This window comes from Polyangiaceae bacterium (assembly GCA_015075635.1).
Classification (GTDB): Bacteria; Myxococcota_A; Polyangia; order Polyangiales; family Polyangiaceae; genus JADJKB01.
The window spans coordinates 2,629,930-2,687,600 of record JABTUA010000001.1 but is presented as its reverse complement, the minus strand read 5'-3'; the positions used below and the strand labels follow the sequence as shown (position 1 = coordinate 2,687,600).

The 57,671-nt window shown below is 70.3% G+C and carries 44 protein-coding genes (2 of these 44 only partly in view); 33 read left to right on the top strand and 11 right to left on the bottom strand.

Annotation, left to right across the window (positions count from 1 at the left end; genetic code table 11):
* Positions 1–689: the 3' portion of an SDR family oxidoreductase gene (locus HS104_12095; protein ID MBE7480710.1), read on the top strand. It extends 127 nt beyond the left edge of the window; 689 of the gene's 816 nt are visible here — the last part of the coding sequence; the start codon falls outside the window, past its left edge; its stop codon occupies positions 687–689.
* Between the two features lie 87 nt (positions 690–776).
* On the opposite strand, the gene HS104_12090 is transcribed toward HS104_12095, so the two are convergent.
* Positions 777–3,047, bottom strand: coding sequence for a PQQ-like beta-propeller repeat protein (locus HS104_12090; GenBank protein MBE7480709.1), 2,271 nt, complete (start codon positions 3,045–3,047; stop codon positions 777–779).
* A gap of 111 nt (positions 3,048–3,158) precedes the next feature.
* On the opposite strand from HS104_12090, the gene HS104_12085 reads away from it, so the two are divergent.
* Positions 3,159–4,541 (top strand): hypothetical protein, encoded by a 1,383-nt coding sequence (locus HS104_12085; protein ID MBE7480708.1) that lies wholly within the window; start codon positions 3,159–3,161, stop codon positions 4,539–4,541.
* On the opposite strand, the gene HS104_12080 is transcribed toward HS104_12085, so the two are convergent.
* Positions 4,508–6,169: a serine/threonine protein kinase gene (locus HS104_12080; GenBank protein ID MBE7480707.1), complete on the bottom strand. Its 1,662-nt coding sequence runs from the start codon at positions 6,167–6,169 to the stop codon at positions 4,508–4,510. The genes HS104_12085 and HS104_12080 overlap by 34 nt on opposite strands.
* A 32-nt stretch (positions 6,170–6,201) precedes the next feature.
* On the opposite strand from HS104_12080, the gene HS104_12075 reads away from it, so the two are divergent.
* From HS104_12075 to pnp, 17 genes are all read left to right on the top strand, one after another.
* Positions 6,202–8,748 (top strand): dynamin family protein, encoded by a 2,547-nt coding sequence (locus tag HS104_12075; GenBank protein ID MBE7480706.1) that lies wholly within the window; start codon positions 6,202–6,204, stop codon positions 8,746–8,748.
* 44 nt (positions 8,749–8,792) lie between these two features.
* Entirely contained in the window at positions 8,793–9,296 is a 504-nt protein-coding gene (locus HS104_12070) for a hypothetical protein (protein MBE7480705.1), read from the top strand.
* A gap of 13 nt (positions 9,297–9,309) precedes the next feature.
* Positions 9,310–10,020: an ATP-binding cassette domain-containing protein gene (locus HS104_12065; protein MBE7480704.1), complete on the top strand. Its 711-nt coding sequence runs from the start codon at positions 9,310–9,312 to the stop codon at positions 10,018–10,020.
* Between the two features lie 95 nt (positions 10,021–10,115).
* Positions 10,116–11,600, top strand: coding sequence for an RNA polymerase factor sigma-54 (gene rpoN, locus HS104_12060; protein ID MBE7480703.1), 1,485 nt, complete (start codon positions 10,116–10,118; stop codon positions 11,598–11,600).
* Positions 11,601–11,641: 41 nt separating this feature from the next.
* Positions 11,642–12,073: a ribosome-associated translation inhibitor RaiA gene (raiA, locus tag HS104_12055; protein ID MBE7480702.1), complete on the top strand. Its 432-nt coding sequence runs from the start codon at positions 11,642–11,644 to the stop codon at positions 12,071–12,073.
* Positions 12,074–12,120: 47 nt separating this feature from the next.
* On the top strand, positions 12,121–12,588 hold the full coding sequence (locus tag HS104_12050; protein MBE7480701.1) for a PTS sugar transporter subunit IIA: 468 nt from the start codon (positions 12,121–12,123) through the stop codon (positions 12,586–12,588).
* A gap of 2 nt (positions 12,589–12,590) precedes the next feature.
* The gene (hprK, locus tag HS104_12045; protein MBE7480700.1) at positions 12,591–13,652 is read left to right on the top strand and encodes an HPr(Ser) kinase/phosphatase; all 1,062 of its coding nucleotides are present in this window, start codon (positions 12,591–12,593) and stop codon (positions 13,650–13,652) included.
* Complete coding sequence (rapZ, locus tag HS104_12040; GenBank protein MBE7480699.1) at positions 13,649–14,587, top strand: RNase adapter RapZ; 939 nt, start codon at positions 13,649–13,651, stop codon at positions 14,585–14,587. Before hprK ends, rapZ begins: the two co-directional genes overlap by 4 nt.
* On the top strand, positions 14,584–14,859 hold the full coding sequence (locus HS104_12035; GenBank protein ID MBE7480698.1) for an HPr family phosphocarrier protein: 276 nt from the start codon (positions 14,584–14,586) through the stop codon (positions 14,857–14,859). The genes rapZ and HS104_12035 overlap by 4 nt, the downstream gene beginning before the upstream one ends.
* A gap of 2 nt (positions 14,860–14,861) precedes the next feature.
* Positions 14,862–16,640: a phosphoenolpyruvate--protein phosphotransferase gene (gene ptsP / locus HS104_12030; GenBank protein ID MBE7480697.1), complete on the top strand. Its 1,779-nt coding sequence runs from the start codon at positions 14,862–14,864 to the stop codon at positions 16,638–16,640.
* A gap of 209 nt (positions 16,641–16,849) precedes the next feature.
* Positions 16,850–19,087 carry a bifunctional metallophosphatase/5'-nucleotidase gene (locus HS104_12025; GenBank protein MBE7480696.1) on the top strand — a complete coding sequence of 746 codons (2,238 nt, stop codon included), beginning with the start codon at positions 16,850–16,852 and terminating at the stop codon, positions 19,085–19,087.
* The gene (locus HS104_12020) at positions 19,084–20,616 is read left to right on the top strand and encodes a hypothetical protein (protein MBE7480695.1); all 1,533 of its coding nucleotides are present in this window, start codon (positions 19,084–19,086) and stop codon (positions 20,614–20,616) included. Before HS104_12025 ends, HS104_12020 begins: the two co-directional genes overlap by 4 nt.
* The gene (locus HS104_12015; GenBank protein MBE7480694.1) at positions 20,600–22,402 is read left to right on the top strand and encodes a hypothetical protein; all 1,803 of its coding nucleotides are present in this window, start codon (positions 20,600–20,602) and stop codon (positions 22,400–22,402) included. The genes HS104_12020 and HS104_12015 overlap by 17 nt, the downstream gene beginning before the upstream one ends.
* Positions 22,403–23,723: 1,321 nt before the next feature.
* Positions 23,724–24,542: an SDR family NAD(P)-dependent oxidoreductase gene (locus tag HS104_12010; protein ID MBE7480693.1), complete on the top strand. Its 819-nt coding sequence runs from the start codon at positions 23,724–23,726 to the stop codon at positions 24,540–24,542.
* A 121-nt stretch (positions 24,543–24,663) separates the two neighbouring features.
* On the top strand, positions 24,664–25,233 hold the full coding sequence (locus HS104_12005) for a hypothetical protein (protein ID MBE7480692.1): 570 nt from the start codon (positions 24,664–24,666) through the stop codon (positions 25,231–25,233).
* 166 nt (positions 25,234–25,399) lie between these two features.
* Entirely contained in the window at positions 25,400–25,669 is a 270-nt protein-coding gene (gene rpsO / locus HS104_12000) for a 30S ribosomal protein S15 (protein ID MBE7480691.1), read from the top strand.
* A gap of 183 nt (positions 25,670–25,852) precedes the next feature.
* Entirely contained in the window at positions 25,853–28,102 is a 2,250-nt protein-coding gene (gene pnp / locus HS104_11995; protein ID MBE7480690.1) for a polyribonucleotide nucleotidyltransferase, read from the top strand.
* Between the two features lie 61 nt (positions 28,103–28,163).
* Here pnp and HS104_11990 read toward each other — a convergent pair whose 3' ends face one another.
* The 4 genes from HS104_11990 to HS104_11975 all read right to left on the bottom strand — a co-directional run bounded on the left by HS104_11990 (position 28,164) and on the right by HS104_11975 (position 31,725).
* Positions 28,164–29,162: a Hint domain-containing protein gene (locus HS104_11990; GenBank protein MBE7480689.1), complete on the bottom strand. Its 999-nt coding sequence runs from the start codon at positions 29,160–29,162 to the stop codon at positions 28,164–28,166.
* A 125-nt stretch (positions 29,163–29,287) separates the two neighbouring features.
* Complete coding sequence (locus HS104_11985) at positions 29,288–30,223, bottom strand: hypothetical protein (protein MBE7480688.1); 936 nt, start codon at positions 30,221–30,223, stop codon at positions 29,288–29,290.
* A 44-nt stretch (positions 30,224–30,267) separates the two neighbouring features.
* Positions 30,268–31,104 carry an ATP-dependent sacrificial sulfur transferase LarE gene (gene larE, locus HS104_11980; GenBank protein ID MBE7480687.1) on the bottom strand — a complete coding sequence of 279 codons (837 nt, stop codon included), beginning with the start codon at positions 31,102–31,104 and terminating at the stop codon, positions 30,268–30,270.
* A gap of 39 nt (positions 31,105–31,143) precedes the next feature.
* Positions 31,144–31,725, bottom strand: coding sequence for a hypothetical protein (locus HS104_11975; GenBank protein MBE7480686.1), 582 nt, complete (start codon positions 31,723–31,725; stop codon positions 31,144–31,146).
* Between the two features lie 105 nt (positions 31,726–31,830).
* Between HS104_11975 and HS104_11970 the strand changes: the two genes are divergently transcribed.
* Positions 31,831–32,529, top strand: coding sequence for a recombinase A (locus HS104_11970; protein ID MBE7480685.1), 699 nt, complete (start codon positions 31,831–31,833; stop codon positions 32,527–32,529).
* Entirely contained in the window at positions 32,526–34,196 is a 1,671-nt protein-coding gene (locus HS104_11965; GenBank protein MBE7480684.1) for a DNA polymerase Y family protein, read from the top strand. Before HS104_11970 ends, HS104_11965 begins: the two co-directional genes overlap by 4 nt.
* Here the strand turns inward: HS104_11965 and HS104_11960 are convergent.
* From HS104_11960 to HS104_11950, 3 genes are read right to left on the bottom strand one after another with little or no spacing between them, the layout of a single operon-like run.
* Positions 34,193–35,242 (bottom strand): hypothetical protein, encoded by a 1,050-nt coding sequence (locus HS104_11960; protein ID MBE7480683.1) that lies wholly within the window; start codon positions 35,240–35,242, stop codon positions 34,193–34,195. The genes HS104_11965 and HS104_11960 overlap by 4 nt on opposite strands.
* A 26-nt stretch (positions 35,243–35,268) precedes the next feature.
* Entirely contained in the window at positions 35,269–36,651 is a 1,383-nt protein-coding gene (locus HS104_11955; GenBank protein MBE7480682.1) for a sulfatase, read from the bottom strand.
* A gap of 51 nt (positions 36,652–36,702) precedes the next feature.
* Positions 36,703–37,806 carry a hypothetical protein gene (locus tag HS104_11950; GenBank protein ID MBE7480681.1) on the bottom strand — a complete coding sequence of 368 codons (1,104 nt, stop codon included), beginning with the start codon at positions 37,804–37,806 and terminating at the stop codon, positions 36,703–36,705.
* Between HS104_11950 and HS104_11945 the strand changes: the two genes are divergently transcribed.
* Together HS104_11945 and HS104_11940 are read left to right on the top strand one after the other, a co-directional pair.
* On the top strand, positions 37,805–38,455 hold the full coding sequence (locus HS104_11945; protein MBE7480680.1) for a hypothetical protein: 651 nt from the start codon (positions 37,805–37,807) through the stop codon (positions 38,453–38,455). The two genes, HS104_11950 and HS104_11945, sit on opposite strands and share 2 nt — an antisense overlap.
* A 68-nt stretch (positions 38,456–38,523) precedes the next feature.
* Positions 38,524–41,718 (top strand): error-prone DNA polymerase, encoded by a 3,195-nt coding sequence (locus HS104_11940; GenBank protein ID MBE7480679.1) that lies wholly within the window; start codon positions 38,524–38,526, stop codon positions 41,716–41,718.
* Here HS104_11940 and HS104_11935 read toward each other — a convergent pair.
* Together HS104_11935 and smc are read right to left on the bottom strand one after the other, a co-directional pair.
* On the bottom strand, positions 41,715–43,937 hold the full coding sequence (locus HS104_11935; protein MBE7480678.1) for a cobalamin B12-binding domain-containing protein: 2,223 nt from the start codon (positions 43,935–43,937) through the stop codon (positions 41,715–41,717). The two genes, HS104_11940 and HS104_11935, sit on opposite strands and share 4 nt — an antisense overlap.
* An 84-nt stretch (positions 43,938–44,021) precedes the next feature.
* Positions 44,022–47,663, bottom strand: a complete 3,642-nt coding sequence (smc, locus tag HS104_11930) for a chromosome segregation protein SMC (GenBank protein ID MBE7480677.1) — start codon at positions 47,661–47,663, stop codon at positions 44,022–44,024.
* Between the two features lie 287 nt (positions 47,664–47,950).
* Here smc and HS104_11925 point away from each other — a divergent pair, with 287 nt between their 5' ends.
* The 10 genes from HS104_11925 to HS104_11880 all read left to right on the top strand — a co-directional run.
* Entirely contained in the window at positions 47,951–48,250 is a 300-nt protein-coding gene (locus tag HS104_11925) for a zinc ribbon domain-containing protein (GenBank protein MBE7480676.1), read from the top strand.
* Positions 48,251–48,281: 31 nt separating this feature from the next.
* Positions 48,282–49,355: an ACT domain-containing protein gene (locus tag HS104_11920; protein MBE7480675.1), complete on the top strand. Its 1,074-nt coding sequence runs from the start codon at positions 48,282–48,284 to the stop codon at positions 49,353–49,355.
* Between the two features lie 51 nt (positions 49,356–49,406).
* Complete coding sequence (locus HS104_11915; protein ID MBE7480674.1) at positions 49,407–50,435, top strand: hypothetical protein; 1,029 nt, start codon at positions 49,407–49,409, stop codon at positions 50,433–50,435.
* 10 nt (positions 50,436–50,445) lie between these two features.
* The gene (gene aroA, locus HS104_11910) at positions 50,446–51,798 is read left to right on the top strand and encodes a 3-phosphoshikimate 1-carboxyvinyltransferase (GenBank protein ID MBE7480673.1); all 1,353 of its coding nucleotides are present in this window, start codon (positions 50,446–50,448) and stop codon (positions 51,796–51,798) included.
* Complete coding sequence (locus HS104_11905; protein MBE7480672.1) at positions 51,795–52,505, top strand: (d)CMP kinase; 711 nt, start codon at positions 51,795–51,797, stop codon at positions 52,503–52,505. The genes aroA and HS104_11905 overlap by 4 nt, the downstream gene beginning before the upstream one ends.
* The gene (locus HS104_11900) at positions 52,505–53,437 is read left to right on the top strand and encodes a hypothetical protein (protein MBE7480671.1); all 933 of its coding nucleotides are present in this window, start codon (positions 52,505–52,507) and stop codon (positions 53,435–53,437) included. Before HS104_11905 ends, HS104_11900 begins: the two co-directional genes overlap by 1 nt.
* 286 nt (positions 53,438–53,723) lie before the next feature.
* Positions 53,724–55,451, top strand: a complete 1,728-nt coding sequence (locus HS104_11895; GenBank protein ID MBE7480670.1) for a 30S ribosomal protein S1 — start codon at positions 53,724–53,726, stop codon at positions 55,449–55,451.
* 168 nt (positions 55,452–55,619) lie between these two features.
* Positions 55,620–56,120, top strand: coding sequence for an HIT domain-containing protein (locus tag HS104_11890; GenBank protein ID MBE7480669.1), 501 nt, complete (start codon positions 55,620–55,622; stop codon positions 56,118–56,120).
* Entirely contained in the window at positions 56,117–57,394 is a 1,278-nt protein-coding gene (locus tag HS104_11885) for an AI-2E family transporter (protein MBE7480668.1), read from the top strand. The genes HS104_11890 and HS104_11885 overlap by 4 nt, the downstream gene beginning before the upstream one ends.
* 44 nt (positions 57,395–57,438) lie before the next feature.
* Positions 57,439–57,671, top strand: the 5' portion of a protein-coding gene (locus HS104_11880; protein MBE7480667.1) for a hypothetical protein. Its footprint extends 727 nt past the window's final position; the window shows 233 of its 960 coding nt (coding positions 1–233); it begins with the start codon at positions 57,439–57,441; its stop codon lies beyond the right edge, outside the window.

Sequence of the window (57,671 nt, the reverse complement as noted above, 5' to 3'; positions counted from 1 at the left end):
TGCACCTCGACCGCCGTGGCACCATGCCGCACGTCGAGCAGCTGGTGCTGAAGCTCCGCGGCATGGGCCGTGAGGCGTGGTTCTACAACGTCAACGCCGCCGACGAGCAGAAGCGGGCCGAAGTGCTCGACGACGTCGCCAAGCGGTTCGCCGAACGCGGCCAGGGCGAGCAGGTGAGGGTGCTGCTGCACTCGCTGGCGTTCGGCACGCTCAAGCCCTTGGTCGGCGAGGAAGCCCTCAACCAGAAGCAGATGGACATGACGAGCGACGTCATGGCTCACAGCCTGGTCTATTGGGTGCAGGACCTCTTGGTGCGGAAGCTGCTCAGCAACCAGGGCCGCATCTTCGCCATGACCAGCACGGGCGCGGCGCAGGTGTGGCGCGGCTATGGCGCGGTCAGCGCTGCGAAGGCGGCGCTCGAGTCGCACATCCGCCAGCTGGCGTTGGAGCTGGGTCCTCGGGGCATCACCGCGAATGCCATCTGCGCGGGCGTGACCGATACCCCCGCGCTGAAGAAGATCCCCGACAGCGAGACCATGAAGCAGGTCGCGATCCGCAAGAACCCCTCGCACCGGCTGACGGCGCCGGACGACGTGGGCCGGGCGCTGGTCGCTCTCGCGCAGCCGTGCACCTATTGGCTCACCGGCAACGTGCTGTACGTCGACGGCGGCGAAGCGCATTCGGGGTGAGAGCTCCGCTCCGCGGACGACCCCAAGCGCCTCGCGACGCTTCCCACCGGTCCGAACGATCGGCGCCGGGTCCGGCCGGAGTCCGCTTCAGCGTACCAGCGTCAGCTTGGCGGCGACGCCGAAGCCGGCGATGTGCCCGCTCTCTTCGGCGACGTACACGTCGCAGCGCTCGTCGACCCGGAGCAGGTCCGGGATCAGATCCGTGGGGACCGTCCCCAGGATCTCGCCGTCCCGGGGCCGCACCACGTGGACCTGGTGCTGGGGGACGAAGAGCGCGCCGCTGCGCAGTACCGGCTCGAGGCGGCGGGGCTGGTCGGCGTCGACGTGGCGGGGAAACACGTGGCTGTAGCGCACGTCGCCGCCCTCGCCATCGAGGCAGAGCAGCGTGCCCGAGGCGCTATTGCCGACCAGATCCTGGTCCACCGACAGCCACGACGTGCTCGGCGCCGCGATCCCCGGTTCCCTCAGCCAGGCCGGCGCACCCGTCGCACGGTCGAAGGCCGCGAGCCCGCTGCCCCGGCGATCACGCACCGGGATCACCACTCGGTTCGGGGTGAGCAGCGGCGGCTGCCCTTGTGCTGGTCGCTCGTCGATTTCCGCCGTCCAGCACGACTCGCCGCTCCAGGGATCGAGCTTCAAGAGTCGTGCCCCGCTCTGCCCGCTCACCACCGCGAAGGCGGCGTCGTGGTCCACGGCCAGGTCGCCGGTGAAGGGCAGGCGCTCGCGTACGCGCCACACGACCTCGCCGCTGGCGACGTCGAGCGCCACGAGCACCGAGTCGCCGGCCACCAAGAGCAGCTTGCCCGCGCGGCGCACGCGGTAGGCGCCCGGGCGGCGCAGCGTGTGGCGCCAGCGCACCTCACCCGAGACCAGATCGATGGCGGTGACGGTGCGCTCCCCCTCTGCCACGGCCAGGAGCTTCGGCAGCCCGGGGGTGTGGACCACGGCGCCGGCGGCGCCCCCACCGGAGCGAGGCTCGAGCGTGAGGGAGAAGCGGACCTGCCCGTCGTCCAGATCGAGCAGCGCGATGCGGCCGTCGGGTGAGAGGCGAGCGATCCCGGCGGGCGTCACCACGCTCGCTGCACGCGTGACGGGCACGCGCCAGAGCAACGTGCCGTGGGAGCGGTGGATGCAGGCCATCTCGCGCTCGGAGCCCACGATCAGGCGGTCGCCGCACAGGAAGGTCCCGCGCAGGTCGATGTTCGGCACGGTTGCGACCCAGCGCGGGACGAAGCGCATCTTGCCGCCGTGCTCCCAGCGCCCGCGGGTCTCGCTGCGCCGGGGCGGAACCGAGAACGAGCGGTAGCTCTCCGGCTGGCTGTTGGTCAGCGAGTCGTCGGCCAGGGCGTCCTCGACGCGCTCGGACAGGGCCCGGCACTGCGTGTTCAAGGAGGTGATGCGCAGGTTCCGGGCCTGGCTCGGGTCGGCGCTCACGAGGCTGTCCGTCAGGGCGCGGGCGAAGCGCACGAAGGACTGCACCAGCGCCGCAGGGTCGAGCTCCGGGAAGGTGATGCGCTCCGGGCCCGAGGCGGGGCTGTGGACGCCGAGCGACAGCGGCTGGTCGCCGACGCCGCGCTGCACCGAGATGCGTGCGCTGCCGAGCTCCACCCGGCGGAACAGCGCGCGGCCGTGCTGCCAGGCGTCGAGGGCGTCGTCCGCGAGGGCCACCAGGCGCTCGGCCAAGAGGAACAGGTGCACGTTGCCGAGCGGTGCGCTCCGGCCTCGGATCGAGAAGCCGGCCTCGCCGGCAGCCAACAGCGAGTGCAGGTCGGCCCGCTCGAGCTTGCGCTCCGACAAGGCCTCGATCCCCGCGCTGCCCTTGCGGAGCTCGGCGCGGGCGAAGACTGCGATGCCGCGGGTCGCGCGGGGTGCCAGCTCGACCTGCTGGCGCTCGATCGGAGCGAGCTCGACCCGCTCGGCGTTCTCCAGCGCGTGCGCGGCGCCGCGGATGGCGCCCTCGATGGCCCGGCCCGCGCCGCTGAGGGGTGCCTCGGCGAGCGCGTTCTGCACTGCGAGGCGGAGCTCCACGAGCGGGACGCGCCGCTCGTAGACGGCGACCTCCGGCAGCGGCCCGCTGCGGAACACGCTCAGGAGCACGCTGTCGGCGTCTGCCTCGAGCCCGAGCTCCCAGACCTCTTGGTCCGAGTAGAGCTGGACCGTGGCGCGGCGGCGCCGGCCAGAGACCAGGTTCGCCACCGCGTGGGCCAGCTCCGCCAAGATGGGCAGGGCGTGGGACTCGCCCACTCGGGCGGTGACGTTGACGCCGTCGACGACGACGTCGAAGAGCCCCGACAACGGCTCGAGCGCCGAGGGCGGCGCTTCTCGTGGGGGGCGAACGACTACGTGGATCGCGCTCATCCGGTGTGCGAAATCGTAGAGGACTGTCCCCCCTCGACCCGAAGTTTTGCGTTTGCTTTGCTGAAGTTTGGACAGCCAGAGAGGACGGGGCTAGGGCGGCGCACGGGGCTCATGTCGAAGGGATCGGGCAGCGCGCGCGGCGCATGGCTGGGCGCCCTGTCCGCCAGCGTCTCCGTCATCGCGCTCTGGGGCTTCACCGTCGACGACGCGTGGATCACCGCGCGCGTGGCCCACCACCTGGCCACGGGAATCGGCAATCGCTTCAATCCGGGCGGCGCGGTCGTGGACGCGGTGACGCCCCTCGGTTTCGCGCACCTGCTGTCGCCGTTCGCGGTGCGCGGACCCCACGCCGCGCTCGACGCCGCCCGCCTGCTCGGCGGGCTCGGCTGGGTCGGGGCGGCGGCCTGGCTCGGGCGCGAGCTCGCTCTGCGTGGCACGCGATCGGTGCGCTTCGCGCCGCTCGTGCTCGTGGCCGCGTCGGTGCCCCTCGGCGCTTGGGCCACCGCGGGTTTGGAGACCGGGCTGGTGGTCACGCTCTGCACGCTGGCGCTCTCGCCGAAGCCCGTCGGCCCGCTCTTCGCCGGGCTCGCCGCGGCCTGGCGACCCGAGCTCTTGCCGTGGGCCATGGCGCTGGGCATCGGCACGGCGCTCGCCCGCGAGCGCCGACCCGGGCCGGCGCTCGTGGGGCTCGCCCTCGCGGCGGCGCCGGCCGTGCTGGTCGCGTCGATCCGGCTCTGGGCCTTCGGCTCCGCCATGCCGCTCGCTGCGCTGGCGAAACCGGCGGGGCTCGACGACGGGTTGCGCTACGCGCTCGGCGCCTTCTTGCTCACGGGCCTACCCGTGTTGCTGCTCGCGCCACGTGCGGCTCGGCTGCTCGGGCCGCACGAGCTCGCGCTCGGGTTGGCCGCGCTGCTGCACTTCCCAGCCGTGGCGCTGGCCGGCGGCGACTGGATGCCGTCGTTCCGCTTGGTCGTGCCCGTCTTACCGTCGTGTGTCTGGGTGGGAGCCGCCTTGGCGGAGCGCGCCGCGCTCTGGGCGACGGCGCTCCGCTTCGCGCTCGGCCTCGGGCTCTGCCTCCATCTGGGCTTTGGCCTCGCGCCCGCTTCGCGGCGGATCTACGCGCAGCGGCGCGCGCTGGAGGAGAGCGGCCGTCGCGCGCTCGCCGGGGCAGCGCGCATCGCGACGCTGGACGTGGGCTGGGTCGGGGTGGCCACGGGCGCCTTCGTGGTGGACGTGGCCGGTGTGACGGATCCCAGCGTGGCGGTGCTGCCCGGTGGTCACACCTCCAAGCGGCTGGATGAGAGCTTTCTCTCCGCACGCGACGTCGACGCGGTGCTCGCGCTGTGGGACGGAGAGCGCGGCGGTTGGTACCGTAGGAACGACGCCAGGCTCGCCGAGCTCGCCGAGCTCGCGGGCTTCGTGCGCGGCGCCGAGCTACCGCTCGCCGGCAGCAACTTCCGCTACGTCGTGTTCAGGCGGGCGCCCGGTCGCTGAGCCTCGGTCGCGACGCCAGCGAGCGCGGAGCGCATCTCCCGCGCGTCGGCGTAGCGGTCGCGGACCAGGGGCGCGGTGGCGCGCTGGATGATCGCGCCCAGATCTTCGGGCACGAGCCGGTGCACGCCCGAGTCGTCGCTCTCTGCGCGGAGCGCCTGCGCCAAGCGGTCCGTCGGTTCCTTGCCGCTGAGGCAGCGGTAGAGCAGCGCGCCCAGCGCGTAGAGATCGCTCCTGCCATCGATCTCGAGCCCGCTCTCCTGCTCCGGGGACATGTAGCCAGGCGTGCCGAGGGGCACGCCGCTCAAGGTCAGGCGAGGCTCCGCCCACTCCACTCGCGCGACGCCGAAGTCGAGCAGCTTCACCACCTGACCTTCGTCGACCAGGAAGACGTTGCTGGGCTTCAGGTCCCGATGCACCACGCCGGCGGCGTGCACCGCGCCGAGCGCGTCGCAGAGCTGCAGCGCGATGGGCAAGAGCTCCTGACGAGCGAGCGTTCCGGTGCGTGCGAGGCGGCTCTCGAGCGACTCTCCCGCGAGCCGCTCCATGACCAAGAAGCAGGTGCCGTCCGGGAGGTGGCCTTCGTCGAGGATCTCGACCACGTTCGGGTGCCAGGAGAGCCCCAACGCCGCGGCCTCGCGGCGCAGCCGATCGGACACCACGGAGTCGTGGGCGACCGCGGCCTTGAGCAGCTTGAGGGCCACGACTTCGCCGTCGGACGCCCGCGTGGCTTCCCAGATGGTTCCGATGCCGCCGGCCCCGAGGCGCTTCTGCAAGCGGTACTGACCCGCCACCATGGAGCCTTCGCGGAACACTTGGGCCTGCCGCTCCCGCGCGTCGCGGAGCGTGGACGCTCGCTCCAGGACCCCGATGCGGTGCAGCTGCTGGGCCCCCGCGGCGCGGCGCCGGCGCTCGCTCGCGATGGCGGCGCTGGCGAGCCCGCCGACCAGCGCGCCCGCGACGGTCGCGCCGAGACCGGCGGCCAGCGGCAGGCCGAGGCCCAGGCTGGCGAGCCCGGCCGGCGCGGCTCCGGCGCCGAGACCCAGCGCCCAACGCGGCGCCGGCTCGGGCTGCCAACTCGCATCGACGTCGATCACCAAGGCCTGCATGTCGCCGCGCACGTCGACCCGCGCCGGCGGGTGGCCAAACAAGAGCGGGATGGCCGCGAGCTCGGCGGCGCGGGCCAGGCACAAGAGCCCGTCCTTCTCCAGCTCGCTCTCCGGGTGGATCGGCACTACGCCCCGCCACGAGGTAGGGGTCGAGTCGACGCTGACCCAGCGCTCGGTCATCACCTCCTCGCCTCCCGCCTGGTCGAGCTGCAAGAAGGCGGCTCTGACGCTGCCTGCCCCGCGTAGTACCCGCGTCCAGACTCCCAGGTTCTCCGGGTGGACCACGCTGGGGGTGATGCGACGGATCTCGCCCCGGCCGTAGCGCGAGGCGAAGGCCTCGAGCGCCGCGTGCCAGACCTCGCGCGACAGAGCGCGGCTCTCGTCTTCCAGGTAGTCGCGGTCCAGACGGATCGCCCCGAGCAGGTGGTCGGCGGCGGCCCGCCCATGCCGCGTCTCGGCATGCAGGACCAGCGTCTTGACGCGCGACGCCGTGGTGTTGCCCCTGGCGCCAACCCTTCGCACGCCGAGCAGGGTACCAGATAGACTGCTCGGCCATGGCGCGCCTCTCCGACCAGCTGGCAGATTGGCTGTCGCGCGTGGAGCTCCTCGCTCGTGGGGCCGAGCGGCATCGCGTCGAGGCCGTGCGTGCGCTCGCCGCCGGTCGCGCCTGGGAAGCCCGCGAGCGGGCGTTCGCCATCCTGGACGAGATGCCGCGCTCGCGGATCGGCCTCTTGCTCTGGGCGGACGCCGCCGAGGCGACCTTGCTCGACCACGAGGTCGTCGAGGCGCTCGAGCGCCTGGGCCGGGAGCTGCCGTTCCGGGCCGACGTCTGGTACCGCCTCGCCGCGGCACGTCACCGGCTGGGCCAGGCACCCGAAGAGGATCTGTTCCGGGCCGCCGAGCTCTCGGAGCCGGCCAGCGCCGCTGACGCCGCGCGGCTCTGGCTCGCCGACCTCGACCGCGCGCGGGGCGACGCCGCCCGCGCCGAGCGCTGGCTCAGCCAGCTCAGCCTCGCCGGCCGTCGCTCTCAGGCGGCAGCTTGGCGGCGGCTCGAGCTGTGTCTCGACGCCAGCGACGGCCGCGGCGCGCGAGAGATTGGCGCCGCTCTCGACCCCCCGCCCACCCTGGACGCGCGCGGCTGGCTGACGCGCGCGCGTGCGCTGTCCCTCGACGGGAGCGCGGCGGCGCTCCACGCCTGGACGCGCGCGATCTTGCTCGACGCGCCGGGGCTCGTGCCGGCCCTCGCCGATTACGTGTCGCGCCGCGCGCCGGCGGACGTCCGCGCGCGCTTGCGGGGGCTGGCGGCAGAGAGGGGCCTCGCCGACGAGCCGCTCTTGCGCGCGGCGTTCGCCGTCGCCGAGGGCTCGCTCTCGGTCGCCCTCGGCGCCTTGGCCGAGGCCGCGGCCGCTGGCACGCCCGACCTCGCGGAACGCTACCTGGGGCTGGCCCTCGAGGTCCGGGACGCCGAGCGGGTGAAGCACGCCGCCGAGCTGATCCGGGCAGCCGGTGGCCGCGTCGCGCCGGAGGTCGAGGCGCTGCTCGCGGCGCTCGGGGCGGCGGACGACCTGGCGCGCTTGGACGCGCTCGACGGCGCGGGGAGCTCGGCCTACGCCGAGGCGCTCCGGCGCGAAGCGTTCGCGCGCTGGCTGCCCGAGGACGGCCCGGCGCGTTTCGCGGAGATCACCGCCGAGCTCGGCCGGCTGGCGCGCGGCGCCGGCGACTTCGAGATCTGGCCGGAGATCGCCGGCGTGGCGCGAGACGTCGAGCGGCCGCTCCGCGTGGCCATCGTGGGCGAGTTCAACGCCGGCAAGTCGTCGCTGATCAACGCGCTGCTCGGCGAGGACGTCGCACCCGTGGGGGTCTTGCCGACCACGGCGACGCTCAACTACCTGGTCTGGGCTCCAGATCGATTCGCGCGCATCGAGCGCAGCGACGGCGAGGCCGACCGCGTCGTGCCGCACGCGGAGCTCCGGCGCGCGCTCGGGGAGATCCCGCCCGAGAGCGTGCGCAGAGTCAGCATTTACGCGCCGCTCGAGCTGCTCAGGAAGATCGAGCTCACGGATACGCCGGGCTTCAACGCGCCGGACTCGGCGCACGCAGTCACGGCGCGGGCGGCGTTCCGTGACGCGCACGTCGCGCTCTGGCTCCTGGACGCGACGCAGCCCCTGAAAGACAGCGAGCGCGTCGTGCTGGAAGAAATCCGCGCGCAGGGCCTGCCGCTGGTCGTGCTCCTGAACAAGCTCGATCGTCTCGGCGACGACTCGGCCGAGCTCGAGCGCGCGCTCGGGCACGTCCGGGACGGGCTCGCCGCGCTCGGTGTGGAGCCGGAGGGCCCGGTCGTGGCGCTGTCCGCGCGCTTGGCGTTGGCAGGCAAGGCCGGGGACGGAGACGCGCTCCGGCGCTCGCGCTTCGGCGAGGTCGAGGAGCTGGTCGAGCGGGTGCTGGTCGGCAGGAGCGAGCGGCTCAAGCAGCGCGTGCTCACGCGCCGTTGCCTGGAGCTCGCGGAGCGGCTGTTGGCTCGGGTCGAACGGAGCGCGGCCGAGAGCGCCCGGGCCGAGAGCGAGAAGAGCGCGCTCTCGACCCGCGTCTCGCAGGTGCTCCTGGCGCTGGAGAGCGAGCGCGAGAAGCACCTGCGCGCCCTGTCGGCCGCGTGCGAGCGCGCGGCCCTCGAGTTCGTCGCGGACACGCGGCGCGTCGCCGCGATTCTGGAGGACCCGGGAGCGCGTCGCTTCGTCCGCGCTCGCGCGCGCGTCGTGTTGGCGGAAGCGCTGGTGGACGCGACCTCCTCGAGCTTCGGTTTCAGCGAAGCCGAGCTGCCCGTGCTGCGGCGCGCGCTGCGCCCGCGCGTCCAGGCGCTGTCGGCGATGTCGGCGGTGCCGCTCCTGTCTGCGGCCTTGGGGGAAGGCGGCCGTGAGCGCGACCAGAGGGAGCCCGAAATGACCGACGTCAGCCGCGACCTCGCCATTGCCCTCTTCGAGGAGGCCGTCGCTGCGTTTGGCGACCTCCGGACCGACCTCGAGCCCCGAGCCGTGCCGCCCGTGCTGGCCCGGTCCCGCAGTTTGTGCGCAGCGCTGCGGGCCCGCGGCGCGAGCTTTCTTTGAATGCCCACGAGCTTTTGCCGTCTCACGTGTTAGGTTTAGTCAAAGTGAATCCTCGTTTGCGCGTCCTCAGGCCGGTGCTCGGCGGCCTGCTCTGTGTCGCGGCGCTCGCGATGGGCATGGGGCTGGTCACGCCCGCAAGCGCCGGGCCGCTCGCGGTGGTCGAGGGCGAGAAGCTCGACATCAAAGCCGACAAGCTCGACATCGACATCGACAAAGGGACGGCGCTCCTCGACGGCAACGTCGAGGCCAAGCTCGGCGAGCTCAGCGTCACCTGTCCGAAGGTCGAGATCCGATACGATCAGGCGCCGCGCGTGCGCTGGGTCAAGGGCTCCGGCGGGGTTCGCGCTCGCGTGAAGGGCATCGACGCGGTCGCCAGCTCGGTGGTCGTGGACCTCGCCAAGCGCGAGGTCACCCTGACCGGCGGCGTGAGGCTCGCGCGGGGCAAGGGTTGGGTCGAGGCAGGCAAGGCCACCATCGACCTTTCCACGAAGAAGCTCACGCTCTCCGAGGTCAAGGGCTCGATCCCGGTCGAGCCGCCCGCGCGCTGATATCCTCGGGGGGATGACCGCGAACGACCCGCCCGCGCTCTCTGCCGATGAGCTATCGGTGGTGCTGGGCGGCGTCGAGATCCTCCGTGGGGTGTCGCTCGAGGTGGCCGCCGGCGAGATCGTCGGCGTGCTGGGGCCGAGCGGAGCAGGCAAGAGCACGCTATTTCGTGCCTTGGCCGGCGAAGTCCCGTTGCGCGCCGGGCGGGTGCAGCTGGGAGAGCACGACGTCAGCCGCGCGCCGCTGTGGAAGCGAGCTCGGCTCGGGCTCGGCTACGTCCCGCAGACGCCGAGCGTGCTCTTCGACCTGGACGTCGCGGGGAACTTCCGGACCTTCGCCCGCGCCGCCGGGGCGCCGGCCACGGCGCCGGAGCAGCGAGCCGCCGAGGTGGATCTGAGCGCCCGCCTCGGCGTCGCGGCTCGAGACCTGTCGGGGGGGGAGCGCAGGCGGCTGGAGATCGGGCGCGCGCTGACGGCGGAGCCGCGGGTGCTCCTGTGCGACGAGCCGCTCTCGGGGGTCGATCCCAGCGGCGCGCAGCGCATCGGCCGTATCCTCCGCGCACGCGCCCGAGACGGCATGGCGGTGCTGGTGGCAGACCACCGGGTCGGTGAGGCGCTCGAGTTCTGCGAGCGCGTGCTGCTGCTGCTCGACGGGCGCGTCGAGGTGGCGACCACGCCCGCCGAATTCCTGGAACACCCTGCGGTCCGGCGGCGCTATCTGGGCTGAGGTCGGCGTTTTTTTGGTAGGCCCGCTTTTTGCTGCGACCTGCTAGACTCGGCAGCACTGGGCTTCCCGTGCCGGGGCCCCCTTCTCGAAAAGCCATGGAAATCAAGCAGCAGCTCCGCTTGTCCCAGCAGCTCGTCATGACGCCGCAGCTGCAGCAGGCCATCAAGCTCCTGCAGCTCAGCCGGCTCGAGCTCATCGACGAGGTGCGCAAGGAGCTCGACAACAACCCGGTGCTCTCGGACGAGGAGGCCGACGGGCGCGGACCGAGCGAGGCTCGGGCCCGGACCGAGGCGAACGAAGCGCAGTTCGAGCGCGCGGTGAACGAGCGGCCTGACTCCCGCGAGAACGAGAAGGCCGCCCGGGAGGTGGACTGGGAGAAATTCCTGGAGAACCGCACGCTACAGCAGCCCGTACCGGGCAATCGCGGCGGCTTCGACGAGCTCCCTCCCATCGAGCAGAACCTGACCAAGCCCCGCAGCTTGCAGGATCACCTGCTCTGGCAGCTCACCACCAGCGACTTCACCGAAGGGGAGCGCCGCTTCGCCGAGCTCGTGATCGGCAATCTGGACGAGAAAGGCTACCTGGATCTGAAGGGAGTAGAGCGCCCGGACGGCACGCGCACCCCGGATCTGACCATCGAGGACCTGGCCGAAGAGGCCGGCCTCCACCCTGAGGACGCACCGGACGTGCTGGAGCTGATCCAGAACTTCGACCCGATCGGCGTCGCGTCACGCGACCTGCGCGAGTGCCTCCTGGTGCAGGCCAAGGCCATCGGCTTCGACGAGATCGAGACCGAGATCATCAACAGCCACCTGCACCATCTGGAGAAGCACAACTACCAGGCCATCGCCCGGGAGATGAAGATCCCCGTCGAGGAGGTCTACGAGGCGGCCAAGGAGATCCAGAAGCTCGAGAGCCGTCCTGCCCGCAACTTCACCGACACGGACGATCGCGCCATCGGCATCACGCCGGACGTCTACGTGGTAAAGGACGGTGACGAGCTCCGGGTGATGGACAACGACAAGGGCGTCCAGCGCCTGTTCATCAACGAGGCGCTGACCAAGAAGCTGATGCAGGACCCCACCGCCAAGGAGTTCATCGGCGAGAAGCTCCGCAACGCGCAGTGGCTGATCCGCGCCATCGAGCAGCGGCGCAAGACCATCATCAAGGTGGCCGAGTGCATCGTGGACAAGCAGCGGGACTTCTTCGAGCGCGGCGTGGCCCACCTGAAGCCGATGATCCTGCGGGATGTCGCCGAGGCCGTGGGCATGCACGAGTCGACCATCTCGCGGGTGACGACCAACAAGTACATGCACACGCCGCAGGGCTTGTTCGAGCTCAAGTATTTCTTCAATTCCAGCATCCGGCGCGTCGGTGAAGACGACATCGCGAGCGAGAGCGTGAAACAGGCCATCAAGAAGATCATCGACGATGAGGACAAGGAGAACCCGCTCTCCGACCAGGCCATCGTCGAGCTGCTCGAGAAGGCGGAGGGCATCAAGATCGCCCGCCGCACCGTGGCGAAGTACCGCGAGATGCTCGGGATCCTGTCGTCCAGCAAGCGCAAGCGCCTGTTCTGAAAAGCACCATCAGTCTAGATCAGCGATCCAGGAGGTTCCCTTTGAACATCAGCATCACCTTCCGGCACATGGCCACGAGTGAGGCGATCAAGACCTATGCGAACGACAAGGTCGCGAAGCTCCAGAAATTCCTGCGGCAGCCCATGACCGCGAAGGTGACTCTGTCGATCGACCGGCTCAAGCACATCGCGGAGACACGAATCTCGAGCGGCGGCGCGCACCTCGAGGCCAAGGAGGCGAGCGAGGACATGTACGGGTCCATCGACAAGGTCATCGACAAGCTCGAGCGCCAGATCCGCGGCCAGAAAGGCGCCGCCGAGGCCAAGAAGAAGCGCGGCCGGGAATCCATCAAGTCGAGCACCGTAGCCTCGGCCGCGCCGCTGGCGGAGCCCGTCGCCAAGCGCGTCGCCAAGAAGGTGACGCGCACGACCAAGAAGACCGGGGGAACGAAAGCCAAGAAGACTCGCTCGTAACCCACACCGGCGTTCCTTTCGGAAACGCTGGCAGAGCGCGGAGCCCCATGCGCCTAAGCGAAATGCTCGCCGCCCAACGCATCCATGTGGATGCCTCGGGTACGGTATCGGACAAGAAGGAAGCCTTGCGCCTCCTGGCGGAGTTCATCGCGCCAGTGGTGGGCTCGGACCAACAAGTGCTCGAGGAGGCGCTCGCCGAACGCGAGCGGCTGCAGAGCACCGGCATCGGTGACGGGGTGGCCATCCCCCACACAGCGGTCGACAGCGCGCCGGGTCAGGCAGCCGCCCTCATCCTGTGCCCCAAAGGAGTCGCTTTCGACTCCATCGACGGCGAAGACGTCAACATCATCTTCGGTGTGGTCGGGCCCAAGCGCGCCACCGGCGAGCACTTGCGGGCGCTGGCGCGGATCTCCCGGCTGCTCCGCGACTCCGACATGCGCCGCCGCCTGATCGAGTCCGGCGATTCGGCCGCAGCCTTCCAGCTCATCGCGGACCACGACACCGATCCCAGGTAGAGATGACCGTCTACGAGCCTCCGAACAACGCGGCCCGTTCCCTCACGGTGCGGGCGTTGGTCGGGGACGCGGACTTGAGTCTCGATCTGTCGGTGGTGGCCGGAGCGAACGGGCTGGATCGGCTGGTCGATCACCCGCGCATCCAGAAGTCCGGGCTCGCGCTGGTCGGCCACCCGCACGGCATCGTCCCGACCCGCATCCAGATCCTGGGCGAGACCGAGATCTCCTACATCGAGAGCCTGCCTGCCGAGCAGCAACGCGGCGCCGCGCGACACCTGTTCCAGCTCGAGCTGTCGTTGGTCATCGTGACCCGCGGCGTGGTCCCGCCCTTGGTCCTGGTGGAGGAGGCGCACCGCACCGGCACCCCGCTGTGCGTGGTCAAGGAGCGCTCGTCGCGCGCCATCACGGCCATCCACAGCCTCCTGGACGAGCGCCTGGCACCGCGCGCACGCATCCACGGCGTCCTGGTCGACGTCTTCGAGGTCGGCGTCTTGCTCTTGGGCAAGAGCGGCATCGGCAAGAGCGAGTGCGCGCTGGAGCTCGTGATGCACGGCCACCGCCTGGTCGCGGACGACGTCATCGAGTGCGACTACAAACCACCCGGGATGGTGTTTGGCCAGCCGGCGACGTTGCTGCGCCATCACATCGAGGTGCGCGGGCTCGGCATCCTGAACATCAAGGACCTTTACGGCGTGACCGCGGTCCGAGAGCGCAAGCGCATCGACCTGGTCGTGCACCTGGACTCTTCGCACGGTGAGCAGGGGGGCTACGACCGGCTCGGCATCGAAGATCACTTTCGCGAGATCCTGGGGGTGCCGGTCCGGGAGGTGTTGGTGCCCGTGCGCCCGGGCCGCAACATGAGCTCGATCATCGAGATCGCGGCGCGCGACGAGCTGCTCAGGCAGGCCGGACACAACCCGGCGCGCGAGTTCATCGAGCGCGTGGACGCCGAGACCTCGCGCGCCACCGAGAGCTCGCTGCCACCGCTGCCCGGCCGCGCGCCGCGAGCGACCGAGAGCTCCGCGCCGCCGCCGGTGGTGCCGCTGGGAGAGCGGAAGAAATGAGCGGCGCGACGCTGGTCGTCGTGCTGACTGGGCTGTCCGGGGCGGGCAAGTCGACGGCGCTGCGCGCGCTGGAGGATCTCGGCTTCTTCTGCGTGGACAACCTGCCGCCGCCGGTGCTGCCTTCCACCATCGAGGCGCTCGAAGAGGGCCGCCTCCGGCGGCTGGCCTTCGGCGTGGACGTGCGCGTGCGCAGCTTCCTCGACAACATCGGCAGCGTGATCGACGCCATCGTCGAGCCGGGGCGCGAGCTCTCCGTGCTGTTCCTGGACGCCTCCGACTCGGCGCTTTTCCGCCGCTTCTCCAGCACGCGCCGCCCGCACCCGCTGGCCACGCTGCTCGACGCCGACGGCGACAGCACCGCGACCGACGTGCTCGACGGCATCCGCATCGAGCGCGAGCGCCTGGCTCCGCTGCGCTCACGCGCCACGCGCATCCTGGACACGACGACGCTGAGCGTGCACGACCTCCGGCGCTCGGTGTTCGACCTGTTCGGGCCCGGGGCAGGGGGCGTGCCCAGCATGCACACGCGGTTCGTCTCCTTCGGCTTCAAGTACGGGGCACCCGTGGACGCCGATCTCGTGCTCGACGTGCGCTTCCTCGACAATCCCTTCTTCGTGCCCGAGCTCAAGCCGCTGCCGGGAACCGACCCGCGGATACGAGCCTTCGTGCTGGAAAACGCCGAGACCCAGCTGCTCTTGGACAAGGTGGGCGAGCTCTTGGCGTTCGCGATTCCGCGCTTCGAGCGCGAGGGCAAGAGCTACCTGACGGTGGCCTTCGGCTGTACCGGCGGCAGGCACCGCTCCGTAGTGATCGCGGAGCGCCTTGCGGCGACCCTCGCGGCGAGCCTCGGGCGCGAGATCGACGTCGTGCATCGAGACGTCGAAAAGGTTACGCTGGAAGAGCGTCCCGGGGGGGGCGAGGGGGGCTCGGCTTGAAGGAAGCGCGCGGCAGATTCGAGATCAGGAACCGACTGGGGCTGCACGCGCGTGCGGCGACGAAGCTCGTCCAGACTGCCTCGCGCTTCCCGTGCGACGTGAGCGTGTCGCGGGAGGGGCAGATGGCCAACGCCAAGAGCGTGATGGGCGTGCTGCTCCTGTGCGGTTCCCAAGGGTCGGCGCTCGACGTGGAGGCAAAGGGTGATCGCGCTCAGGAGGCGGTCGACGAGATCGGCCGTTTGATCGAGGGACTGTTCGGGGAGGGGGAGTGAACATGAGCGACTCGGGACCAGCTCCGCCAGCGGGCTCGTTGATACTCGAAGGCATCGCCGGCTCGCCCGGCCTGGCCGTGGGCCGCGCGGTCGTCGTGGACACCAAACGCCCCGGAGTGCAACGGGTTCACATCGAGCGCGGGCAGGTCGGCGAGGAGCTCCGGCGCTTCGACGCCGCGGTGGCCAGCGCGGCGCGCGCGCTGCGCGAGGTCGCAGAGCGGGTGCCGCGAGGCCGCGCAGAGTCGTCGATCCTCGAGGCCTACATCCTGATGGTCGAGGACGAGAGCGTGCGCGCCGAGGTGGAGGCGCAGGTGCGGGGGGAGCTCAAATGCTCCGAGTGGGCGCTCGACGGCGCCGTACGCCGCATGGCCGAGCAGCTCCGGCTCGCCGAGGACCCGTACCTCGCCGAGCGCAGCCACGACGTCGAGTTCGTGGGGGATCGCCTCTTGATGGCCCTCGGCGGCCAGCCGCGAACGCCGGCGTTGCCCGACCTGGGAGAGCCGGCGATCGTGATCGGGCGCGACCTGTCTCCGGCGGAGACCGCGAGCTTCTCCAGGGATCGGGTGCGCGCGCTGGTCACGGAGGCGGGAACACGCACGAACCACACCGCCATCCTGGCCCGCGCCCTGGAGATCCCGGCGGTGGTCGGCGTGCGGGGCCTGATGGACCAGGTCGGCACCGGGGATCGGCTGGTCGTGGACGGCAACAAGGGCCGGGTCATCGTCGAGCCGGACGAGGCCACCGTCGCCGAAGCGTTGGCTCGGGTCGAGCGCCAGCGCCTGGCCGCTCGGGCCATGCTGGTGGAGCGCGACCGGCCTGCGGCGACGCGCTGCGGGGTGACCATCGAGCTCCGAGCCAACATCGAGCTTCCAGCCGAGGCCGAGGTTGCGCTGCAGCACGGCGCACAAGGCATCGGCCTCTACCGCACCGAGTTCCTGTTCGTCGATCGCAGCGAGCCGCCGAGCGAGGAGGAGCAATACGCGGTGTACCGGCGCGTGGTCGAGGCCATGCGGTCCCAGCCGGTGACGCTGCGCACCTTCGACATCGGGGGCGACAAGTTCGTCTCGGCCTTCCAGGTTCCTTCCGACATGAACCCAGCGCTCGGGCTGCGTGCGGTCAGGCTCGGGCTGGCGCGCCCGGAGCTCTTCGGAGCGCAGCTGCGCTCCATGGTGCGCGCCTCGGTGCACGGTCCCATCGCCATCCTGGTCCCGATGGTGGCCAGCCTGTCGGAGCTCCGCGCCGTGCGCGCGTTGCTCGAGCGCGCCATCGCGGAAGTCGATCGGGCCGGCCACCCCAGGGCTGCCCGGATCCCGCTCGGCGTGATGGTCGAGGTGCCGAGCGCCGCCATCATGGCGAGCGAGATGGCGCGCGAGGCCGAGTTCCTCAGCATCGGCACCAACGACCTGGTGCAGTACGCGCTGGCGGTCGATCGCGGCAGCCCGGATCTGGCTTACCTGGCGACGCCGTTCGATCCGGCCATCCTGCGCTTGATCCGCGGCGTGGTCGCGGCAGGCGAGGGCGCGACCCGCGAGGTCAGCGTGTGCGGCGCCATGGCGAGCGATCCGATGGCCGCGGTGCTGCTGGTCGGCATGGGGATCCGGGTGCTCTCGCTGGAGGCAGCGGCCATCCCCACGGTGAAGGCCGCCCTCTGCCGCTTCAGTCTGGCCGAGGCCCGCGAGGTCGCCGAGCGCGTGCTCGCCCTCTCCACCGCCGGCGAGATCGACGCTCTGCTCAGGGAGACAGTGGCGAATCGGCTCGCGGATTTGATCGAGCGGGCATGACTCGTCGGCGGGGCGCTCCGGGAGCGTCCGGCGAAGCCTCCCATCTGACAGCGGGTGTGTGAGCCGGCCCCGCCGGTGTCGCGAAGCCGCCCACCGGTATTCTCGTGGGTCCTGGCTTCGAGGGCAGATCGTGATCTGCCCATGCCAAGAGGGCGGAAGTCGAGTCGGGCTTGGCACCACCGCGCCGCCTTGGTAATGGCCGTCGTTCGATGAGCTGGCGAGCGTTCCTGTCCCTCGTGCTCGCCCTCCTGTGCGCAGCCTCCCTCTCCGGCTGTCCGGAGAACCCGCCCACAGTGCGCCTGAACGGACAGGCCAAGCTCACGTTGCTGCACACCGCGGACATCCACTCGCGGCTCTTCCCCTACGCCCTGCAGATCACCCAGAGCGACGCCAGCCTGGGCCTGGGCGCCGCGGACTCCATCGCCACCGTGGGCGGAGTCGCGCGCATGGCATCGGTGGTGGCCCGGGAGCGCGCGAAGAGCGATCGCGTGCTGCACATCGACGGCGGCGACTGCTTCCAGGGCGCGCCGGTCTTCAACTTCTACGACGGCGAGGCGGAGATCCGCGCGCTCAGCACCATGGGCATCGATGCTCAGGTGATCGCCAACCACGAGTTCGACAAGGGCGCGCTCAATGCCCGCACGCAGCTCTACAAGTGGGCGAACTACCCGGTACTGGCGGCGAACTACCTGCTCGACGATCCGGACAACCCCGTGAGCCCCGGGCTCGAGAACGTGCTCCAGCCGTTCACGACCTTCAACGTGCGCGGGCTCAGGGTCGGGGTCATCGGCATGGGCAACCTGTCGAGCATGTCGTCGCTCTACGAGCGCCCCAGCCGCCTGGGCATCACCCCGCTCGAGACCATCGACGTCGCGCAGGCCTACATCGACCTGTTGCGGCCGCTGGTCGACGTGATCGTGTTCGTCACCCACCTGGGCCTGACCTCGGACCAAGAGATGATCCGCGGTACGACCGGCATCGACGTCGTGCTGGGCGGCCACAACCACATCGTGCTCCAGCCCCCGCAGACGGTGGAGGACTGTGGCCGAGCCGACGAGACCGGCCAGCATTTCATCTACCTGAAAGACGCGGACGGGCACCCGGTGCGGCGCTACTGCAACCCGCGGCGGGTGCTGCTCAACCACTCGGGCGCGTTCAGCAAGTATGTCGGGCGCCTGGACGTGATCTTCAGCAATCAGCCGGACGACCTCGAGTTCGCCTACGATCCCATCAACGGCTTCGAGGTGGCGAGCCACCAGTTCACCATCACCCCCATCACCAACGACCTGCCGATGGATCGGGCCGTGGCGGAGGTGCTCGAGCCGTACCGAGAGGGGCTGGACGCGCTGGTCGACCTGGACCTGCTGGTCGGCTACGCGCCGGACGGCGCGCGCCGTTTCGGTACCGGCGGCGGCGACTCGGCGCTGGGCAACCTGATCTCGAGCGCCATGTGGCGGCGCCTCGGCATCGAGACCGACTTCTCGCTGACCAACACCACCGGCATCCGCGCGGATCTGGTCCCGGGTCCCGTCACCGTCGAGCAGATGTTCAACATCTTCCCGTTCGACAACAGCATCACCAAGATGCAGCTCTCCGGCTCCGAGGTGCAGGAGCTCTTCGACTTCGTGGCGCGGCGCTCGGCTAGCCGTGGCTGCTCGACGCAGGTGCAGATCGCCGGCGCCCGGATCGTCATCAACTGCAAGGGCTGCACGACCCAGAAGCCGCAGCCTTGCCAGGCGAACGAGCAGTGCGCCTCGAACGAGTGTCTGGCCGGGGCGTGCGTGATCAAGGCCTGCGCGGACCGCATCTACATCGGTTCGACCGACACCCCGTGCGCCAGCGACGCGGACTGCGGAAACCAGCCCAACGCCTGCGATCTCGGGCGTCTGGACAAGAGCGGCAAGGGCCGCTGCCTCACGCCCATCGACTCCGCGGGCTCCTACGAGCTGGCGACGAGCACCTACCTGGCCCAGGGTGGCAGCGGCTTCGTGGTGCTCAAGCGCAACACCACCCAGCTCGACACCAAGATCCAGCAGCGCGACGCGCTCATCGATTGGGTACGCGGCGGCACGCCCTGCGGCTGGAAGCCCGAGCACTCCAGCGACGACGGCCTCAAGGCCTGCGACGTGGACTCGGACTGCAGCAGCGTGGGCGCGGGCTACGTGTGCGCGTGCGCCGCGAACGCGGGGCAGCTGCCGGACGGCACCTGCGTCTCGAACGGGGGCTGCGGCGGCCAGGGGCGCTGCGTGGTGGGCGGCTGCCGCCAGAGCGTGGCCGATTTCTACGCGGCCGCCTGCAAGAACCCGGAGAGCGCGGTGCAGGTCGCCACCTGCTCGGCCAAGCTCGACGCCTGCCAGGTCGGCGGCGAACAGTGCAAGTACCTCGGCTGCGTGGACCGCAACCTCGGCAATTTCGCGGACGGCCGCGTGCAGATGGTGGGCAAATGAAGGGGCTCGCCACGACGCTGCTCTTGGGCATCGCATGCGCCGGATGTACCGAAAAGCTCGACCAACCGGAGCGCACGCAGAGCCTGCACGTGGTGGTGACGGACGTGAACGGCGCGCCGATCGACCCGTCCGCGCCGCCGCTGCCGCTGCCTGCCGGTGAGGTCGATCTCGGCTTCATCGTCGAGGCGCTGCGCCCGGACGGCACCCGTGACACGGGCTTCAACGGCTTCGCGCGCGTCTCGGCGGTGCCGGGCACCGTGGTGCAGATCGCCGGTCCGTGTGCTTCGGGGCGCAACGTCTTGCTCCTGAACGGCGTTGCGGAGTGCCCGCCAGCGCCGCCCGATGCACACCGGGCAATCGTGAGGAACGCCCGCGGGGCCACGCGGATCTGGGCCGAGGACATCGGCTACGTCCCGGAGGATCCGGGCAAGCCTCCGGCCTGCGCCAACGGCAGCGACGACGACGGCGACGGCAACGTCGATTTCCCGGAGGACCCCGGCTGCGCCTTCGCCAACGACGACTCCGAGGGTCCCGGCACCTTCGCAGCGGGCGTCTCGCAGCCGGTGCGCTTCGAGCTGCCCCGGCTCGGGGACGTGCAGGGTCGCGGCGCGACCAGCCCGTACGAGCTCGAGTCGGTGGAGGTCAAGACCGACCTCCCCGCCGAGCTGATCGTGACGCGCATCGCCGCGGACGGTTTCTACGCGACGGATCTGAGCGACACGCTCGGCTACAACCACATCTTCGCCTTCACCTTCAACACGCCGCCCTTCCTACGGGTGTGCGATCGCATCACCAAGCTCACCGGCACCGCCGTCGAGTTCTTCGGCTTCACGGAGCTGTCGTTCCCCTCGTTCGAGCGCCACGCCTGGCGCTTCCCGACGCCGACCGACCCCGGCGACGGACCCTGTCGCGTGCCCGAGCCCACCGTGATCGCGCCGGACGCCACGGAAGACGCCGGGCTGATGGAGAAGATCGAGAGCGCGCTGGTGCGGGTCGAGAACGTGACCGTCGGCGCCTTCTTCGGGCCCAACCCTCCCGAGGTCGCCCTCGCTCCCGGGCAGAACGACTGCGCGACCCCGCCCCCCGTCATCTTCAGCGACGCGGCTTCGAGCTGCGATCTGGACGGCTCCGGCTTCATCGACTTCGACACCAAGGGCTCCTGCGAGGCTGCTTGCGCCAACGCGTGCGGTGCCGAGCCGAACTGCGTGGAGTGGACGGGCTTCGTCTCGCGCGGCAATTACCGCGTGGTGCTGCCGGGCCCGAAGAGCATCCAGATCAACACGCGCAGCATCCCGGGCTTCGACCCGGTGAGCATGCGCGGCAAGCCCATCACCTCGCTCAGCGGGACGCTCCGCAACTTCAGCGGTGGCGATCTCAACTGGACCATCGAAGCCCGCTGCGGCGACGACCTGGTGTGCAGCGAGATGTCGCAGAAGGCCTGCGCAGACGGCCCCAAGGCTCCCGTGAGCTCGCAGATCGCGTGTGTTTCCCCAAGGACGACGGATGACCCGAATGAAGCATCGAACTGAGCTCCGGACGACGCTCTGGCTCGCGGCAGCGCTTTCGCTGACCGGGACCCTGCGCGCCCAGCCGGCTCCCGAGCCCAAGCCCGAAGGCGATCCGCCGGTGAAGCCGGAGGACGTGAAACTCGAGGAAGCGCCGGAGGCGGAGAAGAAGCCGGAGCAACCGGCCCGGCAGGCGACGGCGCCGGCGGCGCCCGAGGTCAAGCCCGAGCCGGCGGCGGCCAAGGCGGAGCCGGACAAGCCCAAGCCCGGCGCTGGGCCGCGCGCGCAGGCCTACTCGCCCTTCGTGGACACGCGTCTGACCTGGACCTTCGGCGACGACGACTTCCTGCACAAGACCGGCGAGGCCTTCCCGCTCTCGCCCAACGCCAGCGTCGGCGATCGGCCGCAGTACCGCCTGTTCTTCGACAACTTGAACTCGCGCTTCTCCGGTCGCGAGAACGTCTCGCACCTGGTGCTCTACAGCCGACTGCCTGGCTTCGCCGAGAACGTGGACACCGAGGCCGCGCTGGTGATGCGTGTCAACATGACCGAGCTGGCATCGCAGTCGAACAACGTGAACCGCGTGCTCGAGGACGCCGGCACCTACCTGCGCGTCTTCTACGGCACCGGCGGAGACGCGAAGAACCCGCAGGGCCTCGGCCTCACGCTGTATCCCATCGACACGGATCGTTTCCGGCTCGGCTACCTGTACGACATCACCTGGGGCGGCACGAACGGCCGCCTCAACCAGTCGATCTTCCCGCGCCTGCAGGCCAGCGCGCCGGGCGCCAAGCTGCAGTACGACGGCAAGGGCTGGTACGCCTTCGGCGGCTTCAAGACCGCCAGCATCATCGAGGTGCAGCAGCGGATCGTGGAGGGCGGGTCCGGCGAAGGCTCGACCACGGACACGGTGCGCGTCGCCGAGACGAACTACGGCTTCCTGGGTGGCGCGGGCGCTGACGTGGCTGAGATGCTCCACGTGGACGTGGGCGCCGGCTACTTCCAGCAGGGGCGCTTCGAAGATCCGGACGTGCTCGGAAAGCGCGTCTTCACCTACGGCTTCTCCGGCCGCGCGGTGCTGCACCAGGACATGGCCGTGCCGCGTTCGGCGGACTTCCTGCTCTACCGCAACGATCCGAACGCGCCGCTCGAGCAGTTCAAGCAGGAGAAGTACGAGCCGGGCAAGCTCTCGTGGGCGCTCTCCGCGGAGGCCACGCAGCTGCACCAGAACCTGAAGGACTTCGACGTGCCCGGCGCGACCGACATCCAGCTGGCGCGGGCCGCGGCGGTGCAGGCCAACATCAAGTTCGGCTACCTGCGCACCAGCCTCTCGGCCATCTACCGCGATCTGCCCTTCGTGCTGCGCAACCAACCGAGCTTCATCCCGTTCCAGACCTTGCCGAACGCGGCCAAGACCGAGAACGAGACCTTCTTCGCCGCCTCGGTGGACTACTTCATCGAGAGCCTGCACCTGACCCCGGGCTTCGGCGCTGGGCTGCAGAATCCTGCCACCTTCCGCAGCGAGAGCGTGGACCTGTTCGGTCAGGACACCTCGCGCACCATCGTGGTCCGCGAGCAGGGCAACCTGGCCTTCCTGCCCGCGGGCGAGAAGCGCGTGCCCATCTTGCAGGCACGCGGCAGCCTCAAGTGGGACATCTCCCCGATGATGAGCGCCATCGGCTGGATGCAGTTCCGCCGCGACAACAACATGACCCGGCTCGAGCTCGATCCGAGCGGCACGGTGCTCCTGCGCAGCTTCATCAGCCCGAACTTCGTGGGCTACGGGCTGGCGATGCAGGCCAGGTTCTAGGCGGCAGGCGGGCAGGGCTCGGGCTTCAGAGCCAGGCGCGGAAGGGGGAAGGCCGTGAGGGGCTCAGGCGCGAAGCGCGAGGCTTCCGGGGGAAGACGCGACGCTTCCGGGGGAAGACGCGAGGCCTCCGGGGGAAGACGCCAGGCCTCCGGGGGAAGACGCCAGGCCTCCGGGGGAAGACGCCAGGCCTCCGGGGGAAGACGCGAGGCCTCCGGGGGAAGACGCGAGGCCTCCGGGGGAAGACGCGAGGCCTCCGGGGGAAGACGCGAGGCCTCCGGGGGAAGACGCGAGGCCCCCGGGGGAAGACGCGAGGCCTCCGGGGGAAGACGCGAGGCCTCCGGGGGAAGACGCGTGGCCTCCGGGGGAAGACGCGGGGAAGACGCGAGGCCTCCGGGGGAAGACGCGAGGCCTCCGGGGGAAGACGCGGGGAAGACGCGAGGCCTCCGGGGGAAGACGCGAGGCCAGAGGCCGAGCCCGCCACCACGTCCTGGGTCTTGGCAAGATCAGATCACGATCTGCCAAGGAGAGGAGAGTGAGAAAACCCGGCGAATCCGGGCGCCGGCTGTTTCGACCGTGCGGAAGTGACGCCAGACGTCGCGGGGGTGAGCGGACGCGAGAAGAGTCCCCGCGTGAGAAAACCCGGCGAATCCGGGCGCCGGCTGTTTCGACCGTGCGGAAGTGACGCCAGACGTCGCGGGGGTGAGCGGACGCGAGAAGAGTCCCCGCGTGAGAAACCCGGCGAATCCGGGCGCCGGCTATTCGTCCGGTGGGAAAAGTCGCGAGGCGGTTGGGGTACCCCGCGGAGCGAACGCGAGGCCAGAGGCCGAGCCCGCCACCACGTCCTGGGTCTTGGCAAGATCAGATCACGATCCGCCAGAGTGAGCGGAGGGAGAAAACCCGGCGAATCCGGGCGCCGGCTATTCGTCCGGTGGGAAGGGTCGCGAGGCGGTTGGGGTACCCCGCGGAGCGAACGGAGGCCAGAGGCCGAGCCCGCCACCACGTCCTGGGTCTTGGCAAGATCAGATCACGATCCGCCAGAGTGAGCGGAGGGAGAAAACCCGGCGAATCCGGGCGCCGGCTATTCGTCCGGTGGGAAAAGTCGCGAGGCGGTTGGGGTACCCCGCGGAGCGAACACGAGGCCAGAGGCCGAGCCCGCCACCACGTCCTGGGTCTTGGCAAGATCAGATCACGATCCGCCAGAGTGAGCGGAGGGAGAAAACCCGGCGAATCCGGGCGCCGGCTGTTCGTCCGGTGGGAAGGGTCGCGAGGCGCCCGGGTCTTCAGCGGAGCGCAAACAAAAGAAATGCTAAGTCCCGCCCCCATGAAGCCGATGGACTTTCGGGGTCGCTGGGTGCTGGTGACGGGCGCCTCTTCCGGGCTGGGGCAGGAGATGGCTCGGCAGCTCGCGCGGGACCACGGCGCGAACATCCTCGCCGTGGCGCGGCGCGGGGACCGCCTCCAGGCGCTCAAGCAGGAGCTCGAGCCCACCGGCGTGAAGGTGCTGACGTTGACGGCGGACCTGCAGAAGACCGACGACGTCGATCGCGTGTGCGAGGCTGCGACCCAGGGCGAGCCGCTCTACGGCGCCGTCTTGAACGCCGGCATCACCCACTTCGGGGACTGGCACGAGCTCGGCTGGGATGGCTTCTCGCGCATGCTCTCGACCAATGTGACTAGCGTGGTGCGCTTCACCACCCACCTCTTGCCCTATCTGGAGAAGCAGAACGAGGGCGGGGGGGTGATGCTGGTGTCGAGCATGGCCGGGCTCTCACCGGTGCCCTACCAGGCCGCGTATTCGGGCACGAAGGCGTTCCTGGTGCACTACGGCTGCAGCCTGTACCACGAGCTCCAGGGTAAGAACGTCTCCATCACCACCTTCGCGCCGGGCGGGATCGCCACGGAGATGACCGAAGGCGAGCGCTTCAACTCGCTCAGGAGCTGGCTCATGCCGGTGGACCGCTGTGCTCGCTCTGGGCTCGAGGGTTTCCGCCAGCGCAAGTACCTGCACGTGCCCGGCGTGGTCTGGAAGGTGCTCGCGGCGCTGTCCAACGTCGCACCCGAGCCCTTCGCGTCGTCGCGGGTGGCGGCGGAGTACCGCGCCTCGCTCGAGTCGCTGCGCCGCGACAACGGCGCGAGCTGAGCTCCGACGCGCCCGGCGTCCCGAGAGCCTGCTCGCGCGTCCTTGGGCCGGTCCGGACCGGCAGGTTTGTCTTGCCAACGTTGCGGGGCCTTGGGAAAAGCCCGCTCGGAGGTCAGAGAGCATGCGTTTCGTTCACGGAAGCTTCGTGGTGGCCGCGATGGCCGGAGCAGTGGGTTTGGCAGTGGCTTGTGGCGGAGCGACCCCGCCGCCCGAGGCCGGCGGCACGGAGCCCGCGCCGGCGGAGACGGCTGCGCCCGAGGAGCCCAAGCCGGAGGAGGCGAAGCCCGAGGAGGCAAAGCCCGAGGAGAAGAAGCCGGAAGAGCCCGCCAAGGCCGCCTGGAAGGACATGAACGACGAGCAGAAGAAGGAGCACATGAAGAGCGTCGTCGTGCCGAAGCTGGGCGCGCTGCTCAAGGAGTTCGACGGCAAGAAGTTCGCCGACGTGAACTGCGGAACCTGCCACGGGCCTGGCGCCAAGGAGGGCAAGTTCAAGATGCCGAACGCCAAGCTCCCGAAGCTCGACCGCACCAACGGCTTCGCCAAGCACCTGAAGAAGCACGAGAAGATCACCAAGTTCATGATGGAGAAGGTGACCGGCGAGATGGCCGCGGCGCTCGGAGTCCCCGCCTTCAACCCGGAGACCAAGGAAGGCTTCGGCTGCGGCGGCTGCCACGTGGTCGAAGGCAAGTGACGTCCCCGGGCCCGTTGGGCCCCCGCGGAGCCCGGGCGGCCTCGGCCGAGCCGGGCTCCGGCCATTTTGGCGTTTTTCCCGCGCTTTTGCCCTGGCCCGCGATCCCGTTGACCGGCCGATCTTCGCGCGTATACTCCGCGGACTTTAATCCAGAGGAAAGGTCGTCATGCCGCTAGAGCCCGGCGCGAAAACGCGCGTCATCACCAACTTCCGGCTCCACGATTCGGACACCGGCTCCCCCGAGGTGCAGATCGCCCTCTTGAGCCAGCGCATCGAGCAGCTCACGGAGCACTTCAAGACCCACAAGAAGGACCACCACAGCCGTCGTGGTCTGCTCATGCTCGTCGGCCAGCGTCGTCGCCTGCTCGACTACCTCAAGCAGTCGAACGTCGATCGCTATCGCAAGGTCGTGTCCTCGCTGAACCTGCGCAAGTGAGCGCGGGTCAGTCCAAGAGCCGCAAATTTTCTCCGGCTGCAGCGCCTGACTTCATCTTCGACTCGTGCGCGCGACCCAAGAGCGTGTCGCGATCAGGAACCGAGGCTGAAGGGGTAATGGCGCTCGCAATCGGCGTTGACCCGCACGCAGCGGGCGTTCGCCCAAGAAAGGGGCGCTTTGAAAATGTACGTACGTGAATCCGTCACCGTTGGTGGCCGTCAGCTCACACTCGAAACGGGCCGCTTGGCCAAGCTCGCCCACGGATCGATCCTCGTCACCTACGGCGAGAGCATGGTGCTGGTGACCGCCACCTCCACCGAGGAGCGCCCGGGCCTCGATTTCTTCCCGCTCACCTGCGAGTACGTCGAGAAGACCTACGCCGCAGGCAAGATCCCCGGAGGCTTCTTCAAGCGCGAGGCGCGCCAGCGTGACTACGAGATCCTGGCCTGCCGCCTGATGGACCGGCCCCTGCGGCCGCTCTTCCCCGAGGGCTACAAGAAGGACACGCAGGTCATCGCGACCGTGCTCTCCGCCGACAAGGCGAACCCCACCGACGTCCTGGCGCTGACCGGGGCCAGCGCGGCCCTGGCCATCTCGGACATCCCCTGGGACGGCCCGCTGTGCGGCATTCGCGTGGCCCGGGTCGAGGGAGAGCTCGTCACCTATCCGACCTTCGAGCAGAGCGCGAAGGCCGACATCGACGTGGTCGTCGCGGTCACCAAGGACGCCATCTGCATGGTCGAGGGTGGTGCGGACGAGTGCAGCGAGGCCGATCTGATCGACGCGCTGATGTTCGCGCACCGCGAGGGCCAGAAGGTGATCGAGCTGATCGAGAAGCTCCGGGCCGCGGTGGGCAAGCCGAAGCGCGAGTTCTCGGTCGTGAAGCTCGACGAGGCGATCAAGGCGCGCGTCGCGGTCTTGGTCGACGCCGACCTGGCCCAGGCCTGCGTGATCAAGGAGAAGAAGAAGCGCTACGACCGCTACGGCGAGCTCAAGAAGGCGCTGGCGGAGAAGCTCAAGGCGGAGCTCGGCGAGGAGAAGTGGCCGAGCGTCGAGAAGCTGGTCAAGGAGGAGTTCGAGGAGCGGAAGTACGTCGTCGTCCGCAAGATGGTGGTCGAGCAGCGCGTGCGCATCGACGGCCGCGACGAGCGGACCATCCGCCCCATCACCTGCGACGTGGCGCTCTTGCCGCGCGTGCACGGCTCGGCGCTGTTCCAGCGCGGGGAGACTCAGGCCATCGTCACCACGACGCTCGGCACCTCGACCGACGAGCAGAAGATCGACGCGCTCACCGGCGAGTCGTGGAAGCCGTTCATGCTCCACTACAACTTCCCGCCCTTCAGCACCGGCGAGACCAAGCCCATGCGCGGTCCCGGTCGCCGCGAGATCGGCCACGGCGCGCTGGCGGAGCGCGCGGTCGTCCGCATGATCCCCAGCCACGAGAAGTTCCCGTACACCATCCGCATCGTCAGCGAGACGCTGGAGTCGAACGGCTCGAGCTCGATGGCCGCGGTGTGCGGCGCGACGATGTCGATGATGGACTGCGGCGTGCCGATCCGAAAGCCCGTCGCCGGCATCGCCATGGGTCTGATCAAGGAGGGCGACAAGGTCGCCATCCTGAGCGACATCCTCGGCGACGAGGATCACCTCGGCGACATGGACTTCAAGGTCTGCGGCACCGATCGCGGCGTGACGGCCATCCAGATGGACATCAAGATCGCCGGGCTCGAGCGCTCGATCCTCGAGCGCGCCCTGGAGCAGGCCCGCGAAGGCCGCCTGCACATCCTGGGCAAGATGCTGGCGACCCTGGCCGAGCCCCGCCCCGAGATCAACAAGTGGGCGCCGCGCATCACGACCATCAAGGTCAAGCCGGACCAGATCCGCATCATCATCGGACCCGGCGGCAAGACCATCAAGGGCATCGTCGACCAGACCGGCGTGGCGATCGACGTGGAGGACGACGGCACGGTGAACGTGGCGAGCTCCGACTCCGAGGCGGTGCTGAAGGCCCTGGAGATCATCAAGGGGCTGACCGCGGAGGCCGAGGTCGGCCAGGTCTACAAGGGCACGGTCACCCGCATCGTGGACTTCGGCGCCTTCGTCGAGATCCTTCCGAACAAAGAGGCGCTGCTCCACGTCTCGGAGATCGCGCACGAGCGAGTCGAGTTCCCCGGCGACGTGCTCAAGGAAGGCGACACCGTCGAGGTCAAGGTCATCAGCATCGACCGCGAAGGCAAGACGCGCCTCACCCGTCGCGAGCTCTTGCCGTTCCCGGAGGGCGAGGAGGGCGAGGCCGCCCGCGAGCGCATCCAGCGCGCGCGCGAGGCGGGTCCGCCGTCCCGCGATCGTGGCGGCCGGCCGCCCCGCGGGGGCGATCGCGGTGACCGCGGGGGCGACCGCCGCCGCGGCGGCGACCGTCCGCGCCCGCGCTGAGCGGGATTCTCGTCTCGCTCAGCGGACGACTGAAGCGTCAAGCGTCAATCCGGCGCCCGCATCAGCGGCTCGCCGGTGCGCTCGTGAGGCTCTCGCGCGGCGCGCCGGCGACGGTGCTGGCGATCAGCACGCCTCCGGCCCAATAGGTGCCGGTGTCCGAGTCCGGCAGGATGTCGTAGGTGTGCGAGTGCGTGAACGGGACGAGCTCGGCGGCGACGACGAACACGCCGTCCAGGCGGTCCCCCCCGCGCAGATCCCCGAAGGAGCGCCCGTCCGCCGTGGGGTGCTTGGGGCTGACCTCGAGCACCGCCCCGCTCGCCAGGGTCACGCGCACGACAGCGTGGTTCGGCGCCTCGACGCGGTGGGTTTGCCTGACCTTCACCGCGCGCATCCTGCCGCCGTCCATGCTGTAGACCAGATCCCCGTCGCGGAGATCGGCGATGCGCCGCTCGCCGCTGGGCGTGGCGATGGGCGTGTCGGGGGAGTTGCAGACGCAGCTCGTGCAGCCCTTGGGGCAGGTTCCGTCCACAGGCGTGTGACAGGTGGGGTAGGGCGTGCCGAGGGGTCCGGGGACGTCGCAGCAGATCTCGCCGAGCGCGCAGCAGCTCTTGCCGCAGCAGGTGGTCGTGCCGATGCAGGCGGTGCCGGACTCGCAGGGCGCCTGGGTCTTGCACACGCCGTTGTCACAGTAGGGGTTCGTGCCCGGACAAACCGTGCCGCACTTGCCACAGTTCTTGATGTCGTTGCCGGTGTTGGTGCAGGCGCTGCCGCAGCACACGAAATCGCAGAAGCCGCAGCTGCCACCACCCGTTCCGCCGCCTCCGCTGGCGCCGCCGCTGCCGCCGGCCCCGCTCGCGCCGCCCGTCGCGCCGCTCCCCGCGGTGCCGCCGCTGCCCGCCGAACCGCCGCTCGCGCCGCCCGAGCCGGAGGAGCCCCCGGTGGCGCCCGTGCCGCCGCCGGACCCGCCGCTCTGCCCCCCGGAGCCTCCGCTCCCATCGCTGTCCGACTCGCCACCGCATCCCAGGGCCAAGAGCGTCATCAACAGGGCAGCCTTGCGCATCGCGTCCTCCAGGCTCCGATCTTCCCCGGTCGCAGCGGGCACGCAAGGAAGAAGGCAAGCCTAGTCGGCTGGACCGGCTCCTCGGGCAGCTGGTCAAGATCGCCAGGGCTGCCAAGAAATAGAGGTCAGAACGTGTAGGAGGCGCTCGCGCCGAGCGGGTGCAGGCGCAGCCGGAGCGCGCCAGCCGGCTCTGGCGAGGGCTTCTTCTTGGGTGCGATCATCACCAGGGTGACGCCGGCGGCGCCGCCGACCGCGGCGCCGATCCACAGCGCCCGCGCGATGGCGTAGCGGTCGATGGCGTCCTCGCGATCGCCGACGTCGGTGTGGTCCGAGTCGTCGAACTTCTGCTTCGCGCCTAGGGCGCTCACGTAGTAGCCGACGCCGATGCCGGCAGCAGCCGCCGAGGCGCCGATCAGCACCCAGCCGAAGGTGCGCTGGATGTCGCCGCTCGAGTCGCTCGTCGTCGGCTCGGACGGGGTGGGCTTCGCGGGCGCGTCGTCGGGCTCGTCCTCGCCGAGCTCGAGCAACACCCGCTTTTGCTGTCCCGCCTCGACGCTGACCGTGCGGGTGACCAGCTCGCCATCCGGTCCCTCGAGCCGCACCTCGTGCTCGCCGGGCTCGACGAAGGTCTCGAAGGGGATGGGAGTCTGCTGGATGGGACCGACGCTGGCTCGGGTGCCCTTCGGCTCGCGGACCTCGAGCTTGCCCAGCGCTGCTCGAAGCTCCGCGAGCTTCTGCTTGGCCTGCTTGGCCTGCGCGTCGGACAGGCTGCCGAGCTTCAGCGCCTGGGCGAAGTCGTTGGCGGCGCGGGCGCGGTCCTTGGCGCCCTCCCAGCACAACGCGGCGTTGTAGAGCGTGGCCCCGTGGGGCGCGCGCTTGTGGGCTTCCGTGAAGGCCTCCGCGCACACCCGGAACTCGCCCTTCTTGGCCGCCGCGGCCCCGGCTTCGAAGAACTGCGCCGCGACCTCGGTCTCGCCGCCGCCTTGGGCCCGCGCGCCGCTCGACACGGCCACCGCCGCGAAGCACGCGCTCATCGCCAAGCGACCGAACCGGGCCGACACGCTCGGGACGATACCACGGGGGCGCTCTGGGCGAGCCTCCTCGCTCACACCAGGCGGAGTGAGCGGCCGACCAGGACCTCGTTGTGCGAGCCTTGACGGTAGCCCGCGAGGTCGATGGTCACGTAGCTGAAGCCGTGGGCCTTGCCGAGGCGGACGACCTCCTCGCGAACACCGGGGCGGAACAAGCCCTCGAGCTCCGAGAGCTCGATCTCGATGCGGGCGATCTTGTCGTGCCAGCGCACGCGCAGCTGGCGGAACCCCAGCGCCTTGAGCGCGGCCTCGAGCCCGCCGATCTGCTGCAGGCGCTCGGCCGTGACGCTGGTGCCGTAGGGGATGCGGCTCGACAAGCAGGCCGACGCGGGCTTGTCCCACACGTCCATGCCGATGAGCTGCGCGGCCTGTCGCACCTCGCTCTTGGTCAATCCGGCGTCCACCAGCGGGCTCTTCACTGCGGCGTTCTTCGCGGCCTCGAGCCCGGGCCTATAGTCGCCGAGGTCGTCGAGATTGGTGCCGTTGACGACGTGAGCGAGGCCCCACTCAGCGCGCTTCTGCTCCGCGATCTCGTACAGCTCGCTCTTGCAGTGGAAGCAGCGGTCGGGCTCGTTGGCGACGTAGCCGGGGCGCGCGATCTCGTTCGAGTCCACGAAGCGATGCGCGGCGCCGATCTGCCTGGCGATGCGCTCGGCGTCGAGCTTCTCGCTCGCGGGCAGGCTGGGGCTCACGGCCGTCATGCCGACGGCGCGCTCGCCGAGCTCGGAGTGGGCGACGGCCAGCACGAACGCGCTGTCGAGACCGCCGGAGTAGCAGACCAGCACCGAGCCGAGCTCGCGCAGGCCGGCTCGCAGCTGCTCGAGCTTCTGGGCAGCGGTTTCGACGCTCATTTCCGCTGGTACATAACACCCGGACCGGGATCTGCCAGCTCAGGGCTTGGCGCCGCCCTTGCCCAGGCCCGCGGCGTTTCCCCAGACCTGGAGCGCGTAGCGTCCGGAGCCGCGGAACACGCTGACCTCCAGCATGTAGAGGCCGGGCACGTCGAAGCAGATCGGGCCAGCCGGCGGTGTGACCGGGAAAGCGTCGTGGCTCATGTCGCCGGTCACGTCCTCGCCATCGGGACCGCGCAGGAGTACGTCCAGATCGAGCACGTTGCGATCGCCGACGGCATACACGCGGTAGCAGGCGCCGGAGGCCGGCACGTAGAACGTGTAGCGGTCCGCGGGATCCTTCTCGCTCTGCTCCGCGGTCTGCACGCGGGTGACGGCCTGCATGCCGCCGGTAGGGCCGCAGCTGCGGGTCAGCCGCGCGAGGTCTTCCTTTGGCGAGCCCGTGGGCGAAAAAGCCGAGTAACACTCGGACCACACGCCGCCCTTCGGGCCGTCGCCCTCCTCAGCCTCTGCCACCGGGCCACCCGTGGGCGGCGGCGACGCGGTCGGCTCGAGGGTCCGTGCGCCGCAGCCGAAGCAGCCGAGCGCGGCGAGGGCGAGGAGCGGTGCCGTCCGGGTCATCGGGGCGCGAGGATAGTCCCCCGCCGCGCCAGGTGAAGCACGGACATTTCTTGACCGGGCTGGGTTGCACTTCCGAGTGCTGAGTGTATGTTCAGTACACCTGCCATGGCCTTGCCGCAACACGTCCTCGACCGGCTGCCTGCGGCGCTCCTGCGCGGGGGTGCGCTGGCACCTCGCGAGCTGCCGCAGAGCGGGCTTTCGCTAGGGCTGTTGGGGCTCGACGAGCTCCTGCCGGATGGGGGGCTCGGTCGGGGCTCGGTGGTGGAGCTGTGCGTGAAGGGAGCGGCCGCCGGCGCCACCCGCATCGCGCTCGCGGCCTGCCGCGCCGCCCAGGCGGAGGGGCGCGAGCGCGGGGGGGACACCCCCTGGTGTGCCTTCGTCGATGCGTCGAGCTCGCTCCACGGGCCCGGGGTCGCCGAAGCAGGGGTCGAGCTCGGGCGCTTGCTCGTGGTGCGCCCGCCGCTCGAGGCGCTCAGCCGCGTGAGCCTGCGCCTGGTGGAGTCGCGAGCGTTCGCGCTCGTGGTCATCGACACCATGGGAGCTCCTGGCCACCCCGTGGATGTCTCTCTCGGCACCTGGCCGCGCGTCGTGCGGCGCTTGGCCATGGCCGTCGAAGGGACGTCGGCCTGCGTGCTGCTCGTCACGGACAGCAGGGCTTCGCGACCGCTACCGCTGCCGGTCGCGCAGCGCATCGAGCTGTCGCGTCCGAGCGAGCACGAGCTCGGGGTGCGCGTGGCCAAGGACAAGCACGGCAGAGTCTCTTCTCCGCGCAAGATCGCCTGGGGCCTCAGGAAGTGCTCATGAGCGAAGCGCGCGAAAGCAGAATTGCCGCGGTGGTGCTGCCCGATCTGGTGACCGAGCTGGCTGCCGAGTCGCTGGTGGTTGCGCGGGCCGTGCACGCGCCGGCATCGCGCCAGGAGCTGTCACCGTTCGCCGTGGTGCTGGTGGACCAAGCGAGGGGAGGAGGTGACGCGGAGCCGGTTCCGGCTACCGCGCTGCTCGATGCGGTCAGCGGGTCAGCGCGGCGTTTCGGCGTGCGCCCAGGTCAGAGCATCGCCGAGGCCTGCGTGCTCTTGTCGCAGCTCCGGATCGTGGAGCTCCCCCGGGCAGAGCTGGATGCGGCCCTCGGTCGCGTGGCGGAGGCCGCCCTCGCGTTCGGAGCCACGGTGTCCCTGGAAGCGCCGGACACGGTGTGGGTCGACGTGACGGGAGCAGCGCATCTCTTCGGTGACGAGCAAGCGCTGGCCACGGAGCTCCTGAGCCGGGTGCGGGCACTGGGTCACGTGGCGCGGGTGGCCGTCGCGGGCGGACCGCGGCTCAGCCAGGCGCTGGCGCGCTGGGGGAACCCGTCGGCGCACAGCGAGCGAGGCGTGAGCGTGGTGCCTGCCGAGCGCACGCGTCACACCATGGCCGCGCTGCCCGTCACCGCGCTGCCGATCGCTGGGGAGCACGCGGCCTGGCTCGCCCGTCTCGGCGTGCTCACGCTGGGGGAGCTGGCGAAGCTCCCGCGCGCGGCTTCCGCGACGCGCCTGGGAGAGCACGCGGATCGCGCGCTGGATCTGGCGGACGGCAGAGATGCCACGCCGCTCGTCGCCTGGAAACCGCCGAGCTTGCTCGTGGAGCAGAGCGAGTGGGACGAGCCGGCCTCGGGCATCCAGCCGCTTTTGTTCGTGCTGCGCGGGCTCGTCGCGCGCGTCTCGGCGCGTCTCGCCGGGCGCGGCGAGGCCGCGCAGAAGCTGGTCCTCGTCGTGTCCCACGATCGAGCCATCGCGCGCCACCAAGGGGTCCCCGAAGAGAAGGCGCTGGTGTTCGATCTCGCCTCGCCGCTCTGGCGAGCCGAAGAGATGAGCCGGGTGATCGTCTCGCGGCTCGAGCGCACCCGGCTCGAGGCGCCCAGCGTGGGGCTCCGCCTCGAGGTGCCGGCCATCATCCGCGCGCTCGGGCGTCAGCTCGAGCTGTCACGGGTGTCCGGGGGAGTCACCGGTCAAAAGGGGCTCGAGTCGCTGCCGGTGGTCCTGGCGGAGCTCGCCGCCGACATCGGTCGAGAGCGGGTGGGGGTTCTGGCGCTCGCCGACTCGCACCGGCCGGAGAAGCAGGCCGAGCTCGTCCCCGCGCTCCCCGAGCCTGGAGCGCTGCGCCCGAAGAAGCCCCGGCGCGAGCCGCTGCCCGTTCGCAGGCTGCGCTCGCTCGCCGGCTCGAGGCTCGGCGCACCGACTCGGCTCCTGCCCCAGCCCGTGCCGCTCGAGGTCGCGCTACGGGTAGGGGCGACGCTCTGCATCGACCATCGCCTCTACACCATCGAACGCATCGGCTTCGTGGAGCGGCTCGAGGCGGTGGAGTGGTGGACGTCCGCGCCCGTCGCGCGGGACTACCTGCGGCTGTGGCTCACCGGCACCGAGGGCGGGCTCGACGCGCTGATCTACGTGGACCGCCAGAGCGGCAAGCGCTTCATGCAGGCGGTGGCGGACTAACCCGACGTGCAGACCTTGTAGGCTGAGTAGCCCGGGATCGGCTGGCAAGTGAGCCCCGTCGCACACACTCCGGGGGAGGCTCCGCACACGATTTCGTTCGATTTGCACTGAGCTTGATGGCGGCAAGCCGTGCCATCGAGGTCGCTGCCGATGAAGTCCGCGCAGCAGATCTGGTTGCCGCTGCAGTCCTCGGGTCCGTCGCAGCGAATGTCCGCACCCGCGCAACCCGAGCCGTTCGAGACGCACCCGGTGAGCGTGCCAGCGCAGCAGAACGCGCTGGAGAGCGAGCAGGGCGTGTTGCCACACGCCACGCTGCCGGCCGTCGCACCGCCCGTTCCGCCGCTGCCGCCGCTGGTGGTGCCACCGCCACTGGTGGTGCCACCGCCGCTGGTGGTGCCGCCGCCGCTGGTGGTGCCGCCGCCGCTGGTGGTGCCACCGCCGCTGGTGGTGCCGCCGCCGCTGGTGGTGCCGCCGCCGCTGGTGGTGCCGCCGCCGCTGGTGGTGCCGCCGGCGCCGCCGGTGGAGCCGCCGCTGCCGCCGGTGCCGACCGCGCAGCTGCCCGCGCTGCCGCCAGCGCCCGAGTCCGGCGCAGGACCGCAGGTTGCGACCACCAACAAGCGCTTCTCCACCTTGGTGCAAGGGTCGCCGAAGTTTCCGTTGCTGGCGGCTACTGTGCAGCTCGGCTTGCCGAGGCAGTAGCACTCGACCACCGCTGCGGACGTGGTCGCGTGGCAGGGGCCCTGCTTGGGGCTGGCGCAGCTCCCCGGATCGTCGCCGTAGCTGGAGAAGTCGATGCCGGTGATCACCATGCCGCTGGGACAGACGAGGCTGAGCGTCTCGTTTTCGACCACGTCCTGGCAGACGCTCGTGCCGGAGCCGCCGCCGCTGCCTCCCGTGCCCGTGGGCTTACCGATCACACAGCGTTCGGTGCTCGGGTCGCAGGTCCACCCCGCCGCGCAGGGGCAGCGCTTGCCCGAGAGATCCACCTCATCGACCGTGCAGCCGAGCGCGAGCGCGAGTGGGAGCCACCCCAGGGAAGCGCGCATGATGACCAGCCTAGCGCGTTTTCGTCTCAGCGAGCAGCGAGCTCGGGGCGCATGGGGCCGTCGGCCACGCCGCCGCCTTTGAGCTTCATCCCGCCGTGGGGCTGGATGCGCGGCAGCTTCGCGAACTGGGAGTCGAGCAGCGCCCGCAGCTCCGAGAGCTTCTCGGGCTCGGTCTTGGCCAGATCCTTCTGCTCGCCCGGATCGGTCTTCAGGTGGAAGAGCTTCTCGGGCCCGGTTTTGTCGCCGAAGCGGATCAGCTTCCAGTCGCCGCTCACCACGGCCCGGCGCGCGGGCTGGACGTTGTCGGCGGTGAGCTCGAGCACGACGGGCTTCACCTTGCCGGGCTTGCCCTCCAGCATCGGCACCAGGCTCTCGCCCATGAAGCCCGAGAGCGCCTCCTGGCCCATCAGCTCCATGATGGTCGGTCCGAGGTCCAAGTGAGTGTGCGGCGTGGAGATGCGCTGCGCCTCGACGCCCGGGACTCGGATCAGGAGCGGGACCCGCACCAGCTCTTCGTAGAGCTCGTGGGCGTGCTGCATCATGCCGTGCTCGCCGAAGGCCTCGCCGTGGTCGGCGCTGATGATGACCGCGGTCTTGTCCCACCAGGGCTGCTCGGCGGCCCAGTCGAGGAGCTTGCCGACGTGCTGGTCGGTGTAGTGCACCTCGTTGTCGTAGAGATCGCGCTCCCGGTTGCCGAAGTCCGGGGACTCCTTGTGCTTGATCCACTGGTGGTGCGGGTCGGTGTAGTGAGTCCAGGCGAAGAACTGACCCTTCACGTTCTCCGGATCGGAGAGCTGTTTCTGCATCAGCTCATTGGTCTTGGGGCTGGTGACGTGGTCGTCGCTGCGCTCGTTGAAAGTGAGCCCGGGCACCATCTCCCAGAGGTCGAAGCCCTGGTTCAGGCCTTTGCCTCGGTTGAAGTACAAGTGCGAGTGGACGGCCATGGTGCGGATGCCCTTCTGCTGGAGGGCTTCGGGGAAGAGCTCGTTCGAGTCCTGATAACCAGCGAAGAAGTAGCCGCTGCGGTACAGCGTCGAGGCGTAGCGGCCGGAGAGCATGGCCGGCACGCTCTGCGCGGTGAAGCTCGTCACGGAGCGATGGTTGTCGAACACCACGTTCTCTCTCGCGAAGCGGGTCAGGTTCGGCGCGATGTCGCGCGCGTAGCCGCTCCACGGCATGTCCGCGCGCAGCGCGTCGATGGTCAGGAGCAGCACGTTGAGCGGCTCCTTCTTGCGCGCGCTCTTCTTCGCTGCGAGCGCCGGCTTCTCGGGCTTCGGTGTCGCTTTGTCGGCCGGAGGCGCGGCGGCCTTCGGTGGCTCGGCTGGTGCCGGTGCGGGAGCCGGCGGCTCGTTTCCGCAGCCGAACATCAACAGGGGCAAGGTGAGCAGGAGTGAGCGGTCGAGCTCCATGCCCCGGTCCTATCGATGGCCCGGGAGAGTGGGCAACTTCCCGACATCGACTCACTCGGCGCAGCCGGGCGGGGCGAAGCGCTTGGCGCTCGCACCCGTGCTCGGGTCGAGGCGGATCAGCGTGCCGCCGACGGCGAGCTCCGCGCCGGCACCCGCGCCGGACAAAAGCAGCAGGAGCTCCCCGTTCGGCAGGCGCACGACTCGCCCGGCGTCTTCGGCCGGACCGCTGACCCCGCTCTTCAGCTCGGCCACCAAGCGCGCCGAGTCCACATCGACGACGGCGGCACCGCGCAGCCATCCGTCCACGAACAGCCAGCGCCCTGCGGCGAGCGGGTAGAGCTCGGCGCCGTAGAAATTGACCGGAATTTCCAGGCGCTGTTTCCCCGTGGCGGGGTCGAAGAGCCGCCCGGTGCAGGCTGGACCGGCGTCGCACTGCTCCACGAGCAGGGCCCGGCCGAGGAAGCGCAGCGCGGCGATCTGGTCGCCGTGCGCCGGAGAGGTCACCTTGAAGCGCTTCAGCAGCTTCCTCTGCTCGGCGCTCCAGACCTCCACGGTGCCAGTGGAGTCGTCAGCGCTCGCGCTCGGCTGGCGTACCAGCGCGACGAGCTTGCCGTCCTCGGACACGCGAGCGAACAGGCGGTCGTCGGCCTCGCGGCGATAGCGCTCGGTCCTGGGTAGCGCCCGCGCGGAGACGAACGGCGTGCACTTGCCCGCGCTGCTGCACAGACTGACTGCGTCCTTGTCGATGCGCGGGCTCGCTGCCGCGGCTGGCTCCTCCGGGGGCGGCGGCGGCTCGAGCGGGTTGGCGACTCGAAAGGCCTGACTCTCGAGGTTCCAGTCGAAGCAGGCGTCGGGGGTATCGTCGCTCACACCCTCCTCGCGCATGCAGAACGTGAGCCGATCCGGCGCGCCGAGCTTCGCTTGGGTCACGCGCCCGTGCTCCGCCAGCGCCTTCGGCAAGCAAGCCCGGGTGGGGCGCTCGCGGACGGCGCGTGGGCGCGCGGGACCGGGCCGGGCGTCCTCCGGCGCGAGTGGCTCCGCGCCGAGGGGCTCGGGGCGGGGCACGGTGCCGACGCACGCCGACAGGGCGGCCAGGCAGAGGGGAAGCGGGCCGAGGCGGCGCATGCCCCCCGATACCACGTACACTGCGGGCATGCGCCCGCTCATCGTCGCGACGTGCATCGCGCTCGCCGCAGCTTGCTCCGGAGAAACATCGGGAGACGGCACGCCGTCGAGCGGAGGCAGCACCTCGAGCGGAGGCAGCACCTCGAGCGGAGGCAGCACGAGCGGAGGCGGCACGTCGAGCGGAGGCGGCACGAGCGGAGGCGGCACGTCGAGCGGAGGCACCTCGGGTGCTGCGGGCTCGAGCTCGGGCGGCGGGAGCGGCGGCGGCGTGGATGCGGGCAGCTGCCAAGAGGGCGGGACACTCGACGCGGGGCTCGAGGCCGTCATCGCGGCTTCGTGCGTCGTCGCGGTGATCCAGGTGGCGCGCATCGACGAGGAGTGCTCGGGTGCCGGCGGCGCGCACGTCACCTTCGACGTGATCGCCATCGGCAAGGGCAGCGGTGTGACGCAGGTGAACCACGGCGGTCACGCCTACTACGCGCCACCGGAAGGCCCCGACAAGGTCGGCGAGTACTTCGTCGCGGGCATCGATCCCTTCGGCACGCTGGTGCCTCAGCCGGACAACCCGGGCTGGTGCATCACCGGTCTGCCGAGCGTCGACGGCTACGCCCACAGCTTCGTGGAGGCGACCAGCGAGGCCGACGCCAAGGCGAAGATGGCCGCCATCCTCGCGAAGTGATTGAGCCTTGTCGCTGCCCCAAGAATGAGATTTTTCCCAGCGAAATAGACTGATAATTTGTTCAGCCCATGTTCGCCGAGCTGCTCGCGCGCTCGAACTTCTCGTTCCTGACCGGCGCCTCGCACCCGGAGGAGCTGGTGGTGCGCGCCAAGGAGCTCGGCCTCGCCGCCCTCGCGCTGACCGATCGCATGGGTCTGTATGGCTCGGTGCGCGCCCACGCCCAGAGCCGAGAGTGCGAGCAGCCGCTGATCGTCGGGGCCGAGCTCCTGCTCGATCCAGCCGTGCCGTCGCGCTCGCCGACCTCGCCGAGCGAAGCGCGTCTCGGCGCGCTCTCGTCGGCTCCGAGCGTCGCCTTGCTCGCTCGCGATCACGACGGCTACTCGAACCTCTGCCGACTGCTCACCCTCGCGCACGCCGGGCGGCCGAAGGGGGAGGGGGCGCTCAGCCTGGACGATCTCGCGCGCTACCACCAGGGGCTCCTGGCCGTCGTGCCCGCGCCGCGCGATCCTCGCGGCCCCGACGCGCCGCCGCCCGAGCTCCTCGGCCTGCTCGCCGACGTGCTCGGCGAGCGCGCCTTCATCGCAGCCCATCGCCACCTCGACGCCTTCGACAGCGTGCGCCTGCTCGAGGTCGAGCGCTGGTCGGAGCGCTACGGGCTCGAGGTGGTGGCCAGCGCGCGGCCGCTGTTCCACCACCGCTCGCGCAAGGCCGTGGCCGACGTGGTGTGCTGCATCCGCGAGGGCACGACGCTGGATCGGGCGGGCACGGCGCTGACGGCCAACAGCGAGGCTTTTCTGCGCTCCGAGCTGGAGATGCAGAAGCTCTTCCGCGACCGGCTCGGCTGGGTCGAGCGCAGCGCGGAGGTGGCGAGCGCGTGTCGTTTCTCGCTCTCCGAGCTCAGCTATCACTTTCCCTGCACGCTCGCGCCGGGCGAGAGCGCGGATCAGAAGCTCCGGCGACTGGCGCAGGAAGGGGCCAACCGGCGCTACCCCGGCGGGGTACCGACCAGCGTCGCGGCGCAGATCGAGAAGGAGCTGGGGCTCATCGCACAGCTCGGCGTCGCGCCCTATTTCCTCTCGACCTGGGAGATCGTCGAGATCGCGCGGGCGCGGCGCATCTTGTGTCAGGGGCGGGGCAGCGCTGCCAACAGCGCGGTCTGCTTCGTGCTCGGCATCACCGCCGTCGATCCGGCGCGCTCGAACCTGTTGTTCGAGCGCTTCATGAGCGCGGAGCGCAGCGAGCCGCCGGACATCGACATCGATTTCGAGCACGAGCGCCGCGAGGAGGTGATCCAGGAGATCTACGCGCGCTACGGCCGCGACCGCGCCGCCATGGTCAGCGAGGTGATCTGCTACCGGGGCAAGAGCGCCTTACGCGAGGTGGGCAAGGTCTTCGGCCTCTCGCTGGAGCAGATCGACCGCTTGGCGGGCACCATCACCCACTGGGACTCCGCCGAGGTCAGCCAGACGCGCCTGCTCGAGATGGGCTTCGATCCCAGCGACGCGCGGCTCCGGCAGAGCGTGATGCTGGCGCGGGCCATCGAGGGTTTCCCGCGCCATCTCTCGATTCACGTGGGCGGGTTCGTGCTCTCGGCGCAGCCGCTCCACGAGGTGGCGCCGATCGAGCCGGCGAGGATGCCCGAGCGCACGGTGATGCCCTGGGACAAGGACGACATCGAGACGCTCGGCTTCTTCAAGATCGACGTCCTGGGGCTGGGGATGTTGACGGCGATTCGCAAGTGTTTGGGATTGATTCACCCGAATTCCGATCCCCTCGACTCCCTGGCCCGCGTCCCCGCCGAAGACCCCCGCGTCTACGATCTTTGCTGTCGCGCCGACACCGTCGGGGTGTTCCAGATCGAGAGCCGCGCGCAGATGGCGATGTTGCCGCGGCTCAAGCCCCGGCGCTTCTACGATCTGGTCGTCGAGGTGGCCCTCGTGCGGCCCGGGCCCATCCAGGGTGGGATGGTGCATCCCTACCTCCGGCGGCGAAACGCCGAGGAGGAGGTCGCCTCGCCGCACCCGTCGCTGTGGCCGATCCTCGAGCGCACCCTCGGGGTTCCGCTATTTCAGGAGCAGGTGATGCAGATCGCCATCGTGGGCGCGGGTTACTCCGGCGGCGAGGCCGATCAGCTGCGGCGCGACATGGCGGCGTGGAAGAAGAGCGGCAAGCTGCTCAGGCACCGGGATCGCTTGCTCGAGGGCTTCGCCCGGCAGGGCATCAGCCAGGAGTTCGGCGAGCGCCTGTTCGAGCAGATCAAGGGCTTCGGGGACTATGGCTTCCCCGAGTCGCACGCGGCCTCCTTCGCCTTGCTGGTCTACGTCTCGGCCTGGCAGAAGGCGCACTATCCGGCGCATTTCGCCTGCGCGCTGGTGAACTCGCAGCCCATGGGCTTCTACTCGGCCAGCACCATCTTCCAGGATGCGCAGCGCCACGGCGTGGAGCTCCGGGAGGTGAGCGTGAGCGCGAGCGACTGGGACAACACGCTGGAGCCGCCCGGCGAGGCGAACGCGATCAGGAGCCCGTTCCCCGAGGCGGCGCGGGCGGTGCGGCTGGGCTTGCGCATGATCAAGGGGCTCTCGGAGGCGCGGGCGCGACGCATCGAGCGCGCGCGGGCCGAAGCGCCGTTTTGCAGCATCGACGACCTGATCCGGCGCACGGAGCTGCGCAAAGACGAGCTCGAGCGGCTGGCGGAGTCGGGCGCGCTCGAGCCGCTCGTGCCTGGGCGGCGCAACGCGGTGTGGCAGTCGCGCGCCCCGCGCGTGGGCGGCTTGTTCGCGAAGCTCGACGTGGTCGAGCCGCGCGTCGAGCTGCCGCCCCTCCGCGCTGCCGAGCAGCTCTTGCTCGACTACGGGCGGAAGGGACTCTCCGTCTCGGATCACCCGATGCGCCACCTGCGGGAGCGCCTGCGGGCGCGGGGGGTGCTCACGGCAGCGGAGCTGCCCGGCGCGCGGCAGGGCAGCCGGATCAGCGTCGCGGGCCTGGTGCTCACGCGCCAGCAGCCAGGCACGGCGAGCGGCGTCGTGTTCATCACGCTGGAGGATGAGACCGGCTTCGTGAACCTGATCTTGTGGAATGCGGTCTACGAGCGCCTGCGCCTGGTCGCGCGCCACTCGACGCTCTTGCTCGCCCACGGCAAGGTGGAGCGCGACCGCGAGGCGACGCGGGCGGAGGTGCCCATCCTGCACGTGATCGTGGACGACCTCGAGCGCCTCGACCGTCCGGAGTCGAAGCTCGAGAAGCGGTCACGGGATTTTCACTAGCCCGTGCGCACGGCCTTCGCCCTGACGCTTGCCACGCTGATGCCGCCGCGGGTTCGCACCGCGACGCTGAGCGCGTCGAAGGCCTCGTCGGCGGGAGTCCAGCGGGCGAGCGCGCCGTCCGCAGCGACCGTGCCGAGCGCCTCGAAGCGCGTGCTCGCGCCCTCGGGCAGGCCCAAGACCCGGACCTCGATCGCGCCGCCGACGCGGGTCGCGGCGAGCTCGAGCTCCGGCGGATCGTAGAGCGGCAGATCCTTGCTGCGCACCGCGCGCCGCACGCCGGTGTCGGTCCACTGGTCGATGAGCTCGCGGCGCCCCGCGGGCGGCTCGTTCAGCGACATGCCGGCGTCTGCGGGCGGCGGATCGGCGACCATGGAGTCGCCGTCGTCGGCGTCGGCGTCCACACCGGCGTCCTCGGGGAGCGGATCGGCGACCATCTGGTCTTCGCCGGCGTCGTAGCCGGCGTCCGGGGGCGGGGGATCGGCGACCATCTGGTCTTCCTTGCCGCCGTCTTGTGGGAGTGGGCCGTCATCGGTGTCGCCGCCGCAGCCGAGCGCCCACAGGGCGAGCGACGCGCCGAGCGCCAGGTTTCTGCCGCTCCGCGCCGGCGGTCGCTTCGGCCGGATCGCGCGCGGCTCCCCGAGCCGCCGGACGACCGCGTCGACCTCCGCGTAGAAGCCATCGAGCTCGTGCTGCCAGCTCCGATCTGACGCGGCGACCTCCAGCGCGAGCAGCGCGGTCTTTCGCTCGATGGCGTCGAAGTCGGCGAGGTCGGCGTGCTCCGCCCAGTCCACCGCCTTCTCGAGCAGCCGTGCCGTGTCGAGGGTGATGGCGCGCGTCAGCGACTCGGCCCGCTCCCGCAGGCGACGATGGGCTCCCCCCACGTCGGGGTGGAAGTGCTCGACCAGCTTGGCCGCGTAGCCCACGCCCATGTAGCGATTGGCCACGCCGTCGCAGCGGAAGTTCCGCTCGCGGAACGCCGCCGCCGCGATGCGGAAGCAGAGCTCCGTCCTCGGATCTTCGATGCGGTAGTTCCAGCCCAAGTAGCTGCCGCCGAGCTTGTCGGAAGCTGCCAGGCCGAGCTGGAGCGGCGTCCCGTAGCAGGGCTCGGCGCGGCAGAAGTTGACCGGCTGAGCGGGGTGCGCTCGCATGAACGCGACGTTCTCGCGCAAGTGAGCGAGGGTCGCCTTCGGCTCGAAGACCAGGAGGTTGTAGCAGGCGAAGATTCCTGTGGCTTCGCAGGCGTCGAGGGCCTCGGACACCGCGCGGTGCTGCACCCCGCGGTTCAGGTGATCCGAGCCCGCCTCCGCCACGTTCTCGACGCCGACGTAGAGGCGCACCACCCCGAGCTCGGCGAGCTGGCGGGCGAGCTCGGCGCTGAGGGTCTCCGGCCGGCATTTGCCGATGAAACCGGCTTTCTCGACGCCGCGCTGGCGGAGCGCGCCGACGATGGCCTGCACGCGCTCGAGCGAGTCGGCGGGCTTCGGTAGGAGGAAGTTGTCGTCGTGGAAGCAGAACACGCACGCCTCGCCGATGGCGTGGCTGAGCCCGGCCATCTCCTCGGCGACGTTGTCGGGGCTGCGCAGGCGCAGGAGCGGCCCGCCGCCGGCCTGCTTGGCGTCGCGGTAGAAGGAGGTGATGGAGCAGTAGCTGCAGCTGCCCCAGCAGCCACGCGAGCCCATGATGGGCACGAACGGCACACCGGCGTGGCGCGACGGGCGCCGGTAGCGCTTGGGGAAGGGGAGGCTGTCGAGGCTCGTCCCGAGGCCGCGGCCGGGAGTGAGCCGAACGCCGCCCTGGTCCACGAACGCGAGCCCGCGCACTTGGTCGAGGGGCGTGCCCTGCTCCAGCGCGGCGAGCAGCTCGACGATCGTCTCCTCGCCGTCGTGGAGCACGACGCTGTCGATGCCGTGGCCGCTGCCGAGCACTTCGCGGGCGGCGAGGGTCGGGAACTGACCGCCGGCGGTGACGTGTCCGCGGTAGCCCGCGCGGCGCAGCGCCCGCGCGAGCGAGACGAACTCGTGGGAGCGGTGCTGGAACTGGATGCTGAGGCCGACCAGATCCGGCGCCTCCCGCGCGACCCGCGCGGCGATGCCCGCGGCGGCCTTGGGCGCGTTGAAGGGCGCGATGGCGACCTGATGTCCGGCGGCCTCGGCGGCCGCAGCGATCATCCCGACGCCCAGGTTCTCTTCGAAATCCGCCCCGACCAAGAGCACGCGCATGCGGCACCTCCGAGCGCCCATGCTGCGGCTGCTCCCGCCGGCCTCGCCTTGACGGGCGTCAAGATGGCGTCAGTCAGGCCTGCCTCACGCGACCTGAACCGACTCGTCCGCAGCCGCCGGCGGCATGCTCGAGAGCGCGCCGCGGTGCTCGCTGCGCGCCTGGGCCTGATCGTTGACCTTGACGCTGACGATGCGCGAGACGCCGGGCTCGCCCATGGTCACGCCGTAGAGCACGTCCACGCTCTGCATGGTCTTGCGCACGTGGGTGATCAGGATGAACTGCGAGTTCGCGGTCATCGAGCGGATGGCCTCGTTGTAGCGGGCCACGTTGGCCTCGTCGAGCGGGGCGTCGACCTCGTCGAGCACGCAGAACGGCGAGGGCCGGTACTGGAAGATCGAGAAGATCAGCGACACCGCGGTGAGCGCCTTCTCGCCGCCGCTCATCAGCTCGATGTTGCCGAGCTTCTTGCCGGGCGGCTGGGCGATGATCTCGACGCCGGTCTCCAGCATGTCGTCGGGGTTGGTGAGCGCGAGCTCGGCGCGGCCGCCGCGGAACATGCGGACGAAGGTCTTCTTGAACAGCTCGTTGACGGCTTCGAAGGTCTCCTTGAAGCGCCGCCGCGACTCGCGGTTCATGTGCTTGATGGCGCGGTCGAGGTCGTCCAGGGCCTTCTCGATGTCGATCTTCTGGGTGGACAGATCGTGGAAGCGCTTCTCGGCGTCCTCCCACTCCCGACCCGCGTCCAGGTTCACCGGGCCCATGCGGTCGATGAGCTGGGTCAGCTCTTCGATGCGGCGGCGCTGCTCGTCGTCCGGGATCGGGCGAGCGTGGTAGTCGCCGACCACCCGTAGGAGGTCGAGGCCGCGGAAGCGATCGCGGACGTTCGCGAGCAGGTGCTGGCGCTCGAGCTCGATGCGCTGGAGGGCCATCTCCGCGCGCCGGAGCGATTCGTCGAGCAGCTGCGCTTCGTCGCGCAACGTCTTGAGCTCGGCCTCGCGGGTGCCGAGCGCGAAGCGCACCTGCTCCAAGAGAGCGCGCGCCGCGGAGAGCTCCTCGTGAGCGAGCCGCGCTGCCTCCGTGGCGCCGAGGCGCGTCTCCCGCGCGATCACGATCTGCGCGGCGGTCTCGCCGAGCGACCGCGCGACCTCGACCAGCTCGTCGCCGAGCCGCTGGGCGCGCGTTTCCAGATCGGCGATGGCCGCGAGCACACGCTCCTGCGAGCTCTTCGCCGCCTCGACCTGCTCGCGCACCTGGGCCAGACGGACCTTGCGCTCGGTGACCAGCGCGGCCTGCGCGGTGACGCGCTCGTTCCAGGAGGCGGCCTGCGCCTCGGCCTTGCCGAGCTCGTGACGCAGGTGCTCGAGGCTGGCGCGGGCGGCCTCGAGCTGAGTCTGACACTCGCCCTGGGCTCGGCGCGCGTCGGCGAGCTTGGTCTCGAGCTCCGCGGACTCGGCGCCGATGGTGGCCTGCCGGGCGGTGGCCCGCGTGATCTCGTCCGAGGTGCGGGCCAGATCTTTCTCGGCGGTCACGTGCGCGAGCTCGCCGGCGTGGGCCTCCTGGCGCGCGCGGTCGAGGCTGGTGCCCACCTCGGACAGGCGGGCGCGGAGCGCGGTGTGCTCCTCGTGCACGCGGGAGTAGTGCTCGCTCAGCCGCTCGACGTCCTCGGCCAGGACGCGCAGCTCGCGCTTCTGCTCGACCATGGCGGCGGCCGCGTCGTCTCCGCTGCCACCGCTCACGACCCCGTCGGGCCGCGCCACGGTGCCGTCGAGCGAGACGGCCGTGGTGCCGACGAAGCGCTCGGCCAGGGAGAGCGCTTGCGCGGGTGTCTCCACCAGCAGCGTGTCGCCGACCAGGGCGCGCACCAGGGCCTCGTCCGCCGGGGCGTACACCAGCCGGTCCGCCAGGTAGCCGATCACCCCCGGCTCGGACAGTGCGCCACTCTTCGCGGAGCCCGCCACGTAGGGCGGGCGTGCCGCCACGATGTTGGCGCGGCCGCGCGCCGCGCGCGCGAGCTCGCCGAGCAGGTCCAGCCCGCGCGGGAGATCTTCGACCACCACGTATTGCAGGCGCTCGCCGAGCAAGCCGGCGAACGCCGCCGTGAGCTCCTCCGGCGCCTCGATCCGGTCGGCGACCAGGCCGAGCACGCCCGCGTGCGAGCCGTTCACCAGCGCGCGCGCGCCCGCGCCCACGCCCTCCAGACGGCGGTGCAGCTCGTCCAGGGCCTTGAGCCGGTTCTTCTTCAGTCCGAGCTCGTTCTTCGCGACGTCGACCTTGCGCTCGCTCTCGAGCTGACGGGCCCTGAGCTCGACGAGCTCGGCCTCCAGGCCTTCGCGCTCGGCGACGGTCAGGCGCTTGCCCTCCGCGAGCTCGGCGACGCTGCGCTCGAGCGCGTGCTTCTTGGCGCTGAGCTCGGCGAGCTCGTCGGCGATGCCGTCGCGCTCGACGCCCAGCCGGTCGCGGCGCGCTTCGAGCTCGGCGATGTGGTGCGCGTGCGCGTCCAGTCGCGCCTCTTCGGCGGCGGCCTGCGAGCTGGTCCGTCCGAGCTCGTCGCGCACGCCCTGCAAGACCTCGTTGGCGCGGGACTCCTCGCCGCGGAGCTCGCCGAGGGCGTCGTCTTCCTTCTGCGCGTCCGCGGCGCGTTCGGTCTCGTCGCGGGCGAGGTCCGCCAGGCGGTCGGCCAAGGTCTCGCGCTCGGCGTTCAGCTCGGCCAGGCGGCTGGCGATCTGATCCTGCTCGTTTTCTGCGGAGTTCTGCCGCTCGACGAGGTGGCTCATCCGGTCCTTGGCGCGCTCGATCTCGGCGCCGAGGGCGGTGACCTCGTTGTCGGCCTCGAAGGCGGAGGTGCTGGCCTTGTCGGCGCGTTGCTCGATGCTCAGCGACTCCTGCCGCGCGAGATCGAGCTCGCTCTCCGCTGCGGAGAGGTTCTCCCGCGCGCGCTCGAGCCCGCTCTGAGCCTCTCCGTGACTGGTCTTCTCGACCTGCTCGGTGACGATGTACTCGAGCAGCTTGTGCGAAGCGTCGTGCAGGACCAGGTCTTCGAGCTCGGCGCGGTACTGGATGTAGCGCTCGGCCTTGGCGACCTGCCGCTTGAGCGAGGCGCGCGTGCGATCGATCTCGGTGACGATGTCGGTGATGCGCAACAAGTTCTGGCGCGTCAGCTCCATCTTGCGCTCGGCTTGCTTGCGCCGCTGCTTGTACTTGGTGATGCCAGCGGCCTCTTCGATGTAGAGCCGGCGGTCCTCCGGACGCGAGCTGACGATCTGCCCGATGCGCCCCTGCTCGACGATCGAGTAAGCCTTGGTGCCGACACCGGTGCCCAGGAACAGCTCGGTGATGTCGCGCAGGCGAACCTGCGTCTTGTTGATCAGGTACTCGCTCGTACCGTCACGGTACAGTCGGCGCGTGATGGCGATCTCGGGATAGGCCTGGTACTCCGGGGGCAGGCTCTCTGCGTAGGTCGGGTCGGTGTTGTCGAAGGTGAGGGTGACCTCGGACAACCCGTGGGGGCCGCGGGACTCGGAGCCGTTGAAGATCACGTCTTCCATGGCCCGGCCGCGCAGGTGCTTGGCGCTCTGCTCGCCCATGCACCAGCGGATGGCGTCGACGATGTTGGACTTGCCGCAGCCGTTGGGGCCGACGACGCCGATGACGTCGTGGTCGAAGTGGATCACGGTGCGGTCCACGAAGGACTTGAAGCCCGCGATCTCCAGCCTCTTGATGTGCATCGATGAAACGTCCTTGTCGGCCCGGTTTCCCGAGGCTAGCAGCCTTGGGTAGGGAGCGCTTCGCCCCGGCCGGCGGGGCCGGCGTGGTGGGGCTTTTCGTCTACGAGCGAGCGCCCGAAAGAGCGCATTTTCACCTAGGGCAACCGCACGTCATGTAGGGTCACGCCAGGTACTGCACATTTGATAGGCGACATCCCGTCAGGACTCAAGTGAAAACCTCCGCGGGGCGGGGCGCCTATTCCACGGGAAATATTGACAGACCCTCGGCTCGGTCGCATTTGGCCGCCATGACGTACGAGTACGTGTGCTCCGCGTGCTCCTTCGAATGGGAGGCGGAGCAATCGATCAGTGAGCCCCCGCTCAGGATCTGCCCGAGCTGCAAGTCCGAGCGCGCCAAGCGCCAGGTCTCCGGCGGGCAGGGGTTCATTCTGCGCGGCGGCGGTTGGTACGCGGACGGCTACGGATCCGCGAAGCCGGCGAGCGCGGAGACCAAGCCGACGACGCCGAAGAGCGAAGCGCCGGCAGCGAAGTCGGAATCGACCGCGCCTGCTGCTCCCAAGGCGGACAAGCCCAGCGCGGGCTCCTGAGCGCTCGGGCGGCTCTGCTAGGATTACGGTGATGGCTGACAAGCGGCACGAAGTCGACGACGTGAGGCGGGAGATCGCGGAGCTCGATCGCGCGCTCCTCGCCCGGCTCGAGGAACGCGCGCGCCTGAGCCGCAAGATCCACAAGCTCGCCGAAGGCGAGAACCTGCCGGCGGACGTGAGCGAGCGCGAGTGGCTCGCGTCGCTCGAGAAGGAGTCGAGCGGTGATCTGCCCGCCGACGATCTCCGGGCCGTATTCGGGCAGATCCGCGCGGCGGCGCGCGCGCTCGAGCAGCCGGCGCGGGTGGCCTATCAGGGGCCCGAGGGAGGCTTCTGCCACGCCACGGCCAGGAGCTTCTTCGGCGCGGGGAGCATCTACGCGGAGTGCGGCACCGTGGCGGAAGCGCTCGAAGAGGTCGCGCGCGGTCGCGCCGTCTACGCCGTGTTCCCCTACGAGTCCTCGACGGAGGGCCTGTTGGTCTCCAGCATCGCGACGCTGGAGCAGACGGACTTGGTCTTGGTCGCGGAGCGCACCGCGGCCGCGGCCTACGATCTGATGAGCCACACCGCGAACATCGCCGACATCGACAAGGTGTACGCGACCGCGGCGGCGCACGCCGCCTGCGAGCGGTTCCTGGAGCGCGAGCTGCCGAAGGCCACCGTCATCGACGTCCGCTCCCCGGTCGTCGCAGTAGAGCTCGCCGCCGGCGACCACGGCAGTGCGGCGCTAGGCCCGGCCCCCTGCGGCCGGGACGCCGAGCTCACGACCGTGCGGGCGAACGTGGGCGACACCGCCGACATGTCGTTCCGCTACGGGATAGCCGGCGCTCGGCCCGCCATCCGCTCCGGCAAGGACACGACCTGCCTGCTCTTCAGCGTGGACGACACGCCGGGAGCGTTGTTCGACGTGCTCCGGCACTTCGCCGAGCGCGGGGTCAACCTCAAGAAGCTCCAGTCCCGCCCCGTCAGCGGCAAGGGCTGGGACTACGTCTTCTACGTGGAGGTCAGCGGCCACCACACCGACCGCCCGCTGGTCACCGCCCTCGAGGCGGTCAAGCGCGGGACCAAGTACCTCAAGGTGCTGGGCTCGTTCCCGACCGAACGCTGACCCGACTCTTGCTCCCCGATTCGCACCCGCTCGTGTAGGCTCCGGGCTCTGATGAAGCGCGCGCACTGGGCCAAGGCTGTGTTTGCGAGCGCGCTCGCGCTCGGCTTCGCCACCGGCTGCCCCAAGAAGCCCGACAAGATCGTGGCGGCGGGGGAGGACAAGTCGCTCACCGACGCGGAGATCGATCAGGAGCCCGTGGCCCTGCTGCCGAGCGGGGCGGTGGGCCTGTTCTCCGTCGACACGAAGAAGCTGTTCGCGTCGCAGTTCGGGCAGAAGCTCCTCGACATCGCTCGCGCGCGGACGCCCGTGCCGGCGAGCGCCAACTTCGATCCCGGGCGCGATCTGGACCACGCCTACGTCGGCGTCTACTCGATGGCGGGCGCCGACTCGGCGGCGGTGCTCACCGGACGCTTCGACAAGGCGGCCATCGAGGCGGCCGCGGACGGCACGCAGAAGACGCCGCTCGGCACGCCTGTGGTCAAGTCCACGTACGCAGGACGCACGCTCTACACCTCCCACAACCTGGGCTTCGTGGTGTTGACCGCGCGCACGCTCTTGATCGGCAACGAGACCGGCATCCGGCGCGCGCTCGACCGCATCAAGGAGGGACGCGTGAGGAAGCAGGTCCCAGCCTGGTTCGACGAGCTCCTGAAGACGCCGAACGCTCCGGTGGTGGCCGGCTTCGACCTGCGCGCGCAGCCGGTGACGGACGCCGCGCGCCAGCAGTTCCCGTTCCTCGCCGGCCTGGAGACGGCGCGGATGGTCGGCAACTTCGAGTCCCCGGGCATCAACCTGGCCGGGACGCTCACCTACGGCGACGCGCAGGGCGCCCAGGCCGGCGCGCAGTCGCTCATGACCATCAAGGACATGGCGGCGAGCTTCGGCTGGCTCGCCTCGCTGCTCGGCATCGGTCAGCCCATCCGCCAGCTCGACGCCAAGGCCGAGGACAAGGACACCAAGTTCGTGGCGGCGCTCGACGCAGCCGAGGTGAGCAAGATGCTCGACCAGCTCGCGAGCTACCTGGGCGTCCCGAACCAGCCAAACGTGATCCCGGCCACGCAGAGCCCGGGCGTGAAGTGAGCAGAGCCGCGTGGCGCGCCTGATCGTCAAGCCTCTCTCCCGGCCGCTCCTGGGCAGCGTGCCGGTGCCGGCGGACAAGAGCATCAGCCACCGCGCGCTGATCTTGGCGGCGCTGGCCGGTGGTCGCTCGGAGCTGCGGGGCTTCTCGTACGGCGAGGACAACGTCGCGACCCAGCGCGCCTTTGGCCAGATGGGCGTGAGCATCGAGGACGACGCGCACGGCACGCTCCGGGTGCACGGAGTGGGTCTCGACGGCCTCTCGGCGCCGAGCGCGGACATCGACTGCGGCAACTCCGGCACGACGATGCGCCTGCTCTCCGGCGTGCTCGCCGGGCAGCACTTCGCGTCGCGGCTGGTCGGCGACGCTTCGCTCTCGCGCCGGCCGATGGGACGCATCGTGAAGCCGCTCGGCCTGCGTGGCGCCGTCATCACCGGCGCGCCGCGCTCGGACGGCAGTGGCGAGATCACGGCGCCCCTGGAGATCGGCCCGCTGCCGGCGGGGCGCCGACTGGAACCGCTCGAGTACCAGCTCCCGGTGGCGAGCGCGCAGGTCAAGAGCGCGCTCCTGCTCTCCGGCCTCTGGGCCTCGGGCCCCACGCTGGTCCGCGAGCCGCTGGTGTCCCGAGACCACACCGAGCGCTTGCTCAACGCGCTGGGTGTGCCGGTCGAGACCGCAGGGCCAGTGGTGAAGCTGCACCCGCCGGCGGATCCGAAATCGCTCCGGCCGTTCAGCGTCGACTTGCCCGGCGATCTGTCGGCGGCGGCGTTCCTGCTGGTCGCGGGCCTGTTGGTCGAGGGCAGCGCCGTCACCACGCGCAACACCGGGGTGAACCCCACGCGCTCGGGCCTGCTCGACATCGTCAAGCGCTTGGGCGGACAGCTCGTGGTCGTCCCGCGTGGCGAGTCGCTGGGAGAGCCCTTCGGAGAGATCTCGGCGCGGGGCACCGCGCTGCGCGGCGCCAGCGTCGGCGGGGAGCTCGCGCTGCGCGCCATCGACGAGATCCCGATCTGCGCCGCGCTCGCCGCGCGTGCAGCCGGAACGACGCGCTTCTTCGACGTCGCCGAGCTCCGAGTCAAGGAGAGCGACCGCATCGCCGCCATCGTCGCGCTGCTCCGCGCCTTCGGCGTCGAGGCCGTGGAGCACGAGGACGGCTTCTCGGTGGAGGGAAGGCCGAGCGGACCACTGGTCGGAGCGCGGGTGGACAGCCGCGGCGATCACCGCATCGCGATGACGGCGGCGGTGCTGGGGCTGATCGCCGACGGCCCCACGGTGGTGGAGGACGTCGCGTGCATCGCCACCAGCTTCCCGCGCTTCGCCGGCACGCTGCGCGCCCTGGGGGCCGAGATCGAGGTGGAGTCGTGAAGCGGGCGCGGCCCGTGGTCGCCATCGACGGGCCCGCGGGCGCCGGCAAGACCACGGTGACCCGGCGCGTGGCGGCGAGCCTCGGCTATCTGCTCGTGGACACCGGCGCCATCTACCGCTCGGTGGCGCTGGCGGCGGTCCGGGCGCGCCTCGGCTTCGACGACCCAGAATCCGTGGGCGAGCTGGCGCGGGCGCTGGCCGCGCGCGAGGGCATTCGCTTCGAGTCCGGGGAGGACGGCGCCCAGCGCGTGCTGCTCGACGGCGAGGACGTCTCGACCGCGATCCGTACCCAGGAAATCGCCGAAGGGGCCAGTCGAGTCTCGGCGATCGGGGCGGTGCGAGCCGCTCTGCTCGACATGCAGCGCCGCGCCGGCGCGGCCGGCGGCGTGGTGCTCGAGGGCCGCGACATCGGCAGCGTGGTCTTCCCGGACGCCGAGGCCAAGTTCTTCCTGACGGCGAGCGTCGAGGTGCGGGCGCTGCGGCGCAAGACCGAGCTCGAGGCGCGCGGCGAGCGCGCGGAGCTCGAGGTGATCGCCCGCGAGGTCGCGGCGCGCGACGAGCGCGACAGCACGCGGGCAGTGGCGCCGCTCGCACAGGCTCCCGACGCGATGCTGGTCGACAGCTCCTCGCTCGGCGTGGACCAGGTCGTCGAGCGCATCGTCGCTCGCGTGCGGGAGGTCGAGCGACGCCTCGCCTCTCCGGCCTGATGCTGGCGCTGTCGCTCGCCTGCGCGGCGTGCGGCGGACCCGACCGGATCCCACCGCCAGCCACGCCGGCGCCCGCGTTCCGTGAGCCCAGCGACGCGATCCCGGCGGATCTCGACTTCGCCGTGCGCATCGATCTCGCGCGCATCCGCGCGGTGCTGGGCGAGAGCGCCTTCGAGCTGTTGCGCAAGAGGAGCGACGTCGGCGGCGCCAGCGGCGACCCCGACACCGAGCAGCTGATCGCGGACGCGCTCGCGCAGGCCGACACGCTGTGGATCGCGCTCCGCCCGGGCGAGGCGAGCCGGCACAGTGACAGCGTGACCATCCTGAAGGGCCGCTTCGAGAAGCTCGACCCGCGGGCGAAGGCTGGCGCGGCGGTCTGGGGACCGCCTTCGGACCTCGGCGCCGGCTGGCGGCGCTTCGACCGCGCGAAGGTCCCGAGCCGAGCGGCGCCGGCCCGCATCTACGCCCGCGCGGACGACGTCCTGGTCTTCGTCTCCACCGCGCCCCTCGACAGCGTGGAGCGGCGGCTGGAGCAAGGGGCGGAGGACAGCCACCTCGAGCCGGTCGAGCAGGGGGTGTTGTCGGTCGACGCCCGGCCCCGCCTGCTGGGCCGGCAGCTCCAGAGCCGCGCGCCCACCGTGGGGCGGCTGCTGGCCCAGGCGGAGCGGCTGCGACTCTCGGCAGACCTCCACGCGCAGGGATTGCAGGCCGAGCTGGAGCTCGAGCTCGCCGGGGAGTCGGCCGCGCGCGAGGTCGCGGAATCCTTGGGCTCGCTGGCGCGCGCGGTGAAGGCGAGCGACGGCCTCTTGCCCAAGCTGATCGAGGGCCTGGTGGTGGAGTCGGTGGGTCCCCGCGTGGTGCTTCGCCTGCGCCTGCCGCCGGAGACCTTGGCGCTCCTGCTTCGCTGCGCCGGCGGCGATTCGTGCGATTGAAGGAGCATCGAAGATCGGCCGGGCGAACGCCGGCGCGGCCGGCCCCGCCTGGGGTTAGGGCCCCAGCGAATTCACTTCGTTGGGGCGGGGAGGCGCGCGTCTCCCCGGTGACAAACCGAGAGGGACGTCGATTTCTTCGACGGCCCTCGGGGGTTTCCCGTTTGACGGGGCCTGACCCGTGCGCTACGGGAGGCGTCCCTTCGGGCGAGGCGCATGGGGCGGTCCATCCCGCACCCACACCAAGCGACCAAAACGCCGGAAGGCCAAGGAGGCAGCGTACCGTCCCATGACCCAAACCCAAACTCAGACCCCTTCCGGCGACAGCTTCGCCGCATTGTTCGAGCAGGCCGCACAAGGCACCGGTGCGACCGAGATGGGCGGCGAAGGCCAGATCGTCACCGGAATCATCGTCGCCGTGAACCGTGACGCGGTCATCGTCGACATCGGGGGCAAGAGCGAAGGCGTCATCAAGGCGGACGAGTTCATCGACGCCACCGGTCAGCTGACCATCAAGCCCGGCGACCGAGTGGACGTCTTCATCGAGAGTCGCGAGAGCGACGACGGCATGATCTCCCTGTCCAAGGAGAAGGCCGACAAGATGAAGGTGTGGGACGAGATCTCGAGCGCTTGCGAGCGTGACGAGATCATCGAAGGCACCATCAGCCAGCGCGTGAAGGGTGGCCTGTCCGTCACCATCCGCGGCGGGGTCAAGGCGTTCCTGCCCGGCAGCCAGGTGGACCTCCGGCCCATCCGCAACTTGGACAAGCTGATCGGTCAGACTTACGAGTTCAAGGTCATCAAGTTCAACAAGAAGCGCGGCAACATCGTGCTCTCGCGCCGCGTGCTCCTCGAGCGGGAGCGCGACACGCTGAAGGCCAAGACCCTGGCCCACCTCGAGGAGGGCATGGTCCTCCAGGGCACCATCAAGAACCTCACCGAGTACGGCGCCTTCGTCGATCTGGGCGGCATCGACGGCCTGCTCCACATCACGGACATGTCCTGGGGCCGCGTGAATCACCCGAGTGAGGTGTTCAAGGTCGGCGACGAGGTCACCGTCAAGGTGCTGAAGTACAACGCCGAAACCGAACGCGTCAGCCTCGGCCTGAAGCAGACCCAGGAAGACCCCTGGAACCACGCCGAAGAGGTCTACGTCATCGGCAAGCGCGTGAAGGGCAAGGTGATGAGCCTGACCGACTACGGCGCGTTCGTGGAGCTCGAGCCGGGCGTCGAGGGCCTGATCCACGTCAGCGAGATGAGCTGGACGAAGAAGGTCAAGCACCCGAGCAAGATGATGGAGATCGGCAACGAGGTGGAGTGCCAGGTCCTCGAGGTCGATTCGAAGGCCAAGCGCATCAGCCTGGGCCTGAAGCAGCTCGAGCCCGATCCGTGGACGCTGTTCACCGACAAGTACAAGCCGGGCGACAAGATCACGGGCAAGGTCCGCTCGATCACCGACTACGGCGTGTTCATCGGCATCGAGGAAGGCGTCGACGGCATGGTCCACAAGACCGACCTGTCGTGGACGGTCAAGATCAACAACCCGGCCGACCTCTACAACAAGGGTGACGAGGTCGAGGCGATCATCCTCAGCATCAACCACGACGAGAAGAAGGTCTCGCTGGGCGTGAAGCAGCTCTGGGACGACCCGTGGGGCACGATCCTCGAGAAGTACAAGCCCGGCGCGGTGGTCGACGAGGTGACCGTGCTTTCGGTGGTCGACTACGGTGCGTTCGTTCGCATCGCGGAGGGCATCGAGGCGCTCATCCCCAGCGGCGACCTGGACGCCAACCTGTCGCCCGCCCCGGGCGACAAGCTCAAGGCCGAGGTCTCCAACATCGACTCGATGGACCGCCGCATCACCCTGACGATGCGCAACGTCGGCTCGAGCCCCGCCGCGGAGCAGTTCCAGGCCCTCGCCCGCGAGAAGGCCGGCCAGGGCGCGACCCTGGGCGATCTCCTCAAGGGCAAGCTCGGCGACAAGCTCGCGGAGCTGACCGGCGAAAAGAAGGAGTGAGGGTTTCTTTCTCTCTCCGACGCCGGCTGTGGCCTCGGGCGACTCTTCCGCACTGAGACACGGCCGGCGCCCGGCGCCGCCGGGATTCGCACTTGTGCCGGGCGAGGCCCTTCGGCCTCGCGTTCCCCCACTTTCACCGCCTCGCGTTTCTGAGCTAGGTTCCGCTCGATGTCCGAGCGACTCTGGGCTCCGTGGCGGATGGACTTCATCCGCCAGGCTGAAAAGCCAGAGGGCTGCGTGCTCTGCGGCTACGTGGGGCGCGAGGTCGGGCGGGCGAGTCGGGTGCTGGTGCGGCAGGAGCACGCCTACGTCGTGCTCAACAAGTACCCTTACGCCGCAGGGCACCTGATGGTCGTTCCGAACCGCCACACCGCCTCGCCTTCGGAGCTCGCGCCCGAGGAGCACGACGCCCTCTGGCGGCTGGTCACCGAGAGCGCAGCGCGCCTGCAGACGGCCAGCGGTGCCGAGGGGCTGAACGTGGGCATGAACCTCGGGCGGGCCGCGGGCGCCGGGATCCACGAGCACCTGCACGTGCACCTGGTGCCGCGCTGGTCCGGGGACAACAACTTCATGCCAGTGATCGCCGACGTGCGGGTGATGCCCGAGTACCTGGAGAGAACCTGGGAAGAGCTCCTGCCGCACTTCGCCGGCGCGGAGGAAGCCCGGTGACCGAGCCCCTCATCATCGAGGAGCCGCGCGGGAGCCGCTTCGGCTGGACGCGCTCGCGCCTGGTCTTCCTGAGCGCCTCGGGGCTGTTCGCGCTCTTGACCATCTGGTGGGCGGCGGAGGTGATCCTGCCGTTCATCATGGCGCTCATCATCGCCTACGTGCTGACGCCAGCGGTGGACCTCTGCGAGCGGGCCAAGCTGCCCCGCGCGATCTCCATCATCCTGGTCTACGTCGTCACCCTCGGGGGCCTCTACCTGGCGGTCGCGGCCATGGCTCCGCGTCTGTACCAGGAGACCATGACGCTGGCGCGCGACGCGCCGCAGATCACCGAGAAGCTCACCACCACCTGGGCGCCGCGCGTCGAGGGCTTCACTCAAGGCATCCTCGACCGTGTCGCTCCGCCCGCCAAGCCAGAGGAGCCGGCGCCGGCGCTGGAGATCCAGAAGCGACCGGACGGCTCGTTCACCGTGGAGCTGCGCTCGGGCGTGGAGATCGTGCAAGAAGACGCCAAGCACTGGAAGGTCCTGCCCATCACGACGGAGCCCGCCGAGCGCTTCAGCGCCGCGCGCTTGGCGCGGGAGGCCGCTGGGCAGGCCTTCGACTACGTGAAGCGAAACGCGCTCGACCTGCTCAAGGTGGGGCAGGCCATCTTCGGCAAGGTCGCGCGCAGCATCTTCCTGTTCTTCCTGACGCTGATGCTCGCCGCCTATCTGATGTTGACGCGGGAGGCGATCATCGACTTCTTCCGCTCCCTGCCGCCCGAGCGCGTGCGTCCGAGCTTCGATCGCTTGCTGCACCGAATCGATCGGGGCCTGGCCGGTGTGGTGCGCGGGCAGCTGCTCATCTGCCTGGTGAACGGCGTGCTCTCCGCCATCGGCTTCTGGATGTTCGGGCTGAAATACTGGCCCATCCTGTCGCTGGTGGCCGCCGTGATGAGCATCATCCCGATCTTCGGCTCGATCCTCAGCACCATCCCGGCGGTGCTCATCGGCCTGACGCAGGACTTCTTCACGGCGCTCTGGGTGCTGCTCTGGATCATCGGCATCCACCAGGTCGAGGCCAACCTCTTGAACCCCAAGATCATCGGTGTGGCCGCCAAGATCCACCCCGTGCTGGTGGTGTTCTCGTTGATCGTGGGGGAGCACTTCTTCGGCCTTTGGGGCGCCCTGTTGGCGGTGCCGACCCTGTCCTTGGCGCAGAGCGTGTTCCTGCACTTCCGCTACGAGCTCCTGCCGGACGCGGGTCCCGACAGCCTGGCGCCCCCGGCGGCCTGACGGGCCGACTTGCGCCGCGGGCCACCTGCGCTTAAGAGCCGCCCGTGGCCAAAGAAGCCCGAAAGCTCAGGCGAGCCGCGACCAAACGCGACGACGACGGAAGCAGCAAGAAGCCGCTGCTGAACGAGCCGATGAAGGCGAAGCCGGTGGACGTCCCGGATCCCCTGCGCGGCGAAGCGTTCAAGAAGCTCCTGATGCGCCTGGCGCTGCCGCTGATCGCGGTCTGGCTGATCGGCGCGTTCGCCGCCAGCTTCACCCACTCGACGACCGGGCGCTC

What these genes read in the sequence shown, in the direction of transcription:
- HS104_12090 (MBE7480709.1), bottom strand. Translation starts at nt 3,047, where the DNA reads ATGAGCGCGATCCACGTAGTCGTTCGCCCCCCACGAGAAGCGCCGCCC.
- HS104_12085 (MBE7480708.1), top strand. Translation starts at nt 3,159, where the DNA reads ATGTCGAAGGGATCGGGCAGCGCGCGCGGCGCATGGCTGGGCGCCCTG.
- HS104_12075 (MBE7480706.1), top strand. Translation starts at nt 6,202, where the DNA reads ATGGCGCGCCTCTCCGACCAGCTGGCAGATTGGCTGTCGCGCGTGGAG.
- HS104_12065 (MBE7480704.1), top strand. Translation starts at nt 9,310, where the DNA reads ATGACCGCGAACGACCCGCCCGCGCTCTCTGCCGATGAGCTATCGGTG.
- rpoN (MBE7480703.1), top strand. Translation starts at nt 10,116, where the DNA reads ATGGAAATCAAGCAGCAGCTCCGCTTGTCCCAGCAGCTCGTCATGACG.
- HS104_12050 (MBE7480701.1), top strand. Translation starts at nt 12,121, where the DNA reads ATGCGCCTAAGCGAAATGCTCGCCGCCCAACGCATCCATGTGGATGCC.
- hprK (MBE7480700.1), top strand. Translation starts at nt 12,591, where the DNA reads ATGACCGTCTACGAGCCTCCGAACAACGCGGCCCGTTCCCTCACGGTG.
- rapZ (MBE7480699.1), top strand. Translation starts at nt 13,649, where the DNA reads ATGAGCGGCGCGACGCTGGTCGTCGTGCTGACTGGGCTGTCCGGGGCG.
- ptsP (MBE7480697.1), top strand. Translation starts at nt 14,862, where the DNA reads ATGAGCGACTCGGGACCAGCTCCGCCAGCGGGCTCGTTGATACTCGAA.
- HS104_12025 (MBE7480696.1), top strand. Translation starts at nt 16,850, where the DNA reads ATGAGCTGGCGAGCGTTCCTGTCCCTCGTGCTCGCCCTCCTGTGCGCA.
- HS104_12020 (MBE7480695.1), top strand. Translation starts at nt 19,084, where the DNA reads ATGAAGGGGCTCGCCACGACGCTGCTCTTGGGCATCGCATGCGCCGGA.
- HS104_12015 (MBE7480694.1), top strand. Translation starts at nt 20,600, where the DNA reads ATGAAGCATCGAACTGAGCTCCGGACGACGCTCTGGCTCGCGGCAGCG.
- HS104_12010 (MBE7480693.1), top strand. Translation starts at nt 23,724, where the DNA reads ATGAAGCCGATGGACTTTCGGGGTCGCTGGGTGCTGGTGACGGGCGCC.
- HS104_12005 (MBE7480692.1), top strand. Translation starts at nt 24,664, where the DNA reads ATGCGTTTCGTTCACGGAAGCTTCGTGGTGGCCGCGATGGCCGGAGCA.
- rpsO (MBE7480691.1), top strand. Translation starts at nt 25,400, where the DNA reads ATGCCGCTAGAGCCCGGCGCGAAAACGCGCGTCATCACCAACTTCCGG.
- pnp (MBE7480690.1), top strand. Translation starts at nt 25,853, where the DNA reads ATGTACGTACGTGAATCCGTCACCGTTGGTGGCCGTCAGCTCACACTC.
- HS104_11990 (MBE7480689.1), bottom strand. Translation starts at nt 29,162, where the DNA reads ATGCGCAAGGCTGCCCTGTTGATGACGCTCTTGGCCCTGGGATGCGGT.
- larE (MBE7480687.1), bottom strand. Translation starts at nt 31,104, where the DNA reads ATGAGCGTCGAAACCGCTGCCCAGAAGCTCGAGCAGCTGCGAGCCGGC.
- HS104_11975 (MBE7480686.1), bottom strand. Translation starts at nt 31,725, where the DNA reads ATGACCCGGACGGCACCGCTCCTCGCCCTCGCCGCGCTCGGCTGCTTC.
- HS104_11970 (MBE7480685.1), top strand. Translation starts at nt 31,831, where the DNA reads ATGGCCTTGCCGCAACACGTCCTCGACCGGCTGCCTGCGGCGCTCCTG.
- HS104_11965 (MBE7480684.1), top strand. Translation starts at nt 32,526, where the DNA reads ATGAGCGAAGCGCGCGAAAGCAGAATTGCCGCGGTGGTGCTGCCCGAT.
- HS104_11960 (MBE7480683.1), bottom strand. Translation starts at nt 35,242, where the DNA reads ATGCGCGCTTCCCTGGGGTGGCTCCCACTCGCGCTCGCGCTCGGCTGC.
- HS104_11955 (MBE7480682.1), bottom strand. Translation starts at nt 36,651, where the DNA reads ATGGAGCTCGACCGCTCACTCCTGCTCACCTTGCCCCTGTTGATGTTC.
- HS104_11945 (MBE7480680.1), top strand. Translation starts at nt 37,805, where the DNA reads ATGCGCCCGCTCATCGTCGCGACGTGCATCGCGCTCGCCGCAGCTTGC.
- HS104_11950 (MBE7480681.1), bottom strand. Translation starts at nt 37,806, where the DNA reads ATGCCCGCAGTGTACGTGGTATCGGGGGGCATGCGCCGCCTCGGCCCG.
- HS104_11940 (MBE7480679.1), top strand. Translation starts at nt 38,524, where the DNA reads ATGTTCGCCGAGCTGCTCGCGCGCTCGAACTTCTCGTTCCTGACCGGC.
- HS104_11935 (MBE7480678.1), bottom strand. Translation starts at nt 43,937, where the DNA reads ATGCGCGTGCTCTTGGTCGGGGCGGATTTCGAAGAGAACCTGGGCGTC.
- smc (MBE7480677.1), bottom strand. Translation starts at nt 47,663, where the DNA reads ATGCACATCAAGAGGCTGGAGATCGCGGGCTTCAAGTCCTTCGTGGAC.
- HS104_11925 (MBE7480676.1), top strand. Translation starts at nt 47,951, where the DNA reads ATGACGTACGAGTACGTGTGCTCCGCGTGCTCCTTCGAATGGGAGGCG.
- HS104_11920 (MBE7480675.1), top strand. Translation starts at nt 48,282, where the DNA reads ATGGCTGACAAGCGGCACGAAGTCGACGACGTGAGGCGGGAGATCGCG.
- HS104_11915 (MBE7480674.1), top strand. Translation starts at nt 49,407, where the DNA reads ATGAAGCGCGCGCACTGGGCCAAGGCTGTGTTTGCGAGCGCGCTCGCG.
- HS104_11900 (MBE7480671.1), top strand. Translation starts at nt 52,505, where the DNA reads ATGCTGGCGCTGTCGCTCGCCTGCGCGGCGTGCGGCGGACCCGACCGG.
- HS104_11895 (MBE7480670.1), top strand. Translation starts at nt 53,724, where the DNA reads ATGACCCAAACCCAAACTCAGACCCCTTCCGGCGACAGCTTCGCCGCA.
- HS104_11890 (MBE7480669.1), top strand. Translation starts at nt 55,620, where the DNA reads ATGTCCGAGCGACTCTGGGCTCCGTGGCGGATGGACTTCATCCGCCAG.